Origin of the sequence: Bacteroides sp. AM16-24 (assembly GCF_003471885.1) — a bacterium.
Taxonomy (GTDB): Bacteria; Bacteroidota; Bacteroidia; order Bacteroidales; family Bacteroidaceae; genus Bacteroides.
The window spans coordinates 152,123-209,793 of the sequence record NZ_QRKI01000010.1 but is presented as its reverse complement, the minus strand read 5'-3'; the positions used below and the strand labels follow the sequence as shown (position 1 = coordinate 209,793).

Below are 57,671 nucleotides of genomic sequence, written 5' to 3'. Positions count from 1 at the left end.
CTTGCATGATTCGGTTCTTGTCGGCATCAATCATTATCTGTGGCGAGCTTTCGTCAAAACGCAGTACAACCGCTTCCTCATGTTTTTTGTGTGAACAAGTGGAAATTACTTCACGACAAAGTCGGGGCAAATCCACCCTTGTTATAATGAGTTCCACCGTACCGGCCTCTATTTTAGAAATATCCAATATGTCAGAAATAAGGTTGAGCAACAGTTCGTTGTTCTCCTCTACTAAAGACATATACGATTCACGCTCATCATCATCGGCTTCGGCAAGCAAGCTTGAGAAGCCCACAATAGCATTCAGAGGAGTACGTATTTCGTGGCTCATATTAGCAAGGAATGCCGATTTTAGCCTATCTGATTCTTCTGCTTTTTCCTTAGCCTGAATCAACTCCAATTCTACCTGCTTACGGGTGGTGATATCAGTAGCCAATTCCATGATTGCCCATCGTCCGTCGAGCCACTTAATCGCCATACTCTGAATGGTATACCAGCGTTCGGTAACGGGATTGTAGTCTTCCCAGAAATGAACACCTGTGAACTTACGGTTGGCATCAAGCAACTGTGGTTTCGGGCAATGCGCACACAAACCGTTCAATCCTGCATTCAGCATTTTCCAGCATTCAGCATTTTCCGAAACCTGTCCGGCTTCTTCGCGGAAAGGTTTGTTTGCAAAGAGTACCTTCTGTGTATCATAATCGCAAACAAAAATATTGGCATTGATGTTATCCAATACTTTTTGCATAGTTCGTTGAGACAATTGCAGAGACGTTTCTACCTGCCAGCGTTTTGTAGCAGTGGATACAATTTGCGATATTTGACTCATTAACTCCACGTCCTTTTCATCCCACTGCTTATTCCAGCAGAAGTTAAATGACAGGAAACCGAAATGCACCCCTAACTGCGACAGAGGAAAAACGGCTATAGCTTTTACGCCTTGTACCTCAAGCATCTGGGTAATAAAGGGGTCGAGCGAATAGATATCGGACGTACAGATGATATGATTCTTTTCAAGCATGTCAAACCACGGCTTTCCCGCTTCAATGGTCATACTCCGCAGATAATCTATGGCCGGCTCGATACCATCGTTGCACCATTCGTTGGTGCAACCGTATGTGACCCCGTCAAGATGGTTTTCCCATGTTGCCAACCGGTCAACACCGGTATAACGGCCTATTTCAGCAAGTGCCATATTCATGGCTGTAGGTATGTCCGGTTCCAGTTGTAATATTTGCAACACTTTTATGAATAATGCCTGCCGCCGGTTGGTTGCTTCCAGATTTTCTTGAATGGCAATCAGGTCCTTAGATTTTTCTTCGACCATTTGTTCAAGCCGGTTACGGTACTGTTCCAGTTCCATGCCGACTCCTTCTTGTTCGGAATCAGTAGATTTCATACGAGATTTATTGAGATAAATTAAATATAATGATTGATTGTTCTCTGACGAGATTACATCCTATATTTTGCAAATATATGGTTTTATTTGGCAAATATGTGGTTTTATTCTACAATTTAAAGAAATCTTCTTAAAAACGGCATTCTACCTTAAAGTCTAATAATCGAAGGCTTATCGAAATACTCATAATATCCCCTTTTGGATAGTAATATTGCAATATCCCAAAGAAATACTTATCTTTGCGCCCACTAACTAATAATTACTACGATGAGAATTTCCAAGTAAAGACAAACATTTCGGTAAACATCACTTTTTACATGCTTTATAATTCAGAACGCTGAGCATCACAAACGTGAATGTTTAGCCAATACTGTGTTTGTCTATTCCCCTCCACAATTGAGATTTTATTGTATCCAAAGCACTTTTGGGCACAGTGTATTCACCTCTTTAAACACAGTATTTACCATGAGTATTATTATCAGAGACCTTAGCTATGTCCATTCCGACAAAGAAATCTTATTCCAACATTTGAACCTCGTTATCAACCCGGGAGACAAAATGGCACTGACCGGAAACAACGGTTGCGGAAAATCCACTTTAATGCGGATTATTGCAGGTGATTTATCTGCTACAACCGGAACGGTCAGCCACCCGGAACATCTCTATTATGTACCTCAACATTTCGGGCAATATGATGACCGAACCATTGCACAGGCTTTAAGAATAGATGGCAAACTGGAAGCCTTGCATGCCATTCTGAACGGAGATGTATCTGAAAAACATTTCACCACACTGAATGATGACTGGAATATTGAAGAACGTGCCCAAGCTACCTTGTCGGCCTAGGGAATGGATGGCATTCCCCTCTCCCGTCTGATAGATGGATTAAGCGGGGGAGAAAAAACACGTATCTTCCTTGCCGGCATGGAATTGCACTCACCTGTTGCTATTCTGCTGGATGAGCCAACCAACCATCTGGATGCAACAGGACGGCAACGGGTATACGATTTCGTACGACGCACTCCGGCCATTGTACTTGTTATCAGCCATGACCGTACCCTACTAAACCAGTTACCTGCCATTTGTGAATTAACCTCTAACGGACTAGCTTTCTATGGCGGCAATTACGATTTCTTTAAGGAACAAAAAGGAATCCAACTGAATGCCCTGCAAGAACAACTGGAAGAAAAGCAAAAAGCCCTGCGGCTTGCCCGGAAAACTGCCCGTGAATTGGCGGAACAAAAGGCAAAACAGAATGTACGGGGTGAAAAGGCTGCCATTAAGAAAGGCATTCCCCGCATTATGATGGGTGCTATGAGAAACAGGGCGGAAGTAAGTACTAATAAACTAAAAAGTGTACATACCGAGAAAGCTGAAAAATTACAGCAGGATATGCAAAACATAAAAAGTAATCTTCCCCTTGCAGATAAATTAAAAACAAATTTCAATGCCTCCACTCTGCATGAAGGTAAGATATTGGCTACTGCAAAAGAAATAAACTTTCAATATCCGGATGCTCCCCAATCCATATGGACAACACCATTAAGCTTTCAGTTACGGAGTGGCGACCGCTTCTATATTGAAGGCAATAACGGCAGTGGTAAATCTACATTGCTAAGGCTGATTTGCGGCGAACTCGCTACCGTCAGCGGAACACTTGATCGCATTGATTTCAGCACTGTTTATCTGGATCAGGAATACTCTCTTATCCATAATGAATATAGTATTCTGGAACAGGCGGACCATTTCAACCATCGTCATCTACCGGAGCATGAACTGAAAACGATTTTGAACCGTTACCTTTTTCCAGTAGCTACATGGAACAAGCCTTGCAAATTGCTTAGTGGTGGAGAAAAGATGCGTCTCTCTTTTTGTTGTCTGATGATTGCAGATAATACCCCGGATGTTTTCATACTGGACGAACCGACCAATAATCTGGATATTGAAAGCATCGAGATTATTACGGCAACCATCCGGGACTATACAGGAACGGTGATTGCCATATCACATGACAAGAAATTCCTGAAAGAAATAAACTGTAAATCATGGATCAGATTATAGAATAACCCGGTCAAGCCCATAAAAAAGAAATGATTCTAAAAGAGAATTTCTAATGAAAGGAAAAAGAAAAGAGTGATAAAGTGGTGAGGTGATAGAGTGATAAATTATCATTTATCAAAATAATCATGTACTTTTGTATTCCGGAATAAGTAACTTAACAGGTTTACAGATATGATACAAATTCGCCCCAGCCAGCTTTCAGATTTAGACTGCCTGATGGAGATATTCAATCATGCCCGCAAATTTATGGCATCTGTAGGAAACGGAAACCAGTGGATCAATGGCTACCCACAACGCGAGTTGATTGCCAAAGAAATCACCGACGGACATTGCTATGCATGTGAAGATGAGCATGGAAAAATCGTCGGCACATTCTGTTTTGTTCCGAGTCCCGATCCCTTTTATGCCATTATCGAAGACGGAGCCTGGTTGAATGATGATTCCTATTATGTGATTCACCGCATCGCCTCCGACGGAAGTTACAAAGGTATCGGCGATATCTGTTTAAACTGGTGCGCCAAGCAACATCCTAATTTACGTGCGGACACACATAAAGACAATATTATCATGCAAAATCTGCTCACAAGAAATGGCTTTATCCGCTGTGGAATCGTGTATGTATCTAATGGTACAGCAAGAATCGCATATCAAAAGATAGTCTGAACAATAATTGCTTTCACATAAATCTGTTATACACAGAATAAATAATCAAAAAACAGAAAAATCATAGAATAATGGAAGATACGGAGAAACAAGAACCTACGCAGTGGTTCGTCTTTTTTAAAGACCAACTGCTGCTGAAAAAGGAAAAAACAGAAAAAGGAGAAATAAAATACAGAGTACCTTACGGTACAGAACTACCGTTGAATCCCGGTACAGGTAGTACGATTCACGAAGTATTTCTACCTACGGATGAAATGGTACGTACATTCGCCATCGAACAACTCGTTGTGGAAACGGAAGAATGGGTTATGGTCAATCTCCGGGGTTCCTATGAATATATCACCTTGGATGAATATAAAGCTGCCGGAAAAGCATATCAGATATTGTATTGGGACCAACACAGCCGTTTTTGTCCTGCATGTGGTATGCCTACGGAACACAAGACACCTATCATGAAGAAGTGCCCTTCGTGTGCCTATGAAATATATCCGCCTATTTCTACAGCTATCATCGTATTGATACGTCGCGGAGAAGAAATCTTACTGGTACATGCCCATAACTTCCGCGGAACATTCTATGGCTTGGTAGCCGGTTTTCTTGAGGTAGGGGAAACTCTGGAACAATGTGTACAACGTGAAGTAATGGAAGAAACCGGATTGCGAGTGAAGAATATCACTTATTTCGGCAACCAGCCCTGGCCCTATCCCAGCGGGCTAATGGTAGGTTTTATTGCCGATTATGAAAGTGGAGAAATCAAGTTGCAAAAAGACGAACTCAGTGCCGGAGCATTCTATTCGAAAGAAAATATGCCGGAAATTCCACGAAAACTGAGCATAGCACGAAAGATGATAGACTGGTGGCTAAGCAATAATTAAAAGACGAAAAACATTCAAATAAAAACAGATTGCGGAGGACATGCATTCAACAAACGAACAACTACGAATGAAACGACTCTCATTCACATCAACCAATTAGCATGCAACCGCAATCTGTATATCTTCTCATCTCCCGGTCATCCGACCTTCATCAAATCATTCTAAATATATCCATCAGAAACAAAAGAGGATAATGGCAATTTATATCAACTGGTGCTTTCACTATTGAAAACGTTCTTACGCCACTAATTGCCAAAATCCCCTTTTACCATCCTGATGGCTATTAACTAAGGTTTAGGTTAGGTTCATACGTTGCATATAAAACGGCATTTAACAGAGAATGATTTCAGAGTTGACTTAAAGAAAGCAAAAGAACCTTAAAGCGGAAAGAATGTCCACGCTAACGGATAAAAAACAGAAAAGGTGCAACCCTTCGCAGGATTACACCTTCCCTTCTGCCTATCAGCAGTTTATCTTTCTCAAATACCGAGTGACTTGCGTACTGCTACCACCTTCTCTTCTGCTTCCGCATCAGCACTGGCATAGCATTTCGGGCAACCCATTTCACCCTTCACCTCAATATAGAACTTAATTTTCGGTTCAGTACCCGACGGACGAACAGAAATCTTTGTACCGTCTTCTGTGAAGTATTGCAGCACATTTGAAGCTTCCGGCATATCCAGTTCACTAACCTTTCCCTGGGCATCAGTAATCTTCAACGTCTTATAATCCTTAATCAGTTTAACAGGTGAACCTCCGATTTCCTTCGGCGGGTTAGCACGGAAATTATCCATCATGGCTTTGATTTCATCTGCACCGCTCTTACCGGGTTTCACTACGTTTACAGTCGTTTCTTTAGAGAAACCATACTCTACGTAGATATCCATCAGCACGTCATACAATGTCTTGCCCTGGTCCTTAGCCCATGCACAGATCTCAGCAAGCAGTGAGCAAGCAGAAACGGCATCTTTATCACGAACAAAGTCTTCTGCCAGGAAGCCATAGCTCTCTTCACCACCACCGATGTATTGCTGCTTACCTTCGCTCAAACGGATTTCACGTGCGATCCACTTAAAACCAGTGTAGCAATCACGCATTTCAATCTTATTCTTATCAGCTACAGCCTTAATCAATTCAGTAGTTACAATGGTCTTCACAATGAAGTCATTCGGCTGCATCTTACCCATTGCAATACGGTTCTTGATGATATAATACAGGAAGATCAGACAAGTCTGGTTACCATTAATAAGTACCCACTCACCCTTATCATCTTTACAAGCCATACCTACACGGTCAGCATCGGGGTCGCTGGCCATTACGATATCAGCATCGATCTTCTTCGCCAAAGCGATAGCCATAGAAAGTGCCTCAGCATTTTCCGGATTTGGAGATACCACTGTCGGGAAATTACCATCCTTCACCATCTGCTCAGGTACACAATTTACATTTTCAAATCCCCATTCTTTCAGAGAGGCAGGAATCAAAACACGACCTGCACCATGCAGCGGAGTATAAACAATGCTGAGATCTTTCTGACGCTTGATCACTTCCGGATCGATAGAAATGGAATGAACCATATCCAGATAGATCTTATCCACATCAGCACCGATAGTCTGAATCAGGTCTTTGTTACCTTTAAACTTAATGTCGGCAACAGTCACCTTATTTACTTCATCGATGATAGCGGTATCGTGCGGAGCAAGTACCTGTGCACCATCATCCCAATAAGCCTTATAACCGTTGTACTCTCTCGGATTGTGGCTTGCAGTGATATTAATACCACTTTGGCAACCGAAGTGACGGATAGCAAAAGAAACTTCCGGTGTAGGACGCAAATCATCGAAGAGATATACTTTGATACCGTTTGCCGAGAAGATATCTGCAGAAATCTGAGCAAACTTGTCGCTGTTGTTGCGGCAGTCATAACCTACCACCACAGAAATCTGCTCTTTATCCTTGAAGCACTTGTTCAGATAGTTAGAAAGTCCCTGTGTAGCAGCACCTACCGTGTAAATATTCATACGATTGGTTCCTGCGCCCATGATGCCGCGCAAACCACCCGTTCCGAATTCCAAATCCTTATAAAAGCAATCTATCAGTTCGGTTTTATCTTCGTTCTCCAACATGCGTTTCACTTCCGCCTGAGTTTCGGCATCGTATGCCGGGGTGAGCCATCTCTGGGCTTTCTCAGTTACCTGTTTGATAAGTTCCTGATTCTCCATATAATTATTGTTATTTTAGAGGTTAAAATATATCTGTTATTTGTAAGACACAAATGTAGGCGAATAAGTTCAAATATCCTACATTTTCATGAAAGATTTACACTGTATTGTACAGATTTCACAGGAGAAATGAAGTTCCTGTGAAATCTGCAACAGGGCATTATTCCGGCATTTTATAGCGGTCACCGGTTTGTTTAACATACTCTTCCAGGAATTCTTTCGGGTATCCGGGACGTATCACACCTGCCGGCTGACCGATGGAATTACGTTCGAACTTACCATCTTTCATACGCTTCACTACACCATCATTGTATTTTACGATAAGGAATTCACCGAGACACTTCCAGGTATCGAGTGTACTTTGGGCGGTCATATTCGTATAGTTAGTCAGGAATGCTTTTGCCTGGGCGGGATCTTTGGCATATAGTTTGGATGCCGCTGATTCAATGCCTTCCTGCGCATCATTGAAAGTAGTTTCCATCTCCGACTGGCTTGCACGTACATCCTCAATCATCAGATCATAGCGAGGATAAACCATATTCGCCACCCAATTGAAAATCCAGAAAGAAGAATTCCAGGAGAAAGTGATATAGTCGGCGCCATCTACGCGTGAGTAGCATACAGGCACTTTATCCGTGCAGCAATATACAGGTGTGAACACCGTCATATTGGCATCATCCGTACCGAACCAAAGTACACCACCGATAGCGTCGGGCATAGAAGAACGCATCTGAGATACAAAAACAAAACCGGATTGCTGGGTAGAAATAGGACGTTCATTAAAATATTCCTGGTCGTTCACCTTGAAAGAAAGTGGAGAAAGACGATAAGGTGTGTGGTAAGGGCCTGCACCGAAATCCTTGCTAATATCCAGCGGAGTACCTTCATAATGGTCGCGCATGGCATTCTTCACATCCTGTACGGAGATTTTGCGGTTTGCTTTCAGATAAAGCGGCATTGGCTGATCGGTTTTACCTTCTATATACGGAAGAAATTCTTCTCCACGGTCGGTAAACATATTGAAATAGCTCCATACACGGGCTTCACAGTAGCGACGTGCACCGAAATCCAGAGGAGCGTATGCATCTGCAAAACTGAAATCCTTATTCACGCCGGTAAAGTAACCTTTTTCGCGGGCAAAAGAAATCACATCGGAAGAATAAAGGCAATTATTCTTGTCGTTCATATCGAACTGATGGATACGGGACTGGTTGGCATGAGCAGAGATGCAATCATCCGGGATACGTACAGCTACCCATACGGCACCACGCACACCAGGGCCTTTACCTATCATTTCCATAATCCAGACCTCATTAGGATCGGCAATAGTGAAAGACTCACCACTGCTGTAATAGCCGTATTCCTGTACAAGATCGGTCATCACCTTAATGGCTTCACGGGCAGTACGGGCACGTTGCAATCCCAGGTAAATCAGACTACCGTAATCAATAATACCGGTAGTATCCACCAATTCCGGACGACCTCCAAAAGTAGTCTCGGCAATGGTAAGCTGGAATTCGTTGATGTTACCAATAACATTGTAAGTCTGGCGAGCTTGCTCTATCCGGCCCAGATATTTGCCGGTATCCCACTCATGCACATCCATCAGAGTGCCTTTCTTATGTACACCGGCAGGATAATGATATAACTCACCGAACAACCCGTAGGAGTCGGCAGAATAAGAAACGATGGTAGAACCGTCTGTAGAGGCATTTTTACCTACAATAAGATTGGTACAAGCCAATGCATTTGCCACGGCTACTACCATACCTAAGACGGAAAGAGTCAGTCTTTTACTTTTCATACTTCAGTTATATTAATTATTAAATCAAATGTCGCATACAAGCAGCTACCTACCAAGTCCGTATCATCTCCGTACCAACTCCGTGTCAAGTCCGTAGTTATAGACACGGAGATGGTACGGAGATGACAAAGTTCAGACACAGGGTTATTTACCAGACAAACTCAAACTTTTCTGTTGTCTGATTCCCGCATCCATCCGTTACAGTCATCTCCACAACATGCTTGCCTCCCTTTTTTACATGATTCGGGTCGAGCTTGCACACCAGATTCCCACTGATAGAATTGGGTTTACCAAACAAGGCATACTTGCCATCTATGGTTCCGCGGTAACTGCTGATACCAGTCTCTTCATCTTTTGCTTTGAATACGATACGCCCTGTACTTCCCCATTGTTTCGGATTAAGCGGAGTAATTTTAGGCGGTACGGTATCAATGGCAACAGTGTAAGTACCCAATTCACGGATAGTAGTTTTCATAAAACCATCTTCATATCTGCCACCGATATTATACTTCTTGCCACGGCTGCTCACACCTGCCACGTAATATTTCGTCGTATCTTCTAACGGACGATGACGCAGTCCGATACTCAATTCGCAACGGCCATGCAGAGGTATGCGTGTATCATTCAACTGATAGGTGAAAGCGATATCCCCACTATCAGCCCGTACAGTATAATTCAGGTATGCGTCGTCATAGAGCATACCTCGGGGGATGATCAGATTCAAGCCAGGTTCTTGCAGAATATTCACCTTATCCCAGCGAAAAACATATTTCTCCCGGTATTCCACAGGTTTTATTTCCGTACGCTTTCCATGTACGGTGAAACGCACTCTTGAAGTGTTTCCCAATGCATCTTTCAGCGTATAAACAAAGTGATAGGGACGTTCTTCATTGATCTCAATCAACCCCCGGTTGCCATTGGGAGCATGCAGCATGCGCAATGTATTTCCAGGCTCGATGAAAGACTTCATATACTGCCCATACGTCCACGAATTTATCATCCGGTTTTCGTTTTCCGAGAAACGGTCTACCACACTACGGAATACTTCCACACTATCTACTTCCAGAATGACAGTATGTACTCCATAACGATTGCTCACTCCGTCCATATAATCATAGGCACGAATAGCTGATCCTATCAGTCCCCAGGCAGTAATCGGCTGTTTGGGATTAAGTGGAAAAGCCTGATGCCTCTGATTTCCTCCCACTACTCCCCTGCCCGGCTGTGGAAAGAGCATAATGCCTTCGGCACGAGGAGCCGTATTGTCTTTCACTTTCTTCTTAAAGAAGGGCAACGGGTCGATATAATCGTCCGTATCCGCCTCAAACACATCCAAGTGCAGGTGTGGACCGAAAGAATAACCGGTGTTACCACTCAGAGCGATAACTTGCCCTGCCTTTACAGGATATTCACCCGGTTCGGGTGTAATCTCCACTTCCCATGACTCCTTTTCATATTGCAAGTCTTCTACCCTACGGGCTACATCGCCCACAAAAGTACTAAGGTGTCGGTTGATGGTTTTATATCCGTTATTATAGGCTACATCAAGCACATAACCCGAACCATGTGTGACACGGATACGCGAAATATATCCTTCGGCCAAGGCATGCACCGGCTTACCGATAGTGCCTCCTGTTTTAAAATCCAGTCCGCCATGAAAGTGATTGGCACGTATTTCACCGAAGTTCCCGGAAAAAGTAATGGGGAAATCGAAAGGCGGAGTAAAGGTAGCATCCTGTGCATGAACAGCGGCAGGAATCTGCACCCCACCGAACAAAAATAAAAAAGATAAATATATAGTAGATTTGGTATATCTATTCATAGGTGTAATCTTTGTTTTTAAACGCAGGCAAAGATAAAAAATATCCCCATCTTTGCCGCAATAAATATCATAATTGTACTTGCATAATTCCCCAAAAGACATATCTTTGCAACGCAAACTATATAATAAACACTTATATAAACATCAATGACCCATACAACTTTCACCTACACATGCCTTGTTTTAGCAATACTTATTGCCATAGGCTTTATAATAATGATTATCACCATACGTCGTTTACACAAGGCACAAAAGCAACTGCAAAAAGAGAATAAAACAGATGACCAGGAAAAAAAATATGACTGGTACAGGCACTAATCATTTCATATTCATACATGAACAACCTCCTGAGCAAAATATTGAAACTCAGCGGGCATCCGATTATTTCAGATTAAAACCTGTATAAAAATACTGTTGTAAAACACCTACTCTCAAAGTACATCGAAACACGGAAATCGCTACATTGCGACATGTTTAACCCCCAATTAAAATTGTAAGGTTATGATTATCGGAGTACCTAAGGAAATCAAAAACAACGAGAACCGTGTAGGAATGACCCCTGCCGGAGTAGCCGAGTTGGTGAAAAGAGGTCATACAGTGTATGTACAGGCGTCTGCCGGTACAAACAGCGGTTTTCCTGATGAAGAGTACACTGCAGTGGGTGCGAAAATGCTGCCAACCATCGAAGCTACGTATGCCGCAGCTGAAATGATTGTAAAGGTGAAAGAACCTATCGCCCCCGAGTACAAACTGATTAAAAAGGGGCAAGTGGTATTTACCTATTTCCACTTCGCCGCCGATAAGATACTTACCGAAGCCATGATAGAGAGCGGTGGCATCTGCATCGCTTACGAAACCGTAGAGAAAGAAGACCACTCTCTCCCATTGCTCACTCCCATGAGTGAAGTAGCCGGACGTATGGCTACACAGGAAGGTGCCCGTTTCCTGGAAAAGCCGCAAGGCGGAAAAGGGAAATTACTGGGTGGTGTACCCGGCGTTCGTCCTGCACGTGTATTAATTCTGGGGGGCGGTGTAGTAGGAACCAATGCTGCACAGATGGCTGCCGGAATGGGTGCGGAAGTACTGATCACCGATATTAATCTGACACGCCTGCGCTACCTTAGCGAAGTGTTACCAAAGAATGTAAAAACTCTATATTCTTCTATGCATAACATCAGGATGGAACTGCCTAACATAGACCTCGTGATTGGTTCCGTACTGATTCCGGGAGATAAAGCTCCACATCTGATTACCAAAGATATGCTGAAGCTGATGAAACCGGGAACCGTTCTCGTGGATGTTGCCATAGATCAGGGCGGATGCTTTGAAACCTCTCATCCTACCACCCACAGTGAACCAACGTATGTAGTGGATGGCATCGTACACTATGCGGTAGCTAATATTCCGGGAGCAGTGCCATTCACTTCAACTATGGCACTGACGAACTCCACACTACCTTATACCGTGGCATTGGCAGACAAAGGCTGGCAAAAAGCATGTAAAGGCGATCCCGCTCTGGCACTAGGACTGAACGTAGTAGAAGGTAAAGTTACTTATAAAGCTGTAGCGGATGTATTCGGACTGGAATATGAACCGATAGAGTGGTAATAGATACGAGCTACAAGTTACGAACTACGAGTGGCTGCGCTATCACGCTGCAAAGTACTTGTAACTTGTAGCTTGTAGCTCATGTAACGTCGGTTGAATTGATTGGCACATTATTTTATGTCCTTTTTCTCCCTGTAATTCTTCACGACATGCTCAATGTGTTTTGGAAAACCAATCCTTAAACTCCTGCACACGTGCCTTGCTTACCAGCACTTTTTCATCCGATACCTTACAACGAAGATTAATAGACAGACGGTTGTTGAACCATAAATCAATATCCTTGATAGCCTCACGGGAAATCAGAAATTGCCGGTTGACACGGAAGAACAGGGATGGATCGATACACTCTGTTATTTCATCCAGTGTTTGTGGAAATGTATATTCCTTACCATCGGCAAGAACCACCTTCACTTTGCAGTCCTGAATATAAAACAGCAGAATCATATCCACCGAAACCGGTAGCAACTTGTCACCCTTCGCCGGAATGAGAAAATGCGTTTTATAACTTTCCTGCTTTTTCAGCGAATGAATTAATTGCAACAAAGCATTGTCAGGGGATTTCCCTTGTTCCGAACCATGCAACTGCTCCAACTTATGGAAAGCCTTCTCAATATCACTCTTTCCAATAGGCTTCAACAAATAATCCACACTGTTCACTTTGAACGCACGAAGAGCATATTCATCATAGGCCGTAGTGAAAACAATAGGGCAGGTAATATCTACATGATCGAAGATTTCAAAGGCTGATCCGTCAGCTAAATGAATATCCATAAAGAGCATATCCGGCATAGAATGTACGGCAAACCAATCCAACACAGCTGCAATACTGTCCAAAACAGCCTCTACTTCCACTTCCGGCTTCACTTCCTGTAACAAAGCTTTCAGGTTGCGAACTGCCGCTTTCTCATCTTCTATAATAATTACTTTCATGAAACACTCGGTATTAAAGGAATACGTATGGTAAACTGCTCGTTCTCGCTGATTTGTATCTCCCGCTTGTAAAGCAAATAATAGCGTTTTGCAAGATTTGCCAGTCCTATGCCAGTTCCGGTAGTAACAGTCAGTTTAGGCTGCACCGGATTGGTAACGATTAATTCTTCCCCTTCGGTATAAATACGGATATTCAATGGATGCCTGTCGCTTATTTCATTATGTTTCACTGCATTCTCTATCAGCATCTGGACTGCCATAGGAGGCAAATAATAATTGGCATATTTATTATCAATACAAATATCAAAAGAGAGATTATCTTCAAAACGCATCTTCAACAAAAAGATATAAGCCGACACAAATTCTATTTCATCCTTCACACACACACTTTTCGAATCATTTCCCTGCAAGGTGTAGCGCAAAACACGGGAAAGTTCCTGAATGTATTCCTGTGCTTTATCCTGGTCTTCGCGTACCAGTGACCGGAGAGTATTCAGAGAGTTAAAAAGCATGTGCGGATTCAATTGATTCTTCAAAGCCTCATACTGGTTCAGGATGTTCTCGGCCTGCAATTGTTGGTTTTCTATAACGACTTCCTGCTGGCGCCGGATAAGGTAGGATATATAGCAACTTCCCGATACGGTACAGGTTATTATAAAATCACGCAGAGGATGCAGATAATGATGTACCATGGCATCAATGGCCGGAATATCGAAAGTGTGATGCAGGAATACAAAACATTTCCCTAACAAACTGCTTAAAATCCAAGTCAGTATCAATGACAATATCATCTTCTGCCAGGTAATTTTTACAGCCGGCTGGTTAAAGTGGAACAGCAAAATGTTCACCTCAAACAGAATCACAAGAGAGATGAAAGTGAAAAACACTTCACTTGCCACATCAGCAGGCCTCATGCCCGGAAACAGTGTCTGGCTCTCGAAGACATCAAAGAGAGAAACCAATTCCGGAAAATGAATCAATGTTGCCACGGAAATGGAAACGATGAGTATGAACAGAGTATACCGGTTTTTCATGCTTGCAGTATTTTACATACAAAGATACATTTTATTCCATCACATCCTTATTTTTTCAAAGATAAGGAACCTTATTGTTCAGCCGAAGCCTGCTCTTTCATAATCCTTGCTGTGACGTACATACCGGGACGGAATTGATTGTCCACAGTATCTACCCTGGCATAGACTTCAACAGAGCGTGTATCTTCATCCACTTTCTGCCCGATAGATATCAAAGTAGCCTTAAATACTGTTTTTCCCATTCCGTTTACACGAAATTGTACCGGATTTCCCACTTTCATATCTGCCAGATCCTTTTCATAGGTTGTCAATCTGAGTAAAGTCCGACTTTTATCTACTATTTCACAAAGGGCATCTCCTACATTCATATATTTACCGACATTCATTTTTACATCTGCCACATAGCCACTGATCGGAGCTTTAATCTGCAAAAAAGGTTGAATACCCTCCTTCAGCAAGACTTCAGGTTCCACTTCCAGTAATTTCAACTGTGCAGCTGCCGCCTCCACACGGCTTTTCATTGAAAGGTAATCTGCCTTGCTTTGCTGAAGTTTCTTTTGGGAGGCTGCTTGTTCGGCAGAAAGAGCTTGCTGGCGAAGGTATTCCGCTTCCAGAAATTCAGTCTGTGCATGACTGTCCAGATATGTCTGTTGTAAAGTTATAAAGTCGGGATTTTCCAGAGTAGCCAATACACTCCCTTGCCGTACAGGTTCACCGGACAACAAAGAAGTACTTTTAATAACCCCACCCATCGTAAGCGAAACCGTCGCCATCCGTTGTGGAGGAATAACCATTGTACCGTTAAATGATACCTGATTGGGTTTAGAAGTAGCTGAAGTGATAACATCTACCTGAATGCTATCTGTCACGTTTTCTGCTACGGCAACAGCAGTAGCCTCTTCTGCCGGTTGTACTTCTTTGTTCTCGCCGCATGCTGTCAGCACCAGCAGAATTAAGGGGAAAGTTATCTTTTTCATCGTCATCATTCTATTTAAAAAGTTCGTATTCAAGGGCTGCTATATTGTATTGATATACCGTTTCGAGGTATCCGCGACGAATGTCACGCGCCACATTAACGGCTTGTATAAATTCAGTTATATTAGTTTCGCTATGTTGCAACTGCAGGTTGGCCACCTTCAACAGTTCATCCGCTTCTTTCAATGCCGATGTTGTATAATAGCGCAGACTTTCAGACTGGCGGCGCAAACTGGCAACAGCTTCCGAAACTTTGTTATATAGATTCTGTGTATTAGCCTCAGCTTCAGTTCTTGCTATGACGGCAGCCACTTTCGCTTGCTTTATCTTGCTATGCCGCGGCAAGAAATAAACCGGAAAGGAAACTCCAACCATCCACGAATTCAATCCTTTCAGTGGAAGTATATCCTGACGTACGTAACCGAAGGAAAGTTCAGGGAAAAATCGGCTTCGCTCCACATTCAATTGTGCTTTAGCCTCATTAGCCTGACTCTGAAAATAATTCAGATGGACTTCCGAAAAAGACGGCACCTGATAATCTACCGGAAATTGTACCAATGCCGTATCTGCCGGAATCAATGGCCGGTCTGCATAACAGACCCAATTCAGGCGTGACAAAGCCAGTTTTTCCTCTTCTTGTGCCTGAAAAAGGCGATTCTTCATATCCACAGCCATACTGGTGGTCATGTTTTTCTCCAGCAAAGTTATTTCTCCCTGCTGATAACGCAACTCACCCATACGCTGTAATTGCCCGGCCAATTTGTTCTGGTCACTGTATAAGGCACGAAGATTGCAAGCATACAGATAATATGCCCATGCCCGCTTCACTTCCGCCACCACTTCTTTTTCAGCGATCTGCCGGTAGAAAGTCCCCGTTTCAACCTGCCTGTTCACCAAAGCATTCTTATAAAAAGGAGTCAACAAAGAGCCTAAGCCTTGGGTTACTTCCCACTGCTTGTCTTTTCTAAGTTCACCATTCAGTTGTCCCCATGAATAGTTCATCTCGGTAGGAGACAATTCCAAAACTTCTCCCCTGCCCGCCTTTACCTGGCGGATTGCCGCAGAAGCTATTTTCAAACGGGGATGGTTCTGCTTTGCCAGTTCTATAGCCTGCTCCATCGTCACTTTCTCCTGAGCTTTCGCCGTAAAGGGCAACATAACAGCCAACAACAGAAAGAAGAACAAGAACTTTTTCGCAGAGAAACGGTGTTTCCATACCACTGTATAGCTTACAATCTGATAGAAAACAGGAATAATAAGCAGTGTCAATACAGTAGATACAATCAGCCCGCCAATAACTACAGTAGCCAACGGACGCTGCACTTCGGCGCCGGCCGAGGTGGCAATGGCCATAGGAACAAATCCCAAGGAAGCAACCAGTCCTGTCAAGAAAACAGGCCGCAACAAATGAGCGGTTCCACGGGCAATCACCCGTCTGGTAGAAAGAGCATACATAGTTTCTTTTCTTATATCATTAAAGTGATTAATCATTAAAATACCATTGAGAACCGCTACACCAAAGAGGGCAATGAAGCCTACTCCCGCCGAAATGCTGAATGGAAGACCGCGTAGCCATAGTGCCAGAATACCGCCAATCAATGAAAGAGGCACGGTAGAGAACACCACCAATGTATAAGTAACATTCTTGAAAGCGAAAAACAATAGTAACAGAATCAGCATCAGAGCTACCGGTACAACAACCAGCAAAGTGTTGATGGCATTCTGCAAATTCTCAAATTGTCCGCCATATTCGAAATAATATCCGGGCTTTAATTGAATATTCTTGTCCAGCGTCTTCTGTATATCCTGCACCACCTGCTGAATATCCGCTCCACGCACATTGACCCCGATTACAATACGACGTTTGGTTGCATCCCGGTTAATCTGTAACGGACCATTCACCAAATCAATGGTAGCTACCTCACTGACCGGTATCTGAATGCCTTCATTGGAACGGACAAAGAGTTTATCCAGATTCAAATCAGCCACTTTATCCTGATCCAGACGAACCACCAAGTCAAAGCGACGCTCATTTTCAAAGACTACTCCACTAGCCTCTCCGGCATAGGCTGTACGAATAATAGTATTCAATTCTTCTATATTGATACCATAGCGGGCAATCTTTCCACGATTATACTTTACTACCAACTGAGGCAACCCCATTGTCTGTTCTACAATCACATCCGATGCCCCAGGTACCTTTTCTACAAAAGCAGCAGCTTCTTTTGCCTTCTGATAGAGTTCATGTGCATCTTCTCCATAAAGTTTAACAGCAATATCTGCTTTGGCTCCTGTCATCAACTCATTAAAACGAAGTTGAATAGGTTGGGAGAAATTAAACTCTGCACGGTTAGCTAACGGTTCAAGAGCCTCTTTCATCTTCTCTACCATTTCGGCACGACTGGCAGCACTGGTCCACTCCTTAAAAGGCTTCATGACAATCATTACGTCGGCATCTTCCACTGCCATCGGGTCTGTCGGAACTTCCGCCGTACCTATTTTGGCTACCACATGTTTTATTTCCGGGAGTTTATCCATCAGGAGTTTCTCCGCTTCATTGGATACTTCGATGCTTTCGCTCAACGAACTGCCGGCCGGAAGCGTCATCTGCATGGCAAAATCCCCTTCATCCAACGTAGGAATAAACTCCGCTCCCAGACGGGTGAAAAGAAAGAGAGAAATAACCAGAGCCACAAACGCAGTTGCAACAGTTTGCCACTTAAAGCGTAAGCAAAATGACAAGGCACGGGCATAGAGTTTATTCAGTGCTTCAAAGAATTTATCAGCAAAAGTCGGTTTTGTCACAATATGATGGTTCAGGAACAGGGAAGCCATCATCGGAACGTAAGTCAATGATAAGAACAGAGCACCGATAATGCAAAATACCAAGGTTTTAGCCATCGGTGTGAAATACTTCCCTTCTATTCCTGTCAACGTCAGTATAGGAAAAAAGACGATCAGAATGATGAATACAGCAAATGTCGCAGACCGTACCACACTCGAAGCACCTTTCTCTACTTCCGCATCCATTTCTTTTGCCGATAAAGTACGTCCTTTAAACTTCTTACTGTAAATATGCGCCAATATACCTTCCAATATAACAATGGAGCCATCGACAACAATACCGAAATCTATCGCCCCCAAGCTCATAAGGTTGGCAGAAACATTAAAGATACGCATCAGAATGAATGCAAACAACATTGCTAATGGAATGACGGAAGCCACAATCAGTCCAGCACGTACATTGCCCAGAAAAACAATCAATACCAGAAATACGATGATCGCGCCTTCTATCAGATTGTAGATAACAGTAGAAATGTTGCGGTTCACTAATTCAGAGCGGTTCAGATAAGGCTCGATAGTAACACCTTCCGGCAATATCTTCTGTATCTTTTCCACCCTTTTCTCCAGTTCTCCGGTTACGACATTGGCATTGGCTCCTTTCAGCATCATGGCAATGCCACCCACACATTCGCCCTTGCCGTCCATTGTCATGGCTCCGAAACGTTTGGGTGCTCCGAAGCGTACTGTACCAATGTCACTGATACGGATAGGAATACCATTACGATTAGCTACTACTATCTGTTCCACATCTTTAATGCGGCTTATCATTCCTTCGGAACGAATATAATAAGCACGATTTACTTTCTCGATATAGCTGCCACCCGTATTCTGATTATTCTTATTTAAAGCTTCGAACACCTCTCCGATGGTGATATTGAGAGAGAAAAGTACATCCGGATCAACCGCTACTTCATATTGTTTCAGATAGCCTCCGAAACTGTTTATCTCAACAATTCCTGGAATACCTGACAATTGCCGTTTCACAATCCAATCCTGAATGGTACGAAGCTCCATAGCATCATATTTATCTTCATAATCCGGCTCCACTTTCAATACATATTGGTATATCTCGCCCAGCCCGGTGGTGATAGGCATCATTTCGGGCATACCCAACTCGGAAGGAATCTCACCAGCCACACTCTGTATTTGCTCGTTCACCAGCTGGCGGGCATCCAGAGTAGGTACACTCTCTTTAAAGACTACCGTCACCACCGACAGCCCGAAACGGGAGACGGAACGGATTTCAGTGACATTCATGATATTGCTCATGGCGATTTCCACGGGCATTGTGATAAGTTGCTCCACCTCTTGTGGAGCCAAAGTTGGTGACACGGTTACAATCTGTACCTGATTGTTTGTAATATCCGGAACAGCATCTATAGGAAGTGTCAACATGGAATAAATTCCACCAATCAAAAGAAACAAAGTGGTAAGCCCCACAAAAAGCTTCTTCTTTACTGAGAATCGAAGGATAGCGTCGAACATGTTTTATACTTTTGGTTTTTGCACAAAAGTAAACTATCCGAATTATACACAGAGTGACTATATGCTGAACCGGCTATTTTAGCTATTCAACCGTCGATATCAGTCATTGAAGTGAAACTAGCGATTTACAGCTTATCCCCAAACAGAAAATCTTTCTTCCTCCTATATGCCCATATCAATGCAAGTATCGTAATACAAAGGTTAAAGATAAATGGAAACTCCTGCGAACGTACATGAAACAATGATTGGAAGAAATCTACAATAAACGGACAAAGCAGCACAGCCAGGTAGTTCATTGCCATCACAAAAGCCAGTGCCAGCGTGGTTTTCTGGGGAACAGCCGTATCCACCGTTTTATCATAAATCAACGGTTGGATAACCCCATAGCCCAATCCTACCAGTATGCAGCCCGGTATGATCAGCCATTCTTTGGGGGAAATCCATATCAGTGCCAACCCCAGTGCAATACACAGCAGACTGTAAAACTTCGTCTTTTCCTTCAGATACTTTACAACATGCCCCAGAAAGAAACCGGGTGCCATGATAGCAAGGAAGAAGAGGGAAATCATCATCCCCGAGTTCCCACTGGAAAAGTGATGTGCCTCCATCAGGAACGGAAGGTTGAACGTCACGATCAATACGATATAAGTGGTAAGCCCGTAGAAAAGCATCAGTTGCAGCAGATGACGGACATGAATACCATACTTACCGGGGATAGCGGGAGCAGCCGTTTCTACCGATGAAGAAGTATCGGCAGGAGATTTATCCGATGACGTTACTTGTGCTTCACCACCCATATTTTCGTCTTTCAGATGGATAGTGAGTATGATGGCTACCAAAGGTAGTAAATAGACCAGGAAAGGCAGATGCCAATTCACTTCTGCCAGATAGCCGGTAACAGCGGTTGCCACCACCAGCGTAACATTTGTAATGGCGGAACTGTATCCAAACTGCTTTACCCGATAGGTTCCTGTAAAATAACGGGATATCAATCCGGTAGAAAGCGGAATAATCAGTCCCGCACCAATTCCCAGCAGGGCGCTGACAGCTATTAATTGCCACATTTTTGTGGAAAACAGGTACAGCACCCCGCTCGCGGCGAACATCCAGAGCCCCGCGCGTAACAGACGGACAAAGTCGCGTTTCTCAGCCAACTTGCCCGCCAACAAAATAAAAGGTATAATCAATAACGACGGTAAAGAACTAAGCATCTGAATATCCAGTTCCGAAGCATCCGGAAAAATAGTGGAAAGCTGTCCCAAAATAGGAGAAACAGCCAATCCCGGCAAAGAGGTCAATGCAGAAATAGACCAGATGCCGATCAATGTAATAAGAGGAATGGTTCCCCGGCCGGTATTGATTTTCATATACACATATATATTTATAGGGTTTGAAATAGTGCAAGAGAAACAATTATGGTTATAGAAAGTTCAAATAGCTCTGTAGCTCGTAACTGTTGTAGCCCGTAACTGTTTAATAAACGCCAAAATATGTAAAACGTCGGAACTTTCCTCTGCAAACGCCGTTGTTCTGGGAAATTCGACGGGGAAAATCCTCGCCGCCTAAACCTAAACTAAAACAATTAGTAAAATGGAAGATGTAAATTTCAGAAAAGGTGATGCCAAAACAGAAGTGTTTGGATCAAACAGAATGTTGCAACCCTCTCCGGTAGAGAAGATCCCTGACGGACCTACTACTCCCGAGATTGCTTATCAGATGGTAAAAGACGAAACTTTCGCTCAAACTCAACCCCGTCTGAATCTGGCTACATTCGTTACCACTTATATGGACGACTATGCCACCAAGCTGATGAACGAGGCGATCAACATCAACTACATTGACGAAACGGAATATCCCCGTATCGCCGTGATGAACGGAAAATGTATCAACATCGTAGCAAACTTGTGGAACTCTCCTGAAAAGGATACTTGGAAAACAGGTGCGCTGGCCATTGGTTCAAGTGAAGCATGTATGTTGGGTGGCGTGGCAGCTTGGCTGCGTTGGCGCAAGAAACGCCAGGCTCAAGGCAAACCGTTCGATAAACCTAATTTCGTTATCTCAACCGGTTTCCAGGTAGTATGGGAAAAGTTCGCCCAGCTCTGGCAGATTGAAATGCGTGAAGTGCCTTTGACCCTTGACAAGACTACTCTTGATCCGGAAGAAGCATTGAAGATGTGTGATGAAAACACCATTTGTATCGTACCTATTCAGGGTGTGACATGGACCGGACTGAACGATGACGTAGAAGCACTGGACAAAGCTCTCGATGCTTACAACGCCAAGACCGGTTACGATATTCCTATCCATGTAGATGCTGCCAGTGGTGGTTTCATCCTGCCGTTCCTCTATCCTGAAACGAAATGGGACTTCCGTTTGAAGTGGGTTCTTTCTATCAGTGTCAGCGGACATAAATTCGGTCTCGTTTATCCGGGTCTGGGTTGGGTTTGCTGGAAAGGCAAAGAATATCTGCCCGAAGAAATGTCATTCAGCGTAAACTACCTCGGTGCTAACATTACTCAGGTCGGCTTGAACTTCTCCCGTCCTGCTGCTCAAATCCTGGGCCAGTACTACCAATTCATTCGCTTAGGATTCCAGGGATACAAAGAAGTGCAGTATAATTCGCTGACCATTGCGAAGTATATCCATGATGAAATCGCCAAGATGGAACCGTTCGTCAACTATTCAGAAGAAGTGGTGAACCCGTTGTTCATCTGGTACATGAAACCGGAGTACGCCAAGAATGCTAAATGGACGTTGTACGACCTTCAAGATAAACTGTCGCAACATGGTTGGATGGTACCGGCTTATACCCTGCCTTCTAAACTGGACGACTACGTCGTAATGCGTGTAGTAGTACGCCAGGGCTTCAGCCGCGACATGGCAGACATGTTGCTGGGCGACATCAAGAATGCTATCACTGAACTGGAGAAATTGGATTATCCTACTCCTACCCGCATGGCTCAGGAAAAGAACTTGCCGGTAGAAGCTAAAGTGTTCAATCACGGTTGTAAAGCTCACAAAGCAGCGAAATAATTAAGGGAACCAATCAACAAGGGGACAAGCCAACTCGTCCCCTTGTCAATTCTAAAAAGAAAACTTATGGATAAAAAGATTTCAATCTCTCAACTAAAAGAGGTTGCCCAGGAAGCCTATGAACAGGTAAAGGGTAACACCGGGGGAAAAAATGCCGATTACATCCCCTACCTTGCCAACATCGACAAGAATCTGTTCGGCATCAGCATCTGTCTGATGAACGGACAAACCATTAATATAGGTGACACTGACTACCGTTTCGGTATAGAATCTGTTTCCAAAGTACATACAGCCATCCTTATCCTCCGTCAATACGGAGCACAGAAGGTACTGGATATGATTGGTGCAGATGCTACAGGATTACCTTTCAACTCAATCATCGCCATTTTGCTAGAGAATGATCACCCTTCTACACCATTGGTAAATGCGGGTGCCATCTCAGCATGTTCCATGGTTGAACCTGTGGGTAATTCGGATAAGAAATGGGAAGCTATCGTTCAGAATATTACTGATTTGTGCGGTTCAACTCCACAATTGATTGATGAGCTGTATAAGTCGGAAACGGCTACGAACTTCAACAACCGCTCTATTGCATGGTTACTGAAGAACTACAACCGTATCTACGATAATCCGGATATGGCACTCGACCTGTACACTCGTCAATGTTCATTAGGTATCACTGCCGGACAACTGGCGATTGCTGCCGGAACCATCGCCAACAGTGGTGTAAACCCTGTCACCAAGAAAGAAGTGTTTGAAGCTTCATTAGCTCCGAAGATTACTTCCATGATTTCTACCGTAGGTTTCTACGAACATTCAGGTGACTGGATGTACACTGCCGGTATACCTGCCAAGAGCGGTGTAGGTGGTGGAGTTATGTCTGTACTGCCCGGTGTATTCGGCGCAGCAGCATTTGCACCTCCTTTGGACGAAGCAGGGAATTCTGTTAAATCACAACTCGCCATCAAGTATATCATGAACAAATTGGGTTTGGGCGTGTTCAATGGTGACCGTGTGACTATTGTAGAATAAGACAATCTCTCTTTTTCATAAATAAAAGGCGTCGTCAGTCCGGAGAGGATAGGCGGCGCTTGTACTTTTCTTTTGTCTTGAGACAAAAGAAAAGATACCAAAAGAAAAACTCAAGGCTGCACTTCCGGTGCTACTCCGGTACTGCCATCCGCAGACGGGGCTCGAACTCGCTTCGCTCAAACAGATCGCCCCTTACCTGCGTCTGACAGCACCTACGCCTACGTACCTACAGTGAGGTCGGGAGACCATGCGGCGTAAAGTAAGTCACTTCCTATTATGGAAATTCTGTTTACCCCAAATGGTAACTTTGTTAACCCCACACAGTAACTCCATTTACATGCCGAGGTAAAGGTCGTTACATACCGAGGTAAAGAGCGTTACAATAAGTGGTAAAGGTCGTTACATACGGCAGTAAATGCTTTTACATTAGGCAGTAAACAATCGGTAAATATTATCTGTTGATTATCAACAAACTAACAAAACCTCATCAGTAATCTATCTCATTTCCGTACAAACACAAACTCCTACCACCGCGCAGCCCTCCGGCATAGGCGCAGGTGCGTAAGCGTAGGCACTGTCAGGCGCAGGTAAGGGGCGATCTGTTTGAGCGAAGCGAGTTCGAGCCCCGTCTGCGAATGGCAGTGTCGGAGTAGCACCGGAGACGTAGCCGGGGTCCCTTTCTTTTTGGTATCTTTTTCTTTCGGGACAAGCCGAAAGAAAAAGTACACACACACAACATTACTTTATATCCCCTCCCTGCAACTCCTTATAATACTCTTGTTTCTTCTGGTTCCTCCTCTGCACCAGACTCGTCACATACACCGTAAATATCGGAAACATCATCATCCCCAATGCTGCCAGCAGAACTGACAGTACACGCCCCGTCACCGTCACAGCAATAATATTGGAACCAACAGTCGTTACATCCATAAACGCCCACCACAAGGCATCCCCATAGCCTGTAACCAATGTATTCACCCCATGCTCCATAACATAAAAAGCCAGACTGGAGAAATAAACCGTAGCAAGCAAAGTCGTCAGGTAGGTAACAAACAGACCAGATGCCTTATTATACGTCAACCACCCCACCACAATGGCCAATGCATAACCACCGCGCACTAAAGGAATAAAACGCAATAGGTAAGTGATTTCTTCGGAAAACGTCCATCCGGCCCAGGAAATAATGCTCTGGTAAGGGATAGCTACCAGAAGAAAAACGAAGTGAGTGGCAAAATAACGTCCTTTATGCTTTGCTAAAAACCACTCCAGAATGAAGTCCAGCAAAAACAATACGCACACCGCAAACTGAACCTTCATAAATACCGTCTGAGTATAGAAAGGAATACCCTTGAATGTATCTACTGAAATACTAACCACTAAAAACAACGAAAGTAACAGAATCACAATGTGTAAGACACCATAAATTCCCTTCTCTCGTAATGCAAATTCTGAAAGAGCCATTTTCATAATAATACCTATTATTTATTCTGATTTAATATATTACTGATTTCTGTCTGATTGCCCTAAAACGTCTTGCACAAGACATTTGTTTAAGTGTTAATTTACCAACTTTCACTTTATCCCCGAAAACAACTCTACCGGGTCGTTGTTATAGAGACTGATTTTAAAACATATTTTTCACCTAAAACCTTAACTTATGGCAAATATTAAACAAACAGTGAAGCTGGGTGTGTTCACCCTCGCAATCATGAATGTAACAGCAGTAGTATCCCTACGTGGACTACCTGCCGAGGCCGTGTACGGAATGAGTTCGGCCTTTTACTATTTATTTGCAGCTATCGTATTCCTTATACCGACATCACTTGTCGCTGCGGAATTGGCTGCGATGTTCCAGGACAAACAAGGTGGTGTGTTCCGCTGGGTAGGCGAAGCCTACGGTAAGCGGCTCGGTTTCCTTGCCATCTGGGTGCAATGGATTGAAAGTACCATCTGGTACCCCACCGTATTGACATTCGGTGCCGTATCCATCGCCTTCATCGGAATGAACGACGCGCACGATATGTCGTTGGCAAGTAACAAGTACTACACACTCGCCGTAGTGCTCATCATCTATTGGCTCGCCACTTTCATCTCATTGAAAGGTATGGGATGGGTAGGTAAAGTTGCCAAAGTCGGTGGTATGGTTGGTACCATTATCCCGGCAGCCTTGCTGATTATCCTAGGTATCATTTATCTGGCTACAGGCGGACACTCCAATTTGGACTTCCACAGCAGCTTCTTCCCCGATCTGACGAACTTCGACAACGTCGTACTCGCCGCAAGTATCTTCCTCTTTTATGCCGGTATGGAAATGGGCGGTATCCACGTTAAGGATATAGAAAATCCCTCCAAGAATTATCCGAAAGCAGTATTTATCGGTGCAGCTATCACAGTTATCATTTTCGTGCTGGGTACTTTCGCACTGGGTGTTATCATTCCGGCCAAAGACATCAGTCTGACACAAAGCTTGCTGGTTGGTTTCGACAATTACTTCAAGTACATCCATGCTTCCTGGTTATCACCGATCATCGCTATCGCTCTTGCATTCGGTGTGCTGGCAGGTGTATTGACTTGGGTTGCCGGTCCGTCCAAAGGTATTTTTGCCGTAGGTAAGGCAGGTTACATGCCCCCGTTCTTCCAGAAGACAAACAAACTGGGTGTACAGAAGAACATCCTGTTCGTACAAGGTGGTGCTGTAACAGTATTGAGCCTCTTGTTCGTAGTAATGCCTTCCGTACAGAGTTTCTATCAGATCCTGTCACAGTTGACAGTAGTTCTTTACCTTATCATGTATATGTTGATGTTTACAGGAGCTATCGTATTGCGTTACAAGATGAAGAAGTTGAACCGTCCGTTCCGTATCGGTAAGGGTGGTAACGGTTTGATGTGGTTCATCGGCGGACTCGGTTTCTGTGGTTCTCTGTTGGCATTCATCCTGAGCTTTATCCCGCCCAGTCAGATTTCAACGGGTAGCAATACAGTTTGGTTCTCCGTATTGATTATCGGTGCCATTGTTGTAGTGGCAGCTCCGTTCATCATTTACGCTTGCAAGAAACCGACTTGGGTTGATCCGAACACTAACTTTGAGCCCTTCCATTGGGAAGAACAACCAAAAGTTGCAGCAAGCACAACAAGCACAGCTACGGCAACACCAACTGCAAATCCTACCGTAAATCCAACTAGTACAACAAATAATTCCGGTACACCTAAATCATAGGGGCGTAATCGGAAAACATAAAAATGGGACTGTACAGATTGACGTACAGCCCCATTTTTTATTTTGGACGGTAAGAAAGTGGTTTGTTTGGGACGCATTTCGTCGTCTCATATAGCTAAATTCTTATTCCTTTAGCGCATCCCACGCTCTTCTATATCCTTCCGTCAGTTCCTGCATCACCTCAGCAACCGTCTCTATCTGTTTACCGTAAAGCAGTGCAGAGGCCTGGCCAATCTCCAGTTCTCCCTCTTCCAGGTCTCCATAGAAAATCCCTTTCTTGGCACGTCCATGAGCCAGAAGAATACGAAGTTCATCTTGTGTAGCCCCCACGGCTTCGGCTGCCTCTACAGCGTCACGGAAATTATTCCGCACCAAACGTACCGGAGCAAGCTTCTTCAACAGTAGCCGGGTATCCCCCTCCTGCAAACGCAAACAATATTCCTTGAAATATTCATGAGCTGAACTTTCCTGAGTCAATGCAAAACGCGTACCTATTTGTACTCCTTCTGCTCCCAACACCCGTGCAGCAAGCATAGCCTCACCCGTAGCAATTCCTCCAGCAGCAATCAATGGTAAGGTAGTAGCGGCACGCACGGCAGGTATCAGGCACAAAGTGGTAGTCTCTTCCCTTCCGTTATGCCCGCCGGCCTCGAAGCCTTCAGCAACAACAGCATCCACACCCGCCTCTTCGGCTTTCATCGCAAAGCGGGAAGAACTGACCACATGCACCACTGTCACTCCCCGCTCTTTCAGCCATCCCGTCCATTTGGCAGGGCTTCCGGCGGAAGTGAAAACTATATTGACTCCTTCCTCTACCACTATCTGCATGATTTCTTCAATCTGCGGATACATCAATGGAATATTGACTCCAAAAGGATTATGTGTAGCAGCATGGCATTTACTGATATGCTCACGTAACATTTCAGGATGCATAGAACCTGCTCCAAGCAAGCCCAATCCACCCGCATTACTTACTGCCGACGCCAAGCGCCAGCCACTGCACCAAACCATACCACCTTGGATTATTGGATATTGAATTCCGAAAAGGGAAGTAATTCTGTTCATAGTTTTTCCGTTTAGGGATTATTAGGAAGAAACAAGAAAAATGTATGAAAGGTTCGGAAGAAAAGACGAATTGTAATAAAAAACACAGCCAAAAATATGAATTTACAACATAGGTATCGCCAGATGTACAAATTATACAAATCCTAATTTTTAATCGCCTTGACAGGCTCTTTAATCAACACTGTAGTCGAGTCCCCGTATGCACGGAGCACTTCCAGAGTACGGGCACGGCGCTTACGTCCTTTGACATTCCAGAATTCTTTTGTAAAAGGTGTCATAAAATCACCGGAGAATCCCGAACCGCCACTGGCACCCTGCCAGCTACCCACGGCCATATTATTTGCACGTTCCGTCACTCGATAACGCAATCCGGTTGCTTCTATCTCATCTATGCTTTTACGGATACCCTTTTCTAAAGGAGTCTTCGCCCAATCAGAATAAATACGAAGCATTTTAAGTTCGTAAAAAGGATCTCCTCTCCACGTGTTCTTATCTATTTTAATTTTCTTCTGATACACCGGATCCCAGTTATACTTCGTATTTGCTGTATATGGACGCAAGGTAAGAATAACTTTCTTCTTCGGTGTATTTGGTATTTCGGGAAGTGTTGTATTGAAATCCAGCCATTGTCTTTCCAGCGACATCTGTTGTTTGCCCAGAGGCTCCTGTACTCCCATTTCTTTCAGTACTTCCGGATTCAGCTTAATCTCTCCTTCTCCGTCCAATAGACGGCGCAATCGCAGAGAGTCCTGAGGTGTCCAGTTCTGGGCGCAAACGGGAAGGACTACTACTAAAAGCAGTCCGATTATAGTGCAATATATTCTCATTTATTTATTTTCTTACCACCACATATATCCGCTTCCACAAAGCGGTTCATCATAACAAGGATCTATGGTCCACATCGTACGAGGGTATTTGCGGTTTTCCCACCAGCGGCGATAACGGGCAGAAGCATCCAAAACTTCATCATCCGACAAGAAGTAAATGCCTTCATAATTCTCTGCATCCGCATGTACCATTTTGCATCCCATCGAAGCATTCTGCCCCAGACGGATTGTTTCTACTGTCCACAAGATACATTCACCTAAACGAAGCTTACCACCTGCGGAATAAGAAACCGGAGCCAGCGGAAAAGAAGGAATTACCGTCAAATCTTCGGCATACTTCAACAAGTCCCCTATGTCATCAACAGTAAACCGAGGGATAGTGTTCAGCCCTTCCGGACTTTCAACAGAATATTTTCCGGCCTTCAGTTGCTTAACGAATAAATCCACGTCAGGATTATTGTAGTCCAACGTCTCTTCCGTGCATGACACAAAAGAAAGAGAAAAGAAGAATATCAAAATGGCCATTACGGCACGTATATTAGAAATTGCTTTCATTGTTGCATTGTATTAAGGTTAATATGTCATACGAACACCGCAAAGTAGATTAAGGTTCGTTGGACGTTCCGTTCGCAGCATTTTTGTTTGCGAATCCGTATCAAAATGATGAGATACCGTAGGCTCTGCAAACAGAGCAATCCGATCGTTCAACTTATAACGGACTCCCAGACCTGCCGCAACGGAAAGTTGTACAGGCTCTGCTTCAAAACCATTGTCCCTGGCTCCGGATATGCATTTCTCGGCAGCACCACCCAATGTAGCGTAAAAATCTACTCTAGAGTTGCTTGCCAGTATTGCATTCAGTTTCACCGGAACAGCCAGTGTATGTATCGTATGATCTCCGTCAAGACGGTTGTATTGCAAACCTGCCTCCAGAGAAAAATGTTTGCTCAAACGACGCTCGGCAGAAACTCCTGCGGTGAACGGCATTCCGAAATCTCCCTTTGGCAACGATGTACCTATGCCTGCTTTGAAAGCCCATTTTTTAGCAGAACCACCCGCATTGGTAACGGGGAGTACTTTATCGGAATCTGAGCCAAATTCTGTATTGGAATTTGTAGCAGTAGGATCAGTAGTTGTGGCACGATGATTATTTTCATTCCTTGATGAAGCTGTTTGACCATACATTCCATTACCTTGGTGGTGATTGCCATATACGCGTTGGGAAATTGTAATGGAAACAGTAACAGATACAGTCTCTTCATCATCACCATTCGCAACAAGTATGGTACCGGATGACGCTGGTGCCAGATGTTTATGTCCCGGAGTCTGCGCTGTAGGTTTAGGCTCATGAATAGAGGGGAATTTTTCCTGTACCACATCTCCGTTCAGGTTACCTTCCGGTGTCAGCGTAGCCACCTTGGTGAATGCTTCCTGAATCTCATCTTTCGGAGAGAAATACCAGAATGCAGCGGAAGCAGCTCCAAGCACTAATACTACAGAAGCAGCCGCAGCCACCCGGTAGAAGCGTGGAGTAAGGACGGAACGTTTCTGCTTCTGTCCGAAAGCAACAGCTGCAGAAGTATTGGTTGCATCGGTTTCAACTCTTGACAGGTCGCTTTTCAGCTCCTCCCAAAAGCCATCCCGCACCGTCATCTCTGCACCAGAGAGGCGATTACGGAACAAACCGGTTATTTCATCATTTCCTTTCATACTCTGTATATTCTTTAATTCTTTTTGCTAACAAATTCTTGGCGCGATGCAGTTGCGAAGTGGATGAATGTACCTTAATCCCAAGCATTTCCGCTATTTCCTTGTGTGATTTCTCTTCAAACACATACAAGTTGAAAACGGTTCGGCATCCATCAGGTAATTCTGCCACAAATGCCATCAACTGCTGTTCAGAGAGGCGGCTACCGCTATCTGCTATACTTGCTTCGTCGGGTATGTCAGGCAATTGTTCTTCGTTTACCACCAGTTGGGTGATACGCTTCTGCTTTCGCAGATAATCTATTGCCTGTGTCACCATTACTCTTGTTACCCACGTTGCCAACGCACATTCGCCCCGGAAAGTGAAATGGGTAAAGATCTTGATGAACCCATCGTGCAATACGTCATGAGCGGCATCTTCATCGCCCGTATAGCGGTAGCATACCGCAAGCATCTGCTTGGAATAAAGGGTATACAGCTCCTTACGTGCGGAATCCTTTCCTGCCCGGCAGCCCTCTATCAGTTCTATTTCATTTTCCAATGTCAGTGCTATTTTTTACGGACGCCTCTTCGCGTCGTTTGTTAGTTAGACGCAGCTTTCCGTAGAATGCTGCAATGTAATATCTAAAAAGAAGTTAAAGAACGGAGATTATTTATATTTTGCTTTCAAAGTCTGTATCTGCTTGTCAAGCATTTCATCCAGTGCATCAAACTCACTCCAATCTAAGATACCGGGAACCATAACGACGAAGTTAATAAAATTATCATGTTCCAAAAGATAGGAGACTTCATCCTTAAAAGTGCGGTCATCACTCAAGATATTCTTTCTTCCCGCAGACAAGGCAAGCCCCATCAGCACATCGGTCTTTATCTTATAATAATCACCCACATCTTTCTTTTTCCTTCCCAACTCAAAATAGACCTGCATCACATCCTGCAACATACGTTTCTCAGGGATATACTGCATTAATGAGGAACCTTTCAACACGTCCAATGCATCGGTTCTATAAGAGAACTCATCAAAATTATTAAAAAGCTTGCCATACTTCCATAAAGTATCTCCAGGTATCTTAGATACATCCATATTGTGGTTCGACAACACAGTGCTCATGTGTACATCAATATCCAGCAACCGCTTTATTTTACGCAATTCCTCCTTATTGTACTCCAGTTCTTCCGCTACCAGTTGCATCGTCGCTCGCACTTCTTTCTGCCTACTGTGCTCCGCTATCTTGTCACTTCCCCAGAAAGTAACAATGATACCTGCCGCCACAATGCTGAACTGACGAAAATAGTCTCCCAGTTCCCAGCTTTTGAGCACGTTCTTTATCTTATCCCAACCGTTCTGTCCCATAACTCTGATTATTCTAAATGATATTTTTCTTCAATAGCCTGTATTGCCCTATCAATTCTTTTCCCTACACGCTCTATATAGTCGGGAGTAAAATATCTATGAGCAACCCTAACAAAGTTTCGCACCGATATATTCGAAAGGTAGATGTCCCATGCCTCATATCCCCCCTCATACAAACAATGCATCTGTTCATCGGTCAGTGTAAGATTGAAAGGTGTCATAACCTGGTCTTTCATATCATAATAGCCGTTCATAGTCGCCTTAAACCCATCCAATACTTCATAAATCTCAGTCAACTGCAACAGCAATTCTTTATCCGAAATTTTCTGCATCAACATGGAACTTTTAAGTATATCCAGTGCATTCTGGGTATAAGTGAAACTACGTATATGCCCCATTAGAAGGGCAAACTGCCTCAACGAATCTTCAGGTATGATACGAATCTTCAAGTCGTGCTCTGCCAATAAGGCAGAAAGACGTTCGTCTTCCTGAAACTCAGCCACAATATCTTCATATTTCTCCCGGTTACTTTTCAGTTCTTCCTTAATCAGCAACATGGTGGCCCGGATATCCTTCTTCTCCGAATTTCGGGTTACCAAATCACTGCCCATAAAGGTAATCAGCACACCAATCACGACAATGGATATTTGTCGTACGTAGTCTCCCAGCTTCCATCCTTTGACTATCGTTTTTACTCTTTTCCAATCTATCTTTTCCATATCTTCCGAATGCATCATCTATTCACTTGAAACGCATCATCTGTTTGACCTCAACAAACCATGCGTTCACCCCTAACAGACCGCCTGTTTCTCAGTGTTCCGTAATATACTGATTATTAATAGAAAAGCCTCTCATAAAGATTGCAATATGATGGCAAACTTATGAGAGGCTTCCCTTTTTATTCCCTAATACGACCTTCCGCCTTTGTCAACATGCTTTAAAACTCATATCCAATCCTTTTACAGAATGGGTCAGAGCACCTACAGAGATAAAGTCTACACCACATTCGGCATAATCGCGCAGCGTATCAAAAGTGATACCACCCGAAGACTCGGTTTCATAACGACCGCCTACCATATCCACAGCCTTCTTTGTCATTTCAGGCGTGAAGTTATCAAACATGATACGGTCTATGCCACCAAGATCAAGCACTTGTTGCAACTCATCGAAGTTACGTACTTCAATCTCTATCTTGAGGTCTTTACCTTTTTCCTTGCAATATTCTTTAGCACGATTGATAGCCTTGTCGATGCCTCCGGCAAAATCCACGTGATTGTCTTTCAGCAAAATCATGTCGAACAATCCGATACGATGATTTACACCACCGCCAATCTTCACAGCCATTTTCTCAAGGATACGCATACCGGGAGTAGTCTTACGGGTATCGAGCACACGTGTATTCGTACCTTTCAGTTTCTCTGCATATTTATGCGTCATGGTAGCAATACCACTCATGCGTTGCATAATGTTCAGCATCAGGCGTTCTGTCTGCAACAAAGATTGCACCTTGCCTTCCACTATCATTGCTATATCGCCCGGCTTCACCTCAGCCCCATCATTGATGAAGACTTCTACCTTCATAGTAGGGTCGAAACGACGAAACACTTCTTTGGCAACTTCGATACCAGCCAGAATGCCCGGCTCTTTAATCAAAAGTTTGGATTTACCCATCGCCGTAGCGGGGATGCACGAAAGGGTTGTATGGTCTCCGTCACCTATATCTTCTGCAAAGGCGAGGTCTATCAACCTGTCAATCAGTTCTTCTTCCTTATTCATTCGTTTTATCTATTCTTATTTGATGTATAACATATTTGTTTTGTACTTTTCTAAAGAAACAATTCACCCGAAAGTTTCCATTTGCGGTCCCCAAAGTACCGATGATGAAACTTGATTCATCCCTCTTTCCTTCGTGATTCACATTGAAGCTACTGACTTTGTTCTCGGCAAAAAAATTAGCCATTGCTCTTTCTGCAGTTCGCTTGTCAGCATTGGTCGTACGATTGTGGATAATCAGATCCACCTTATCACCCAGATACCCGTTTAGTTCCTGAGAGTTTCCCTTTTTGAAGGCCGTAACCACCCCCACAGGTACGTCTTGAGCAAAGATCAAGGATACCCATAAGAAGAGGCTGGTCAACAATAAAACTACTCGTTTTTTCATAATCACAAGTATTAATGATACGCAAAGGTAAGCATTTATTGTAAAATACAATAAAAAAGCACTAATTTTGTGCACGAATCAGAATGTAAGCAACATGAAAACAACTTTGCTCGTCGTAGGAAGAACCGTAGAACAACACTTTATAACTGCCATCAATGACTATGTGCAGCGTACCAAACGCTACCTGTCTTTCGAAATGGAAGTTATCCCGGAATTGAAGAATACCAAGAGCCTTTCCATGGAAGTGCAGAAAGAAAAAGAGGGTGAATTGATATGTAAGGCATTCCAACCGGGTGATGTGATTGTATTGCTGGATGAAGGGGGAAAAGAAATGCGCTCCATAGAGTTTGCAGACTATATGAAGCGCAAGATGAATACCGTAAATAAACGGCTTATATTTGTCATCGGCGGACCGTATGGTTTCTCACAAAAAGTATATCAGGCGGCACATGAGAAAATGTCCCTTTCTAAAATGACGTTCTCGCATCAGATGGTGCGGCTGATTTTCGTGGAACAGTTGTACCGGGCCATGAATATACTCAACGGCGGCCCTTATCACCACGAATAACTGTCTCTTCAAGACCTTGAAATTTGGAACCCTGTTCCTGATAACGCCATCTCTACAAATCGTGCGCGAGGATTCGGTACATCCTGCGTCAGTATCTCCCGGATGCGCAATGCTGCCTGTGGGTCTTTCGCCACCATATACAAGTAGCCTCCCCCACCTGCACCCGGCAACTTATACCCCAGTGCATAGTCCTTAATCTTATTGATAATTTTTTCCACTGCCGGAGGGTTAGTACCGCAATCCAGAGCTTTATTCTGCATCCACGTTTTGCCAACCAATGCACCATAGGCCTCAAAGTCGTTCCTCTGAATAGCTTCTGCCATATCCAATGCATGCGCCTTCATATCTTCCAATATTGCCAAATGGATAGATGAATTAAGGAACATGGAACGCACAATCTCTGCCAGGATACCTTTAGCAGTACGTGTAATTCCCGTATAATATAATAGGTGGCAATCACGATATTCAGGATGCGTAAAGAGATGTTCAGGCAACCAGTGTATTAACGGATTCTGTACAAACCCGGGTTCTGTTTGCAACAGTTTGATGCCTTGTAACACTCCACCATACTGATCTTGCCAACCACCACCCGTTGTCAACAACTGTTCCAGAGCAAGTGTACGACGGCATATTTCATTCTTATCCCACATCAAGCCGCAGAAATCACTTAAAGAGCCTAAAACCGTAGAAGCCAGTATAGAACTGGTTCCCAGACCTGAGCCTGCCGGAATAGCAGATAATAAAGTAATCTCTATACCTGTACCGAATGCCTGCAACTGTTTCTCCAACGAGGGATAACCCACTTCTGAAAACGCCGGGCCAAAACCTGCCAACGTCAGCGCCGCTTTCGGAATAGAGAAAGGAGACCCAATCTTACAGTAATCCTGCAATTCCCCGAAAGTATTCACAACTTCCATCGCTCCCATATCAATAGAGCGCAAAACAATGCGATACTCTTTACAAGGCTTCACATAAACTTGCAAAGGAGGTTGCCCATTCAATTCAATGGCCAGATTCACTACATTTCCACCCGCAAAAAGAGAATATGGCGGAGTATCTGTCCAACCACCCGCAACATCAATACGCACAGGACTACGGCCCCAAACAATCTGATCGCTATATACATTAAGGTGAGGACGGCTTTTCTTCTCATACAAATCAGAAAGGAGCCCTTCGCGCAGCAGCCCGAAAGCCTCTCTTTCATCATTCTGAAAGTCTTTTCCATTCAGCTTGTCTATCTGCGCCCGAAGCATCCGGTTATGGATACGCTGCATCTGAGGTGCATCAGCCGGTAACACATCCGGTTTATCTATCTTCAAACAATGAAAATCTTCGGCAACATCAGCCAAATCCAATTGATAGAAGACACTCTTCTCATAATTGCGTGCCAGCAATTCCCAATTGCCTTTCCGGAAACTCTCGCGCTGTGCATATAATTGACGTAAATCTGCTTTCGCTGAAATTTCATCGGCAGAGAGACGTTGACTGTTCAACCAGATTTTCTTACCTTCCGCCAATTCCGGTTCCGAAGTCATCCAGCGAAGTACCATGCCCATCTGTTCTATATCTTCTACTACTGGAAAGATTCCGGCAGCCTGTAAGTCGTCTTTCCTTCCGATTACATCATCCGGAGTCAATCCACGTTTCGCCAACCAACCAATGAAGGGCATTCCCAGGAACAAAGTCTTTTCACCCCGAATATCTCCTTTAGATACATCATCAAAGCCATACGGACGAACCACCCAACGCTTCTCCGCAAGAGGCACAATGTCTACACACACTCCATCCGGCAGTGCCAACGTCCAGTCATTTCTCGGTACGCCTGTGATAATTTGCCGGGAACCAATCTTCCACGATGCACCAACAAAGCTGTTTTCAATCCAAAGATTATCATTATTAGAAGAAAGAGTTACCCCTATTTCTGCATTCTGCACAAAGATTGCAGGATTTGGTTTTACTTTCCGGTGCATAATCTGACGCTGATCATACACTTTATTCTGTAAAGTGACAGTTGAGGAAAGTAATTCACGGCTCGTTCCATAGTGGTAGAATTCACCACCCGGTAAAGGTAAAATAGCCACAGACAGCTTATTCAACTCATCATCAATAATGCGCGGGTGGTTACCCAGAGACAAACCGAAGTCTGAATATAAATCATAGTACTTCAAATCAGAATACGAAGCATCTTTCTGCGAACGTTTCATCAATAATTCCACCGCCCGATCGCTCAGCAACCAGATACCTATGTCCATCAGAAAGAGATGAGTCTTGGAAAGATTTTCCAACTCTTGCAATGAGGGCTTCTGCAACATAAAATCCAATGCTTCCGGCTGTTTACGGTCAGAAACAAACACCCCATGATGTGTTGCTAATACCGGATCTACCCAGAGTCCATAACATACCACATCTGCATCCGGTATATCCTGCAAAGGTTTCTCGGCACGAATATAGACATCACCACTCGCAATCAGCGTACGCAACTTTTCCGGTGCCCGCTCCATGATTTTCTCATAAAGTGGAACTTGCAAGGATAATAAGTTTTGTCCCAGCTTCTGCCCGCGTGCCCAGCGAAATACCGGTATCGGGGTTAATATCTTTCCGGAGGGAGCATATCCCGGCAGGCGGCGGCTTTGTCCACCGGCATGCAACAGGATACGTTTCTCTGTTGAGTGTTCTGTTTGTTGATTCCTATACCATTCGCGCAAGAGCCAAGTTGTTCCCCCACCCGATCCCAGTTTCATCCCTACAGGATCAGAGGTACAAAACCATTCCGTACGGTCTACATTTTCCAATTCATAGAATGCCGACACAAGATTAGGCGGCAAGGATAATAATTTTTGCATATCCGATTGCTATAATGCTTAATATATTAGCTGCAAATTAAAGCAATCTTAAGCAAAATCCACGAAAAATTTTAATGATTTTGAAAATGAAGATAGAAATATCTCCATTTTCTATTTTTCCAGCATATCTACTACTTGCTGTAATAATGCAGGCATTTTATGGTTGGAATTCTTAATCGTATGAATCTGCTCTTTTCCTTCCGCAGTCAGTGAGAAATACATTTGGCGTTTATCGACTTTACCGATAATACGGGCAATCAGCTTCTTCTCCTCCACAGAGCGTATTAGCTTAGAAGTATTAGAATGAGTAAGTCCTAATGCCTCTGCTATTTCTCCGGAGGTGAGCCGGGGATTATCCAGAAGTGCACAGAGCAACATCCCCTCATTCAACGAGAGGTTGTATTGCTGGATAAACTGGGTTTCAAACTCGGCTATCGCCCGATAAACATCACGAATTTTACATAAATCCTCCATATATTCTCTTTTTTATTTGTTAAATAACAAATAACTAGATGAAAAGGTTGACATTGGCTTTATCTGCCCGCTCCATGTAAGTAGCAACACCACCGATAGTTACCTCATCCAACAGTTCTTCACGACTGATTCCCATCATATCCATTGACATCTGGCAAGCTATAAATTCTACACCCTGTGCGAGAGCCTGAGCACGGAGTGATTCCAAAGAATCCACACCTTTTTGTTTCATAAGGAAGCGCATCATCCGGCTACCCATGCCAAACATATTCATTTTGGATAACTTCAATTTCAAAGAACTGGAAGGAAGCATCATGCCAAACATCTTACCAAAAATATCTTTCTTAACTTTCGGTTTCTGCACTTTCTTCAGAACATTCAATCCCCAGAAAGTGAAAAAGACCGTAACCTTCTGTCCTGTTGCCGCAGCACCATTTGCCAGTACAAAGGTAGCCAAAGCTTTGTCTAAATCATCACTGAAAAGGATCAAAGTTTTTCCCCTACCCGCACCCGCTATTGCTCCGGCAGGAGATGGACAAACAGCAGCTGGATCACCTTTCTCTATAGTTACCGTATAACGGCCTTTTTCTTCATGACTTCCTATCAGACGGTTTCCCGTCGTATCACACCATGCTGAAGCATCACGTGCAAATCCGGCATCAGTTGCCACAATCTCCACTTGTTCTCCCGGAGCAAGAGTATCCATTGCCTTCTTAACTTGCATGATAGGCCCCGGACATTGTAGACCACAGGCATTAATTTTCAATGGCTCTTTAGAAGAGCCCACCGTAGATTCTATTGAATTAACCTGAGGTGTGGCAACTTTATCGGGTACAGGTACAGATGCTACTGCAGCAGAATAGAGCTTATATCCTCCTGAGAGGTTACGCACATTCCGATACCCATTTCCCATCAGGATACGTTGTGCCAGATATCCACGCAACCCTACCGCACAAAACAAGACAACTGGCTTGCTTGTAGGAACTTCCGACATACGATCTCTTAAATCATCCAAGGGAATATTAATTGCTCCCGGAATAGAACCGAAAGAAAATTCCTCGGGAGTACGGGTATCTATCAACATGACTTCATTCTTTTGCTGTACCAGCTCGCGCCAGGTAATAATGGGCATCGCACCGCTTATTATATTAGAAGCCACATATCCTGCAATGGCAATAGGATCTTTAGCCGAAGAGAACGGCGGTGCATAAGTGTGCTCTGTTTCCATCAGATCGTAAACCGTCCCGCCCCGCTTAATAAGTCCGGCAATCTGATCGATACGTTTGTCCACTCCTTCATAACCAATGCACTGTGCACCATATAATTTTCCAGTAACAGGATGGAAAGTTAATTTTAAAGTCAGTGGCAACGCATCCGGATAATAGCCCGCATGAGAAGCAGAATGGGTTACAGAACTCTGATATTCCATCTCCCATTGCTTCAAGCGCTTAGCAGCAAGCCCTGTGGAGGCAACAGTCATATCAAAGACCTTGGCAATAGAAGTGCCAATAGCACCTTCATAAGAAACTTTATTGCCAAATACCATATTATCAGCCACGATACGTCCCTGGCGATTGGCCGGATTAGCCAGATAATTAAGCCATGGTTTTCCGGTCAGCGGATGCGGATATTCAATTGCATCCCCTACGGCATAGATATCTTTCTCAGAAGTTTCCAGATACTCATTTACCCAGATACCTCCGGCTTCTCCTATTTTTAATCCGGCATCTTTGGCCAAAGCAGTTGCCGGACGTACACCAATAGAAAGCAATACCATATCTGCCGAAATTGTCTTCCCACTTTTCAAGAAAACTGTAATACCTTGCTCTGTGCGCTGAAAATGGGTTACTCCTTCTTCCAAATAAAGTGAAACACCCTTCTGAGCCAGATGCTGATGAACAGGAGCGGCCATAGAGAAATCGATAGGTGCCATTACCTGATTACCCATTTCCACTACAGATACAGAGACTCCTGCATGATGCAGATTTTCTGCCATTTCCAATCCGATAAAACCTGCACCAACTACGACTGCACGTTTTACAGCATGTTCTGTGAGATAGGATTTTATATGATCGGTATCTTCGACATTGCGGAGGGTAAAAATACCTTCAGAATCGATACCTTCCAATGGAGGTCGGACAGGTGTGGCTCCCGGTGACAACAGAAGCTTATCATAAGTTTCTTCATATTCGCCTCCGTCAACCGTACGAACCGTAATGGTTTTATTCTGCGGATGAATGGCAATCACTTCATTCTCTACACGCACATCCACTCTGAAGCGCTGACCGAAAGAAGCCGGCGTCTGCACCAGTAACTTCTCACGTTCGTCAATCACGCCACCGATATAATAAGGTAAACCGCAATTTGCATACGATATATACTTTCCCTTCTCTAATAAAAGGATATCAGACTTTTCGTCTACTCTTCTTAATCGCGCCGCCGCTGTAGCTCCCCCGGCAACGCCTCCAATAATTATATACTTCATACTTCTTTATTTTAGTTTTGATGGTGCAAAGAAAATAATATTTTCTAGAATAAAATAGTTTCCATTAGAAAATAATGTTAAAACACAATACAGCAGCATAATAACCAAGAGAATTACTATCATAAAGCATGAAACATACAGAGAAGAAAAAAGTTCATAAATGCAAGATATAAGTCAACAGGAAAGTGTACACACATTTGTTTCAAGGCATATTTATGCCTTGAAAAATCATATAACGACCATAAAAGTCGAGAATTACCAACCGAGTTTTTCGAAACCGGCAGCAGTATACCACCCAGTAGAACGATATGCCTTATCAGTAGCAGTATTAGAAGTTGAAGGAATATAACAGGATACTCCGTTAGTTCCTTCCATAGAAAACATACCGACATAAGAAGAATAATTCATAGAAGTAGTAGCCCAATATGCTACAGCAGAATTAAAAATCTGTCTCCATGCTTCATAAGCATTATCGTCAGTAATCATCCGCATCATACCCACCAGATCATAATACCCTACATGTCCATCCTGATATCCATCAGAGCCACGACGTTGATCATAATCAAACACCGATGCACGAAGTGATGTATTATCAACCGTTTCGGGTAAAATTTGCTTAGTTGTCCTTGCCAGATCGTCCAACCGATCTGTTCTCAATGCACATACAGAAGCCCCACCCGTCCAATTATTATTCGAGATCCCATTACCATCATCATATTTGGCTGCATAAGGTTCGTAATAAGCCTTAGCTATATTCACCGCTACATTCTCAGCAGAAAACATAGCAGGAACAACCACATCATACGAGGCGCCTGGCCCCGGAATCTCAGTCGGAGAACCTATACAATAGTCCGTATAGTCACGTAGCTCATAGGCGACCTCTACTGACAGCATAAGACAAGCATCGAACAATATAAAATCAAAACGAGGAGCAGTCCTCAATATCTCTACAAACTCAGAAATATTCATTCTATTATCACCGTTACCTTTATCCTGTCCCACCCAACGAGTACCAGTTCCCAATGGATAAGGAAGCCAACCGTCTCCATGCGACCAGTAAACCAATCCATAACTATCAGCTTGATATTGGGAATTCAAGAAGACATCAGCAAAAACCTCCTGTGTCTCATCCACACCTACTGAATTACGGCTTGGATAAGTCTTTACTTCCTTTTCTACAACTGTCCCTCCTTCATTCTTCAACTCAAGCAAACGAGGAGATTTACCATCGTCTATATACACCAGAAGATGCACATTGGCATAAGCCTTCGTCATACCCACCTTCATTTCTGCTAAGTCCTGAGAAGCAAATGAAGCAAGACTATTATCTGCCGCAATATATACAAGAACCGTACGATTTCCTATGGAGGTATCCGGTTCCTTATCCTCACATGCAACCAGGAATACAGAGAGACAAACCCACCAAAAGAAATAAAGTTTCGTTTTCATGACTACAGTCTGTTATTTAGGTGAAATCCTTAATTTCTAAGGAGATAAATCCGACTATTCTTCCGGCTTCTTGAAGCGGAATGCATCAGGGTCTATAGGCATTAACACTATCGATTTATTCTTCTTATATTTACTTTTTACCTTTGCAGACTCTTTCTCCAATTTCTTTTTATTCTCAGAGAAATAAATCATGCAAGTATAATCAGGACATTTCAAATCAAATTCCAAGTAATTCTTTAACTGATACGTATAAAGATCACGTTTAGGCAGGAAACCACCTTTATCCAGCTTGATACTATCCAACACTTGGATATCAGTAAAATACACTACCGTGTCATTGAAAGAGGCAGCAACACCGAATGCATACACAGCCTTTTCCTTGCCTTCTTTTCCTTTCTTGAATGAGAATGCCGAGCATACCATAAAAACCAACGCTACGGCAAAAAGTATACGAACGTATTTCATAATCTGTTTTTTTGTTATATGTTGGCGGCAAAGATAATGCAAACCGAGAGCAAAATAAAATGAATTCATTCATTTTTTTATGCTGAAGTGCAGCTCATCTTCACTTTTATGGTAAAAAACAAAAAAAACCGATGACCATAATATGACCATCGGTTTTTAATTCTTTCTATTTGTCGGAAATTGATATTTCTTATTATCCCAAATAAGACTTGAGCAATTTACTACGATTACTTTGTCTTAATCTTCTAATTGCTTTTTCTTTAATCTGACGTACACGTTCACGGGTCAAGCCGAATTTGTCGCCGATTTCTTCCAATGTCATTTCTTGCTGTCCGATACCGAAAAACATCTGTATGATTTCTTTTTCCCTATCGGTTAACGTAGAAAGTGCTCTATCAATTTCCCTCGCAAGAGACTCGTTCACCAAAGAGCGATCCGCCATAGGAGAGTCGTCGTTTACCAACACATCCAGCAAGCTGTTGTCTTCTCCCTCTACGAAAGGTGCGTCCACCGAAATGTGGCGTCCGGATACCTTCAGTGTATCGGAGATTTTATCAACAGGGATTTCCAGTTCATCTGCCAACTCTTCGGGAGACGGGCGACGTTCATTTTCCTGTTCGAACTTGGAGAATGCTTTGCTGATTTTATTCAGCGAGCCTACCTGGTTCAACGGAAGACGCACAATGCGCGACTGTTCTGCCAAAGCCTGCAAAATGGACTGACGTATCCACCATACTGCATAACTGATGAATTTGAAACCACGTGTTTCATCGAACTTTTCGGCGGCCTTTATCAGTCCTAAATTACCCTCGTTAATCAAGTCGGGCAAACTCAAACCTTGGTTCTGGTACTGCTTGGCCACAGATACAACGAAACGCAGATTGGCACGTGTCAACTTCTCCAGTGCGATACGGTCACCCTTGCGGATGCGTTGAGCGAGCTCTACCTCCTCTTCGACAGTTATGAGGTCTTCGCGACCGATTTCCTGCAAATACTTGTCAAGAGAAGCGCTCTCTCTGTTAGTGATACTTTTTGTAATCTTAAGTTGTCTCATTCTTCTAAAACAGATTTGGGTTGCAAAGTTACGACATTTTATTTAGTTACAAGCTAACTTGCCTTAACTTTTTTATCTTATTCACTATACTATTATAAACAAAAAGAATGCCGACAAGTTAGTTGTCGACATCCTTTTTCTTCTTTGTTAGCTAATATTACAATCTTCTTACCTATTACATTTACAATTTACAATTTAATAATGCCAGCTATTAATCCTGAGCGACACTTACCGCATAGCTACCACGTTTTCCAGAAGGGAACATACCTGTAATAAACAATACTTGTTCCTGAGTCTTGGATGCTTCCTTCATCACCTTCTCCAAGTCTTCCACGGTCTTCATCGGTATGTTATTCACTTTAAGAATAATGAAACCTTTGCGAACACCACCTTCTGCCATCTTACCATTGCTAACACCTGTTACTTCAAGACCATAACCCAGATTCAGTTGCTTCTTCAATTCATCAGGTACAGGACGGAAGGCAGCACCAAGAATATCCATATCGGTATTCTTCACTACTTTCGTAGTACCCTGTTCATTCTTCAGCGTCACTTCAATGGTCTTTTCTTTCTTATCACGCATTACTTTTACTTGCGCTTTGTCACCCGGACGATGTTTTGCTAAAGCTTCCTGTAAGTCGGCATACTTGCGAATTGTCTTACCATCCATACCAATGATAACATCATCTACTTTAAGATCGGAACCGGCAGCAGAACCACCTTCTACAATCTCACGTACCCACAAGCCGTCAATAGCATTATATTTTTCTCTGGCCTCTTTCTTAACGTCACTAAACTTCTTACCACTTTCGTCTTTTATTTGCGTGTCACCGGCTTCTTCAATAAGAGGTGTGACCTTAACGCCCAACAATACACGTTGTACTGCACCGAATTGTTTCAAATCAGAAACCACTTTCTTCATGATGCTGGTAGGAATAGCAAAGCCATAACCCGTATTTGAACCTGTCGGTGAGAAAAGAGCAGCATTAATACCAATCAACTCACCACGTGCATTTACCAATGCACCACCACTATTACCCTGATTGATGGCCGCATCCGTCTGAATATACGATTCAATACTTTCTTTTGCCATACCTAAAGAACGAGCTTTAGCACTAACGATACCCGCAGTGACCGTAGAAGTCAGATTAAACGGATTACCTACTGCAAGCACCCATTCGCCTACTTTCAGTGCATCGGAATCGCCCACTGGAATCGTCGGAAAGTCATCTCCTTCTATCTTAATCAAAGCCAAGTCTGTATTTTCATCCGTACCGATGATACGTCCCTTAAACTGACGATTGTCATTCAACGTAACACTGATTTCATCCGCACCGGCAATTACGTGATTGTTCGTTACAATATATCCGTCTTTAGAAATGATGACACCGGAACCAAAACCTGTACGTTCAGGAGTCTGAACCTGTCGTCTTTGTGTACCACCCCGACCCCCGAAGAAGTCACCGAAAAATTCAGAGAACGGATCTCTCACCTCTACTTCCTGAACTTTGGAAGCTTGAGTAGAACGGATATGTACCACAGCGTGAACTGAGTTTTCTGCAGCTTCAGTCAAATCTATCGGTTGAGCATCAACGGCACTGTAAGCAGCCGTACGTACATTCGGATTCTGCCGGAACATATCACTAAATGCAGCAGTACTATCAGCAGGCATATTTTTTTGCAGCATCTTATAGGTGGTTAAACCTGCTACTCCTGAACTGAGAAGTACAATAGCTGCAACCCCAAGAATGTTTTTTGTTGTCTGTTTCATACTTAATTTCTATTCTTTTAATTGTTAATATTCAAATCTTGTTTAACATTTCGACGTTAAAATAACGACAAAAATCGTTCACTTATTCCGCTTGTCACTCTTTTTTGTTCTCTTTTAACAGTGAACTTTTGGGGCTTAACAGCGGTTAACGGCAAGACCTGACAATTTTACATTTATGCACGTTTACTGACGTGAAAATAAGGCAGATAGACGTTAAAACAAAGCAGACCATCTATTTATTTTCGTAGAGGAGATATATCCTTAATTATCAAGGTATTCTATATCCATGTGATAATCCCATTTCGGAAAGTAGAGATTGCCTCCCTCCCATTCCACTTCACCACGCTGGAAGTCGACGGTTTCACTGCGGGGATATTTCTTTTCGGGCATCAAAGGCATACCGTAGTCACTATTCACAATCATACGCCAGGAGTCGATGCCCCCCAGGAAGAAATATTCTTCGTCTGCATTACGGGCGAAAGTAGGAATACCAAATGACTGATCTACAGGTACCCAACCGATACCTTCAAAATAAATCTCTGCCCAGTCATGCAGATTCCACGCTTTGGGATGCATCATGAAACCGCTTTGAAAATGTGCAGGAATGCCACTGATACGACAAAGTGTAATGAACAACAGACTGACCTGACCGCAATCGCCCTTATTGTTATCCAGAACATATTCGGGGATGTTCTCTATGGTAGAGTATTCACGTGCAGAAGCCCAGGGGAAGTTATCATTTACCCAACGAAAGATGCGTTTAGCCTTTAAGAAAGGATTGGTTTCACCCTCTGTCAATTTGGCAGCAAGCTGACGCATACGTGGTGAGAAGATGATATGCTTCTCACGCTCGGCCGTATATTCCTTATATATAGAAGAGGCCGTATCATACGGCTGGATATCTTCCGGCTTCAGATTATGCCATTCAGCATTGGCAGTATACTCAAAGCTTTCGGAGAATACGGTCGGTTCATCCTGCACGGCGCGTTTCTCCATATAGAGGGTGCTGTGAAGGCAATCCTGCGGAGAAAACGTATATTCCGGTTCGCTGGCAGAAATAAACTTCACATCCTGTTGCCGTGGCTGGTCAGTACGCGGATAAGGAAGCCAGCAACGAATCAACTCTCCGGCAGGAACAGCATTGCTGTCTACGGTAAGAGTATAGGTAACACGCATCCGTTTGGGGGTGGTAATCGGATTACCATTCTTCTTCACACTTGCAATAACTTCAGGCAGATTTTCCATATTCACCTTTTCACTTCCACTAAAAGAAACACCGTCTTTCGCAGCTTTTATCTTATAGCAGGCAGAGTCCACGCGGAATAAGTTAGGCCCGGCGTTGCGGAAATAACGTTTCTCGCCATCCAGTGTCATACATTCCAAAGCCTTAGAAGCTTCCCATTGACGCATTTGCTCATCAGTAACATCAGGAATATACTTGCGGATGTAGTCTTTCACTTCAGTTTCTGTACGAGAGAAATCTGTAAGGAGACGTTGATGCAGGTCTTCTTCCCAGGTGTATGGCTTGTTTTCGGGTTTTGTTGTACAAGCAGTTGCCAAGAAGAATAGAGCGGCGGCATACAATACTTTTTTCATAATGATTATTTTTATAGATGATGATGGGACAATACCACTTTATAGTTTCACAACTCCAATACCCGGCAAATCGGGCAATGTAATCTTACCCTTTATCACTTCCATTCCTTTGAAACGGTCGTTAGCAATAAGCAGATTGCCGTCCAGATCGGCAAAATCAACTGCAGGAGAGAATTGAGCGGCAGCGGAACATGCACACGATGTTTCTGTCATACACCCCACCATCACTTTCATACCCAAAGCACGCGCCAATGTCACCATTTTCCAGCCCTCGCGCATACCTGTACATTTCATCAACTTAATATTGATACCATGAAATGCATCTTTCAAACCAGCCACATCACTCAGCCGTTGCAAAGATTCATCGGCAAAGATAGGCAACGGACTTTGCTGCGTCACCCAGGCAATGTCATCCAACTGGGTCTTAGGCATTGGTTGTTCAATCATGACAATCCCTTTTTCATGAAGCCAATGTATCATGTCGATGGCATAATGCTTATCCGTCCAACCCTGATTAGCATCTACGGCAATAGGAAGACTGGTTACGGAACGAATAGTTTCAATCATCTCCTTATCATTCTCACGTCCCAGTTTTACTTTGAGGATATTGAACTGATCCGCACATTCTTTCGTTTTCTCACGTACTACCTCGGGTGTATCAATGCCGATAGTAAAGGTAGTAGAAGGAGCCTTATCTTTATCCAGTCCCCAAATCTTATACCACGGGGCTTGCAGCAATTTTCCCACAAGATCATGCAATGCAATATCGACAGCCGCTTTAGCAGCAGCATCTCCCGGCGAAAGTTTATCCACATAAGCCAGAATATCTTCCAACTGGAAAGGATCGGGGAATTGCCCGATGACATCCTGAACTTTCTTCAGGAAAGCCATTACACTTTCCATTGTACCCAACTCTTTCTGCAGATAGGGCGGCATGGATGCTTCGCCATAACCGGTAATCCCATCATATTCAATCTCCACTTGTACATCAGGAGTTGTGGTGCGTGAGTAAGTAGCCACCGTAAATACATGACGCAACTTCAACTCATACGGGAAAAAACGCAATTTCATCCTGGCATTCACACCACTTTTATTGATATTGAACAGAGACGGGGTGCTTTCCCCTGCAAACACACTGTTAATAGCCACACTGGAACCTAATGCAGCGAAAGCCGCTGTTTTCAGGAAATCTCTTCTGTTTTGCATATTATTCTTTTTTTAAGCTACGTAACTGTATTATTCATAATAAGGGTTTGTTGCCGTTGTATTCAGGGATTCTTCCTTATTTATATAAGGTAACACACGCGTGGCAAACAACAGCCGTCCGAGGTTATATTCATCAAAGAGTTCGTCGGCAGGATCAAAACTACTGACATGCACATCTCCCTGTGAATGAATGAACCGTTTATCCCCAATATACATTCCCACATGTACCACACGCTCTTTACGATCTGCCGTAGCTTTACGGCCGAAGAAGATCAAATCGCCCGGTTGCAGGTTACTAAAATCAGGAGCAACATCGATATGCTCGCCTACATAGGCTTGTTGCGAAGCATCACGCGGAATGATTATATCATGTATGAATAGAATGGTACGCATGAAACCGCTACAATCAATTCCCTTGGAAGAAGTACCCGCCCAAAGATATGGAACGCCCATTAATGTGTGCGCTGTATGGATAATACTGGCAGCATCTTGCTTCAAGGAAGCCCGCCATTTACTTTCCGGCATAGAGATGGATTTTGAGATATACCCCGTCCGTCCATCAGGATAAACAACCTTATAGTAAGCGCCCTTGCTTCCCTCCCACTTCAAGCGGTTACCTGCAACCACATCAGAAACAGTCTGGGAAGTTTGATTAGGTTCGGAATACACGAAGCCGTAATGAGAAATCACCACAATTTTCTCTGCCGCATTCCAGGCATGAAGTTCTTCTTTAGTTACCGGATGAATACCTACACGGTGTACCCAAGCAATGTAATTATCCGGTGTCTGAATGCGATACCAGCCGTCGCGTTGCAACACGCGGATGGGCATTCCCATCAATCCCTGCGTCATCATTTCGGATGAGAAATCCGGTTCTACACGAAGATTGGATACCGATACATTAATGATGCCATATGTTTTTCCTTCCAGCCCAGCCTCATCCGGCAATACCTGCAGACAGTCCATTACTTTATAATTGGCTTTCGACAATCCATTGAGAAGAGCCACTTTCGCTTCAGAAGAGGTGGTTACACCACGTAACATCACATTTTTACCGGCAAAGGAATAATCTACATCAAAAAGTGCCACTCGTTTGTCCGGGGCATACTGACGTTTCAAACTGTCGGATAATTGTGCCACATCGGCAGGAATAGTCCTGTCCCCGACTTCCGAAGCCACCGAACATAACGAAGCGAAAAGGAACAGGGATACGATAGGAATAAGTCTTTTCATTAGCTAAAATGATTTGGGGGTTATTAAGTATTAGCAAAGTTAGAAATAATTTCTATTTTGGTTATATATTTTCAGGAATATTAAGATATAGTTTTAGAATGAAATCCACCAACTCCGTATCAAGTCCAAGCATATAGACACGGAGCAGGTACGAAGTTGATGCAGATCAGACAGAGAGCAGATAAAACATTGATCATGTCCGCTTGCAAAGAAGAATAAAAAGAGGAACAAATGCCTCATTCTTCAGAAGAAGTTAAAAAACTCGGCAAGGTTTTGTATCCACTGGCATAAAAGTCGTATCTTTGTCGGACAAAAGCAGTTGGTCGGTCTGTCGCTTGCGCTTCGGCGTATGAGGAAAGTCCGGGCAACACAGAGCATCCCACTTCCTAACAGAAAGCTGTCCGCGAGGGTAGAGTAACGTAGAAGAAAACAACCGCCTGCGTCTTCGGGCGTCGGTAAGGGTGAGAAGGTGGGGTAAGAGCCTACCAGTCTTGTGGCGACACAAGGGCTGTGCGTCTTGGGAGTTGTAAGGTCATGTAAACCGACACTATGAGAGCTGCTCGCTCCACGTCGGAGGGTAGACCGCTAAAGCTTGTATGGTGACATACAGCTCAGATAAATGATGGACACCTTGATGAATGAAGAATTAAGAATGAATAACGAAGAATTCTTCCTGAAAACAAGGAACAGAACCCGGCTTACAGACCGACTGCTTTTTTTTAATGAAGAACTGAGAATGAAGAATGAATAAACGTATTACTGCTCTTTGGAAATTCCTGACATACGACATTTGGCGTATTACGGAGGACGAAGTCACTAAAACGACCTTCTCCCTCTATAATATTATCAAAACAATCTATCTATGCATTAACCGTTTCACCAAAGACAGACTGGTAAACAAGGCTTCTGCCCTAACTTACAGCACGCTGCTCGCCATTGTTCCCATTCTTGCCATCCTGTTTGCCATCGCACGCGGATTCGGCTTCGACAATCTTATGGAAAGTCAAGTACGAATGGGATTTGGAGGACACAATCAAACGACGGAAGTAATCCTACAGTTTGTCAATTCTTACCTGTCGCAAACCAAGAGTGGCATATTCATCGGAGTGGGTTTAATCATGTTGTTATGGACGGTTATCAACCTGATCAGCAGCATTGAAATCACGTTCAATCGTATTTGGGAAATAAAAAAAGCACGAAGTATGTACCGTAAAATCACGGACTACTTCTCCATGTTCTTACTGATGCCTATATTGATTGTGATTTCGGGTGGTCTCTCTATCTTCATGTCCACCAGCTTAAAGTACATAGAAGACTTTGTTCTGCTGGCTCCTATCCTGAAGTTCCTGATACGCCTGATACCTTTCGTGCTGACGTGGTTTATGTTTACGGGACTCTACATCTATATGCCGAATACCAAAGTAAGGTTTAAGCCTGCACTCATTTCAGGAATTCTTGCAGGAACGGCACACCAGGCATTCCAGTTTCTCTATATCAGTGGTCAGCTATGGGTATCACGCTATAATGCCATTTATGGTAGTTTTGCCGCACTCCCTTTGTTTCTGCTTTGGCTTCAGATATCATGGACCATCTGCCTGTTTGGCGCAGAACTGACCTATGCAGGACAAAACATCCGGAATTTCAGCTTTGACAAGGATACCAAAAATATCAGCAGAAGGTTCCGGGATTTTGTTTCCATTCTTATCATGTCTCTTATAGCTAAGCGGTTTGAAGAGAATATTAAGCCGTACACTGCCGAAGAAATGTCCGAAGAATGCCAGATTCCTATCCGCCTGACGCATCAGGTGCTATACGAGCTACAGGAAATCAACCTGCTGCATGAAGTGGTAGATGAAAAAGACGAGGTAATCGGTTATCAGCCTGCAATGGACATCAACAAACTGAATGTCGCACTATTGTTGGACAGACTGGATACGCACGGCTCGGAAGATTTCAAGATTGATAAGGAAAAAGAATTCAGCGATCAATGGGAGGTGCTGATGAAGGCACGCGAAGAGTATTATAAGAGTGCGAGCCATGTATTGCTGAAAGACCTTCAATGACTCTCCACTCTCCATTCTCAACTCTCAACTTATCTCAGTATTTATTGTAAGAAACCACCTTTTCTTTCGGCTTTCTTGATTTCTTCCGCTTCTCTTTCACGGAATAGCCAATGGTGATAACCAACAGCAAGCGCTTGGAAGACGGAATACCGGTCAGCTTCTTGATTTCTTTCTCATCAAACCAACCAAGAATACAAGAGCCCAACCCTTCACTCTCAGCAGCCAATGTGATATGAGCAGTGGCAATGCCAATATCTATTAAAGGGAAATACTTGTCTTTAATCTTTGCACCCAGAAATGAAGTTACGTTCATTGATTCCTCCACCACCAAAATGTGTACAGGAGCATCTTTAGCGAACTTATTCATTCCCAGTCCGGCAGTGGCCTTACCAACTTTGACGGAAAGCTCCGGATCATTGATTACAACAAACTTCCACGGCTGCGCATTACAAGCCGAAGGTGCCAGACGGGCAGCTTCCAATATCCGTTCCAGCTTCTCACGCTCAACAGGACGGCTCATATCATAAGCACGGTCACTCTGCCGGGAAGCAACTAACTTCAGAAAATCTTCCATATCTATTAGTTAAACTGTATCATCCGGCTGATATACTTACCAATAATATCAAATTCGAGATTCACTACACTACCTGCTTTGATATCGTGGAAGTTCGTATGCTCGAAAGTGTAAGGAATAATAGCTACCTGGAAAGTATCGTCTGTCGGGTTGCACACTGTCAGGCTTACCCCGTTCACGGTTACCGAACCTTTGTCCACCGTGATATATCCACGCTTGGCCATTTCCTTATCGAAAGCATACCGAAAGGTGAAGTAATAACTTCCTTCAGCATCTTCCACACTCATACAAGTGGCAGTCTGGTCCACATGTCCCTGCACAATATGCCCGTCCAGACGGCCGTTCATCATCATGCTGCGTTCTACGTTCACTGAATCTCCGACTTTCAGAAGCCCAAGATTAGAACGTTCCAATGTTTCCTTCATGGCAGTAACCGTATAGGAATCCTCCGTCATGCTGACTACCGTAAGGCACACACCATTGTGAGATACACTCTGGTCTATCTTCAATTCATTTACAAATGAGCACTTGAACGTGAAGTGTACGTTCTCTTGTTCTTTTACCAATGCCACCAAGGTGGCGCATTCTTCTACTATTCCGGAAAACATAATTCTATTTACAATTTAAAGATTTACAATTCCTAAAAACCTACTTCAATGGCAAAGATACGAAAAGAGTGTCATATTCCATGCGGTTTTTTAAAAAAGGATAAGTACTTATGAAATCTCTGAATCCGGATAAGTGGAAGGGGTTGTGCCGAATGTATCCACAAAATGCTTCCTAAAAGTAGGAATATCATTATACCCCACCATCTCTACCACCTCCTGAACAGCATATATCTTTTGTTTGAGCAATGTAGCTGCTTTACGCATACGCACTCCTCTTATCAACTCGATAATGGTGAAGTCCGTACTTTGTTTCACCTTGCGGTATAAAGTCGGCTGGCTCATATTCAACTCCGAAGCCAACTTCTTCACACTGAAATCGGCCTCAGCCATATTCTCTTCGATTATTTTCACCACCGAACAGATAAACGGGTCTTCCATTTTTGCTTTCTCTTCAGATTCAGCCTCCCCTTCTGCAACATCAGGTGTCATCAGCAAGTTAGTGTACATTTGCTTCAGGTTTACACGGGCATTAATCAGGTTGCGCACCCTTGCTTTCAGAATACCCGGAGTGAAAGGTTTCAGAATATAATCATCCGCACCTAATTCCAACCCCCGAATAATGTCATCGTCTTCCACTTTAGCTGTCAACATGATGAATGGAATATGACAGGTCTCCAGTCCTTCTTTCAGTTCACGGCAACACTCAAATCCGTCTTTCACAGGCATCATCACATCGCAGAGTATCAGGTCGGGATGTTCCTTGACCGCTATATCGACACCCTCCTGCCCATTAGTTGCCAACAGCAAATCATATTCTTTATAGAAAAGAACTTTCAGGTATAGCCTGATATCTTTATGATCCTCAACGATTAGTAATGTTTTTCTTTCTTTTTGGACTAATGAGACAGCTTCCGGAGTTACCTGTACCACGTCCTCATCAGGTACAGATACATTTTGACTGGGTTCTTCCGTCACAGAAGGTATTTCTTCCGATTCCTCCTGTGGCTCCGGTTCTACGAACAGAATATTCGGATCATTTTCCAAAGCTGCCTTCCCCATGGGAAGTTCCACGATCACCTCAGTACCTTCTCCCTCCCGGCTCTTCATAACAATCGTCCCATGATGAAGCTGAATGATCTTTTCCATTACTCCATATCCCAGTTCAAGATCGGTCAAATCCGACTTTATTTCTTCACTTATGAATTGAGAGGCTTCTTTCACCCTATTTTTGCCGTTGTCCTCTACAACAATTACACAATAGCGCACTCCATCGCGCACCATCTCCTGTAGCAAGAGAGAAACATCACCGGAAAAACGCACGTGATTGAAAGCATTGGAAAGCAAGTTATGCAGCACAAAGCGTATCCGCTTATTATCCGCCCAGATTTCCATATCCTTTTTTATTTTTTTATCGTACCTGAGGTTAAACTGATTAATCCGCACCAGCTCGCCAACAGCAACCACTACCCCATCCACCAATCTTTCAATAGAATAAGGGGCCACTTTCAACTTGTCGGTCAACGATCCCTGAGTATAAATAGCCAGCAACTGATTGCATGCATCCAGCATTCCTAACGAGTTCCGATAGGCTACCCGCAATTTCGAAAGAATCCCTGCAGGCAACCCCGACTCCTGCGCCACCTCTTTTAAAGGTGCAATAATCAAGGACAACGGCGTTCGCAACTCCTCCATAAACTTCGTTAGCAACTGATTGCGCATAACTTCTATCTCTTGCTTCTGTTCTTGTTCCATTTTTGTAAGATTTAAATTTTCCCTCAATTCCATTTCCCGGGATTTATACATTTCGCGCCTTCTCCCTTTATGTTCTATATAACAATATACGGCATACATTCCTCCGACAAAAAGAAGCAGATATCCCGATTTCGCCCAAAACGTATTCCACCAATATGTTTTCACCCGAATAGGTATTTCTATCAGCTCACTCTCACTTGCATCTGGATAAACAAGTTTCACTTGCAGCGTATACTTGCCTACCGGGAGCTTCCTGAAGGAAATCCCATCTTCCAACGCTCCATTTTTCCACTCCTCATCAGGCAGCAGGCGGTAAACTTGTTTATGTTGCATGATACCATATTCCAAATCGGAAAAATAGAAAGTAAAGTCATCATTTCCCGGTCCAAAAACAAAGTTACGTTGCAAGTCCGGAGTTGTTTTCAACACCACCTGTCCGTTTAGCACTTGTCCGATGGACGCAACACTTCCATTTACCCAAAGTTCTGCCAGCCTCAAAGCATTTTTGTTCCGTTCCGCCTTAATGGCCATCGGATCAAAAAAAGTCAAGCCAAGCGAACTGGCCCATAGCAGGCGTCCGTCACGAAGACGGCAAACTTCATTGGAATATCCGAACGAGGCATAATTATAAAGCAAGGACTCATTATTTCTTATCGTCACAATCCCCGAATTACTTCCTGCCCAAGTATTTCCATTTTCATCGTCTACCATGCAGAATATATGACTGCTGCTCAATCCGTTGAGCAAAGTAAACACATTCTCTATTTTCCCTTTTTCACGTCCGTCAATACGAAGAATCTTATCGGAACAAGAAGCCAGGATCTGATTATAGCTATTGACATATATGGAATAGACGGGAGCAACCTCCAGGCCTGCATCCCGTTCATATTCACCAATCAGTTTGAACGTATTACCTTGGTTTTCCATTCGTTTCAGCCCTACACCTGTCCCCAGCCAAATGTCGCCATCTTTATCTTCCGCTATTGAATTTATCTCTTTTATTTTCCGGCCTTCATATTCCACGGAAACGATTCTACACTTCCCGGATTTAGAATCGAAAAGTATCAGTTCGTTTGTCGTAATGATCCACAACCGGTTCCTGGAGTCCACACAGAACTGATGAACAGCCTCGGAGAAATCGGTCGTTCCCTCAGGAGCCAATGTAAAGGTCATTACTTCCTCCGTTGTAGGACTAATACAGACTACCCCGCCATGTGAATCTCCCAACCACAAAAGCCCATTCTTATCTTCATCCATCCGGTAGATTTCGCCCTGTTTCAATCCTTTCGTCCAAGGTACAAAGACCGTTCTTTTCGAAAGCCCGCTTGACGTGCTTCGCCATAGCTTTCCTTTATCTGTCAGAATCCAGATATGTCCCCACTGGTCTTCTTCTATCCCCGCAACACCCGCATCGAATGTCTGTTCCAGAGTATTAAATGTTTTTGCTGTGCAATGCATGTAGTAAGAACCGCTTCCAAAAGTGGCAATCCACAAAATCTGCTGTTCTTCGTGCCACAGCAAATCTGTAATCTTCCCTTCCATCCTGAAAGGATAAGACTGCTCCATATACTCAAAGCGACATGCAGAGTCAACCAGTTCTTTCGAATCAAACTTCAGTGAGAAAAGCCCTTTCCATGTCGCCACATAATAATTCACATCATCCACACAAACGATATCAGTTATATAGGTGTCCTGAAGCAAACTCCGGTCAGTTCCTGTACTCTGAATCTGATGGAATGTCTTTTGCTTCAGATTGTACAATTCAATGTCAGAATAGGAAGGACATATCCACAAATAATCCCCATACTGGTAGAGTGTAGTAATTTTATTATCCTGCCGCCTGTCCAAGAAGTCCGCCTTTGCACTTTTGATATCATAAATCATTACCCTCGTCCGGTCGACACAAGCAAAAAGAGCTTCCTTTCCTCTACCGGAGAGGTTAGACACCTCCCCCTTTACATGCGGTTCTTCCGACAAATGAATGGTAATACCATCTTCGTTCCGCTTCTTGCTACGCATTGCTGCACCGGTATACAATCCGTTTGTAGTACCGATATAGAAGTTCTGCTCATCCGCTATATAAAAAGAAAGAATATCCTGCTTTTTTATCGGCCTGTCATAAGAAACAGGCAGATACTCCTCTTTCTGCGGATCAAAACAAGCAATTCCTCCTTGCAGCAGTTGAAGATAAAGCAATCCGTCGGGACTTTGAGAAATAGACGTAACAGCACATGAGACAAACGGCAGTAGGCCCGAATCCCGACACAATATCAACGGAAAGTTCCTGATTCTGAATCCATCATACCGACTGATTCCCATATCGGTGGCAAGCCACACGAAACCATCACCTTCATGATGGATAGCATAAACTGTGTTATTATCCAGACCATTCTTCATGGCCACCGGCACCAGATTCCCGTATGAAATGGAAAAGGCCGCAATACAACGAATCTGTAATAGGCAGATTGCCAGTAGTAATTTCGTTATTGAAAGTCGTATTATTCGCATTATTCTATCACTATGTCGTGAATTTAAAATATCCTACAAATATAATGCAATTAATTTAAATAGTAAAAAATTATTAATAACAAAGTTTGTGTGTGCATTAATTCTTAATCATTCCAAAGTAATACAAAATTCCCCCCTGAAAGTATTACTATCAGAGGGGAATTCTTGTTTGTTTTGTTCTATTCCTCACTTTTTTACATTCAAGTTCTCATTCACTATATTTCAACAGCTTAAAACTATACGTTCCCTTCTGCATCTGAAAACTATAATTACCCCTAAAAACTACAGGTACTTTTACAAGAGTATTGGCTTCATCGCTAACTTTAAAATAGAGATAACTTTCCGATTCAAACTCATAAGTATAATCGTCGCTATTCTTCATCGGGGTAAGCGACAAGCCTTGTGCACGCCAATCGAACAGATCCGAAGAGTAAGAATAATCGGTTCCCCAATAATACACCTGCTCCTTTTCAAAACTGAACTTCAGTTCCACATTCAACGCAAAACCTTCGGCTGCCGTCCCGTTACGCGTTACGGCCTTATAATTTCCCGACATTACGACTTTCTCAAAATCCTTGTCTGAGATTCTGGTACAGTCATGCAATTCATTGCTATTCTGACGCAGCGCTTCAAGCACGCCGCGAACCTCTTCAGTCAGGACAGAAGGTATATTGTCTACTCCGGCAACACTATATGAAGCATATTCTACTCCATACGTATCCATTATCGATTCAAAAAGGGATGTTGATTCCACTACATCATCTGCAGTGCTTGTACAAGAAGTAAAGCCAAACGCCAACGCGATGACAATAAAAAAATAAATAGTCTTCATAAATGGGTCCTCCTTAATTATTTGTTTTGTTTATAATCTGCTTAACTAAGAATTGTTTTGTTTGTACTCCTC

Annotated in this window: 41 protein-coding genes, 1 other RNA gene and 1 pseudogene (1 of these 43 cut by a window edge); 10 read left to right on the top strand and 33 right to left on the bottom strand. The window is 43.4% G+C overall.

The window, feature by feature from the left end:
- Positions 1-1,399 carry the 5' portion of a GAF domain-containing hybrid sensor histidine kinase/response regulator gene (locus DW182_RS13400; protein ID WP_118295834.1) on the bottom strand. It extends 731 nt beyond the left edge of the window, so only the first 1,399 of its 2,130 coding nucleotides appear in the window; the start codon lies at positions 1,397-1,399; the stop codon falls past the left edge of the window.
- Positions 1,400-1,864: 465 nt separating this feature from the next.
- On the opposite strand from DW182_RS13400, the pseudogene DW182_RS13395 reads away from it, so the two are divergent.
- From DW182_RS13395 to nudC, 3 genes and pseudogenes are all read left to right on the top strand, one after another.
- Positions 1,865-3,460: pseudogene (locus DW182_RS13395) on the top strand (ABC-F family ATP-binding cassette domain-containing protein).
- A 171-nt stretch (positions 3,461-3,631) separates the two neighbouring features.
- Positions 3,632-4,123, top strand: a complete 492-nt coding sequence (locus DW182_RS13390; protein ID WP_115502739.1) for a GNAT family N-acetyltransferase — start codon at positions 3,632-3,634, stop codon at positions 4,121-4,123.
- A 71-nt stretch (positions 4,124-4,194) separates the two neighbouring features.
- Entirely contained in the window at positions 4,195-4,998 is an 804-nt protein-coding gene (nudC, locus tag DW182_RS13385; protein WP_007664781.1) for an NAD(+) diphosphatase, read from the top strand.
- 479 nt (positions 4,999-5,477) lie between these two features.
- Here the strand turns inward: nudC and DW182_RS13380 are convergent, their stop codons facing one another.
- The 3 genes from DW182_RS13380 to DW182_RS13370 all read right to left on the bottom strand — a co-directional run bounded on the left by DW182_RS13380 (position 5,478) and on the right by DW182_RS13370 (position 10,846).
- Positions 5,478-7,220: a phospho-sugar mutase gene (locus DW182_RS13380; RefSeq protein ID WP_044534242.1), complete on the bottom strand. Its 1,743-nt coding sequence runs from the start codon at positions 7,218-7,220 to the stop codon at positions 5,478-5,480.
- A gap of 160 nt (positions 7,221-7,380) precedes the next feature.
- Positions 7,381-9,024, bottom strand: coding sequence for a C69 family dipeptidase (locus DW182_RS13375; protein ID WP_118295833.1), 1,644 nt, complete (start codon positions 9,022-9,024; stop codon positions 7,381-7,383).
- Positions 9,025-9,172: 148 nt separating this feature from the next.
- On the bottom strand, positions 9,173-10,846 hold the full coding sequence (locus DW182_RS13370; RefSeq protein ID WP_117693362.1) for a M23 family metallopeptidase: 1,674 nt from the start codon (positions 10,844-10,846) through the stop codon (positions 9,173-9,175).
- Positions 10,847-11,347: 501 nt separating this feature from the next.
- On the opposite strand from DW182_RS13370, the gene ald reads away from it, so the two are divergent.
- Positions 11,348-12,454 (top strand): alanine dehydrogenase, encoded by a 1,107-nt coding sequence (gene ald, locus DW182_RS13365; protein WP_007664791.1) that lies wholly within the window; start codon positions 11,348-11,350, stop codon positions 12,452-12,454.
- A 153-nt stretch (positions 12,455-12,607) separates the two neighbouring features.
- Here the strand turns inward: ald and DW182_RS13360 are convergent, their stop codons facing one another.
- The 5 genes from DW182_RS13360 to DW182_RS13340 form a co-directional block, all read right to left on the bottom strand.
- A complete protein-coding gene (locus DW182_RS13360) occupies positions 12,608-13,384 on the bottom strand; it encodes a LytTR family DNA-binding domain-containing protein (protein ID WP_118295832.1) in 777 nt (258 codons plus the stop codon).
- Positions 13,381-14,418 carry a sensor histidine kinase gene (locus DW182_RS13355; protein ID WP_021967069.1) on the bottom strand — a complete coding sequence of 346 codons (1,038 nt, stop codon included), beginning with the start codon at positions 14,416-14,418 and terminating at the stop codon, positions 13,381-13,383. Before DW182_RS13355 ends, DW182_RS13360 begins: the two co-directional genes overlap by 4 nt.
- 71 nt (positions 14,419-14,489) lie before the next feature.
- Positions 14,490-15,395, bottom strand: a complete 906-nt coding sequence (locus DW182_RS13350) for an efflux RND transporter periplasmic adaptor subunit (RefSeq protein ID WP_118295839.1) — start codon at positions 15,393-15,395, stop codon at positions 14,490-14,492.
- Positions 15,396-15,405: 10 nt separating this feature from the next.
- The gene (locus tag DW182_RS13345; RefSeq protein ID WP_118295831.1) at positions 15,406-19,722 is read right to left on the bottom strand and encodes a CusA/CzcA family heavy metal efflux RND transporter; all 4,317 of its coding nucleotides are present in this window, start codon (positions 19,720-19,722) and stop codon (positions 15,406-15,408) included.
- Between the two features lie 125 nt (positions 19,723-19,847).
- Entirely contained in the window at positions 19,848-21,089 is a 1,242-nt protein-coding gene (locus DW182_RS13340) for an MFS transporter (protein ID WP_007664808.1), read from the bottom strand.
- A gap of 223 nt (positions 21,090-21,312) precedes the next feature.
- Here DW182_RS13340 and DW182_RS13335 point away from each other — a divergent pair, with 223 nt between their 5' ends.
- Positions 21,313-22,755, top strand: coding sequence for a glutamate decarboxylase (locus tag DW182_RS13335; protein ID WP_007209677.1), 1,443 nt, complete (start codon positions 21,313-21,315; stop codon positions 22,753-22,755).
- Between the two features lie 66 nt (positions 22,756-22,821).
- Positions 22,822-23,787 (top strand): glutaminase A, encoded by a 966-nt coding sequence (gene glsA / locus DW182_RS13330; protein WP_118295830.1) that lies wholly within the window; start codon positions 22,822-22,824, stop codon positions 23,785-23,787.
- Between the two features lie 738 nt (positions 23,788-24,525).
- On the opposite strand, the gene DW182_RS13325 is transcribed toward glsA, so the two are convergent.
- Complete coding sequence (locus DW182_RS13325; protein WP_073314342.1) at positions 24,526-25,254, bottom strand: potassium channel family protein; 729 nt, start codon at positions 25,252-25,254, stop codon at positions 24,526-24,528.
- 190 nt (positions 25,255-25,444) lie between these two features.
- On the opposite strand from DW182_RS13325, the gene gadC reads away from it, so the two are divergent.
- Complete coding sequence (gene gadC, locus DW182_RS13320) at positions 25,445-27,004, top strand: putative glutamine/gamma-aminobutyrate antiporter GadC (protein WP_021967523.1); 1,560 nt, start codon at positions 25,445-25,447, stop codon at positions 27,002-27,004.
- Between the two features lie 123 nt (positions 27,005-27,127).
- On the opposite strand, the gene DW182_RS13315 is transcribed toward gadC, so the two are convergent.
- From DW182_RS13315 to DW182_RS13275, 9 genes are all read right to left on the bottom strand, one after another.
- The gene (locus DW182_RS13315) at positions 27,128-28,069 is read right to left on the bottom strand and encodes a nitronate monooxygenase family protein (RefSeq protein ID WP_007664820.1); all 942 of its coding nucleotides are present in this window, start codon (positions 28,067-28,069) and stop codon (positions 27,128-27,130) included.
- Positions 28,070-28,212: 143 nt separating this feature from the next.
- Positions 28,213-28,896 carry a DUF4858 domain-containing protein gene (locus DW182_RS13310; RefSeq protein ID WP_007664821.1) on the bottom strand — a complete coding sequence of 228 codons (684 nt, stop codon included), beginning with the start codon at positions 28,894-28,896 and terminating at the stop codon, positions 28,213-28,215.
- A gap of 12 nt (positions 28,897-28,908) precedes the next feature.
- Positions 28,909-29,451, bottom strand: coding sequence for a DUF4943 family protein (locus DW182_RS13305; protein ID WP_007664823.1), 543 nt, complete (start codon positions 29,449-29,451; stop codon positions 28,909-28,911).
- An 18-nt stretch (positions 29,452-29,469) separates the two neighbouring features.
- Complete coding sequence (locus DW182_RS13300) at positions 29,470-30,606, bottom strand: outer membrane beta-barrel protein (RefSeq protein ID WP_118295829.1); 1,137 nt, start codon at positions 30,604-30,606, stop codon at positions 29,470-29,472.
- Positions 30,593-31,144 carry an RNA polymerase sigma factor gene (locus DW182_RS13295; RefSeq protein WP_007209685.1) on the bottom strand — a complete coding sequence of 184 codons (552 nt, stop codon included), beginning with the start codon at positions 31,142-31,144 and terminating at the stop codon, positions 30,593-30,595. Before DW182_RS13295 ends, DW182_RS13300 begins: the two co-directional genes overlap by 14 nt.
- 108 nt (positions 31,145-31,252) lie before the next feature.
- Positions 31,253-31,957, bottom strand: a complete 705-nt coding sequence (locus tag DW182_RS13290) for a hypothetical protein (protein WP_007664825.1) — start codon at positions 31,955-31,957, stop codon at positions 31,253-31,255.
- Between the two features lie 8 nt (positions 31,958-31,965).
- Positions 31,966-32,676 carry a hypothetical protein gene (locus tag DW182_RS13285; RefSeq protein WP_118295838.1) on the bottom strand — a complete coding sequence of 237 codons (711 nt, stop codon included), beginning with the start codon at positions 32,674-32,676 and terminating at the stop codon, positions 31,966-31,968.
- A gap of 208 nt (positions 32,677-32,884) precedes the next feature.
- Positions 32,885-33,733, bottom strand: a complete 849-nt coding sequence (gene nadC / locus DW182_RS13280) for a carboxylating nicotinate-nucleotide diphosphorylase (protein ID WP_007664827.1) — start codon at positions 33,731-33,733, stop codon at positions 32,885-32,887.
- Positions 33,726-34,118, bottom strand: coding sequence for a DUF4783 domain-containing protein (locus DW182_RS13275; RefSeq protein WP_117707743.1), 393 nt, complete (start codon positions 34,116-34,118; stop codon positions 33,726-33,728). The genes nadC and DW182_RS13275 overlap by 8 nt, the downstream gene beginning before the upstream one ends.
- A gap of 94 nt (positions 34,119-34,212) precedes the next feature.
- Here DW182_RS13275 and rlmH point away from each other — a divergent pair, with 94 nt between their 5' ends.
- Positions 34,213-34,686: a 23S rRNA (pseudouridine(1915)-N(3))-methyltransferase RlmH gene (gene rlmH / locus DW182_RS13270; protein WP_117707783.1), complete on the top strand. Its 474-nt coding sequence runs from the start codon at positions 34,213-34,215 to the stop codon at positions 34,684-34,686.
- Between the two features lie 8 nt (positions 34,687-34,694).
- Here the strand turns inward: rlmH and DW182_RS13265 are convergent, their stop codons facing one another.
- From DW182_RS13265 to DW182_RS13220, 10 genes are all read right to left on the bottom strand, one after another.
- Positions 34,695-37,529, bottom strand: coding sequence for a bifunctional fucokinase/fucose-1-phosphate guanylyltransferase (locus tag DW182_RS13265; RefSeq protein WP_117707742.1), 2,835 nt, complete (start codon positions 37,527-37,529; stop codon positions 34,695-34,697).
- 111 nt (positions 37,530-37,640) lie between these two features.
- Positions 37,641-38,003, bottom strand: coding sequence for a MarR family winged helix-turn-helix transcriptional regulator (locus DW182_RS13260; protein ID WP_115502755.1), 363 nt, complete (start codon positions 38,001-38,003; stop codon positions 37,641-37,643).
- A gap of 34 nt (positions 38,004-38,037) precedes the next feature.
- Positions 38,038-40,488, bottom strand: coding sequence for an FAD-dependent oxidoreductase (locus tag DW182_RS13255; RefSeq protein ID WP_118295828.1), 2,451 nt, complete (start codon positions 40,486-40,488; stop codon positions 38,038-38,040).
- Between the two features lie 255 nt (positions 40,489-40,743).
- Positions 40,744-41,937, bottom strand: coding sequence for a clostripain-related cysteine peptidase (locus DW182_RS13250; protein WP_118295827.1), 1,194 nt, complete (start codon positions 41,935-41,937; stop codon positions 40,744-40,746).
- 54 nt (positions 41,938-41,991) lie between these two features.
- The gene (locus tag DW182_RS13245; protein ID WP_118295826.1) at positions 41,992-42,402 is read right to left on the bottom strand and encodes a hypothetical protein; all 411 of its coding nucleotides are present in this window, start codon (positions 42,400-42,402) and stop codon (positions 41,992-41,994) included.
- Positions 42,403-42,595: 193 nt separating this feature from the next.
- Positions 42,596-43,456, bottom strand: a complete 861-nt coding sequence (locus DW182_RS13240) for an RNA polymerase sigma factor RpoD/SigA (protein WP_007209697.1) — start codon at positions 43,454-43,456, stop codon at positions 42,596-42,598.
- Between the two features lie 211 nt (positions 43,457-43,667).
- Positions 43,668-45,227, bottom strand: coding sequence for a trypsin-like peptidase domain-containing protein (locus DW182_RS13235; RefSeq protein ID WP_118295825.1), 1,560 nt, complete (start codon positions 45,225-45,227; stop codon positions 43,668-43,670).
- A 261-nt stretch (positions 45,228-45,488) separates the two neighbouring features.
- Entirely contained in the window at positions 45,489-46,823 is a 1,335-nt protein-coding gene (locus tag DW182_RS13230; protein WP_118295824.1) for a transglutaminase family protein, read from the bottom strand.
- A gap of 39 nt (positions 46,824-46,862) precedes the next feature.
- Positions 46,863-48,029 (bottom strand): dipeptide epimerase, encoded by a 1,167-nt coding sequence (locus DW182_RS13225; protein ID WP_118295823.1) that lies wholly within the window; start codon positions 48,027-48,029, stop codon positions 46,863-46,865.
- Positions 48,030-48,059: 30 nt separating this feature from the next.
- Positions 48,060-49,262, bottom strand: a complete 1,203-nt coding sequence (locus DW182_RS13220; RefSeq protein ID WP_118295822.1) for an NlpC/P60 family protein — start codon at positions 49,260-49,262, stop codon at positions 48,060-48,062.
- Positions 49,263-49,577: 315 nt separating this feature from the next.
- On the opposite strand from DW182_RS13220, the gene rnpB reads away from it, so the two are divergent.
- Together rnpB and DW182_RS13210 are read left to right on the top strand one after the other, a co-directional pair.
- Positions 49,578-49,979, top strand: an RNA gene (gene rnpB, locus DW182_RS13215) — RNase P RNA component class A.
- Between the two features lie 26 nt (positions 49,980-50,005).
- The gene (locus DW182_RS13210) at positions 50,006-51,325 is read left to right on the top strand and encodes a YihY/virulence factor BrkB family protein (protein ID WP_118295821.1); all 1,320 of its coding nucleotides are present in this window, start codon (positions 50,006-50,008) and stop codon (positions 51,323-51,325) included.
- A gap of 34 nt (positions 51,326-51,359) precedes the next feature.
- Here the strand turns inward: DW182_RS13210 and DW182_RS13205 are convergent, their stop codons facing one another.
- From DW182_RS13205 to DW182_RS13190, 4 genes are all read right to left on the bottom strand, one after another.
- Positions 51,360-51,899, bottom strand: coding sequence for a nitroreductase family protein (locus DW182_RS13205; RefSeq protein WP_118295820.1), 540 nt, complete (start codon positions 51,897-51,899; stop codon positions 51,360-51,362).
- A gap of 5 nt (positions 51,900-51,904) precedes the next feature.
- Positions 51,905-52,507 (bottom strand): riboflavin synthase, encoded by a 603-nt coding sequence (locus DW182_RS13200; protein WP_118295819.1) that lies wholly within the window; start codon positions 52,505-52,507, stop codon positions 51,905-51,907.
- Between the two features lie 108 nt (positions 52,508-52,615).
- Positions 52,616-56,767 carry a response regulator gene (locus tag DW182_RS13195; RefSeq protein WP_118295818.1) on the bottom strand — a complete coding sequence of 1,384 codons (4,152 nt, stop codon included), beginning with the start codon at positions 56,765-56,767 and terminating at the stop codon, positions 52,616-52,618.
- A gap of 208 nt (positions 56,768-56,975) precedes the next feature.
- Complete coding sequence (locus DW182_RS13190) at positions 56,976-57,599, bottom strand: DUF5033 domain-containing protein (protein WP_118295817.1); 624 nt, start codon at positions 57,597-57,599, stop codon at positions 56,976-56,978.
- Positions 57,600-57,671 lie beyond the last annotated feature (72 nt).

What these genes read in the sequence shown, in the direction of transcription:
- DW182_RS13390 (WP_115502739.1), top strand. Translation starts at nt 3,632, where the DNA reads ATGATACAAATTCGCCCCAGCCAGCTTTCAGATTTAGACTGCCTGATG.
- nudC (WP_007664781.1), top strand. Translation starts at nt 4,195, where the DNA reads ATGGAAGATACGGAGAAACAAGAACCTACGCAGTGGTTCGTCTTTTTT.
- DW182_RS13380 (WP_044534242.1), bottom strand. Translation starts at nt 7,220, where the DNA reads ATGGAGAATCAGGAACTTATCAAACAGGTAACTGAGAAAGCCCAGAGA.
- DW182_RS13375 (WP_118295833.1), bottom strand. Translation starts at nt 9,024, where the DNA reads ATGAAAAGTAAAAGACTGACTCTTTCCGTCTTAGGTATGGTAGTAGCC.
- DW182_RS13370 (WP_117693362.1), bottom strand. Translation starts at nt 10,846, where the DNA reads ATGAATAGATATACCAAATCTACTATATATTTATCTTTTTTATTTTTG.
- ald (WP_007664791.1), top strand. Translation starts at nt 11,348, where the DNA reads ATGATTATCGGAGTACCTAAGGAAATCAAAAACAACGAGAACCGTGTA.
- DW182_RS13360 (WP_118295832.1), bottom strand. Translation starts at nt 13,384, where the DNA reads ATGAAAGTAATTATTATAGAAGATGAGAAAGCGGCAGTTCGCAACCTG.
- DW182_RS13355 (WP_021967069.1), bottom strand. Translation starts at nt 14,418, where the DNA reads ATGAAAAACCGGTATACTCTGTTCATACTCATCGTTTCCATTTCCGTG.
- DW182_RS13350 (WP_118295839.1), bottom strand. Translation starts at nt 15,395, where the DNA reads ATGAAAAAGATAACTTTCCCCTTAATTCTGCTGGTGCTGACAGCATGC.
- DW182_RS13345 (WP_118295831.1), bottom strand. Translation starts at nt 19,722, where the DNA reads ATGTTCGACGCTATCCTTCGATTCTCAGTAAAGAAGAAGCTTTTTGTG.
- DW182_RS13340 (WP_007664808.1), bottom strand. Translation starts at nt 21,089, where the DNA reads ATGAAAATCAATACCGGCCGGGGAACCATTCCTCTTATTACATTGATC.
- DW182_RS13335 (WP_007209677.1), top strand. Translation starts at nt 21,313, where the DNA reads ATGGAAGATGTAAATTTCAGAAAAGGTGATGCCAAAACAGAAGTGTTT.
- glsA (WP_118295830.1), top strand. Translation starts at nt 22,822, where the DNA reads ATGGATAAAAAGATTTCAATCTCTCAACTAAAAGAGGTTGCCCAGGAA.
- DW182_RS13325 (WP_073314342.1), bottom strand. Translation starts at nt 25,254, where the DNA reads ATGAAAATGGCTCTTTCAGAATTTGCATTACGAGAGAAGGGAATTTAT.
- gadC (WP_021967523.1), top strand. Translation starts at nt 25,445, where the DNA reads ATGGCAAATATTAAACAAACAGTGAAGCTGGGTGTGTTCACCCTCGCA.
- DW182_RS13315 (WP_007664820.1), bottom strand. Translation starts at nt 28,069, where the DNA reads ATGAACAGAATTACTTCCCTTTTCGGAATTCAATATCCAATAATCCAA.
- DW182_RS13310 (WP_007664821.1), bottom strand. Translation starts at nt 28,896, where the DNA reads ATGAGAATATATTGCACTATAATCGGACTGCTTTTAGTAGTAGTCCTT.
- DW182_RS13305 (WP_007664823.1), bottom strand. Translation starts at nt 29,451, where the DNA reads ATGAAAGCAATTTCTAATATACGTGCCGTAATGGCCATTTTGATATTC.
- DW182_RS13300 (WP_118295829.1), bottom strand. Translation starts at nt 30,606, where the DNA reads ATGAAAGGAAATGATGAAATAACCGGTTTGTTCCGTAATCGCCTCTCT.
- DW182_RS13290 (WP_007664825.1), bottom strand. Translation starts at nt 31,957, where the DNA reads ATGGGACAGAACGGTTGGGATAAGATAAAGAACGTGCTCAAAAGCTGG.
- DW182_RS13285 (WP_118295838.1), bottom strand. Translation starts at nt 32,676, where the DNA reads ATGGAAAAGATAGATTGGAAAAGAGTAAAAACGATAGTCAAAGGATGG.
- nadC (WP_007664827.1), bottom strand. Translation starts at nt 33,733, where the DNA reads ATGAATAAGGAAGAAGAACTGATTGACAGGTTGATAGACCTCGCCTTT.
- DW182_RS13275 (WP_117707743.1), bottom strand. Translation starts at nt 34,118, where the DNA reads ATGAAAAAACGAGTAGTTTTATTGTTGACCAGCCTCTTCTTATGGGTA.
- rlmH (WP_117707783.1), top strand. Translation starts at nt 34,213, where the DNA reads ATGAAAACAACTTTGCTCGTCGTAGGAAGAACCGTAGAACAACACTTT.
- DW182_RS13265 (WP_117707742.1), bottom strand. Translation starts at nt 37,529, where the DNA reads ATGCAAAAATTATTATCCTTGCCGCCTAATCTTGTGTCGGCATTCTAT.
- DW182_RS13260 (WP_115502755.1), bottom strand. Translation starts at nt 38,003, where the DNA reads ATGGAGGATTTATGTAAAATTCGTGATGTTTATCGGGCGATAGCCGAG.
- DW182_RS13255 (WP_118295828.1), bottom strand. Translation starts at nt 40,488, where the DNA reads ATGAAGTATATAATTATTGGAGGCGTTGCCGGGGGAGCTACAGCGGCG.
- DW182_RS13250 (WP_118295827.1), bottom strand. Translation starts at nt 41,937, where the DNA reads ATGAAAACGAAACTTTATTTCTTTTGGTGGGTTTGTCTCTCTGTATTC.
- DW182_RS13245 (WP_118295826.1), bottom strand. Translation starts at nt 42,402, where the DNA reads ATGAAATACGTTCGTATACTTTTTGCCGTAGCGTTGGTTTTTATGGTA.
- DW182_RS13240 (WP_007209697.1), bottom strand. Translation starts at nt 43,456, where the DNA reads ATGAGACAACTTAAGATTACAAAAAGTATCACTAACAGAGAGAGCGCT.
- DW182_RS13235 (WP_118295825.1), bottom strand. Translation starts at nt 45,227, where the DNA reads ATGAAACAGACAACAAAAAACATTCTTGGGGTTGCAGCTATTGTACTT.
- DW182_RS13230 (WP_118295824.1), bottom strand. Translation starts at nt 46,823, where the DNA reads ATGAAAAAAGTATTGTATGCCGCCGCTCTATTCTTCTTGGCAACTGCT.
- DW182_RS13225 (WP_118295823.1), bottom strand. Translation starts at nt 48,029, where the DNA reads ATGCAAAACAGAAGAGATTTCCTGAAAACAGCGGCTTTCGCTGCATTA.
- DW182_RS13220 (WP_118295822.1), bottom strand. Translation starts at nt 49,262, where the DNA reads ATGAAAAGACTTATTCCTATCGTATCCCTGTTCCTTTTCGCTTCGTTA.
- DW182_RS13210 (WP_118295821.1), top strand. Translation starts at nt 50,006, where the DNA reads ATGAATAAACGTATTACTGCTCTTTGGAAATTCCTGACATACGACATT.
- DW182_RS13205 (WP_118295820.1), bottom strand. Translation starts at nt 51,899, where the DNA reads ATGGAAGATTTTCTGAAGTTAGTTGCTTCCCGGCAGAGTGACCGTGCT.
- DW182_RS13200 (WP_118295819.1), bottom strand. Translation starts at nt 52,507, where the DNA reads ATGTTTTCCGGAATAGTAGAAGAATGCGCCACCTTGGTGGCATTGGTA.
- DW182_RS13195 (WP_118295818.1), bottom strand. Translation starts at nt 56,767, where the DNA reads ATGCGAATAATACGACTTTCAATAACGAAATTACTACTGGCAATCTGC.
- DW182_RS13190 (WP_118295817.1), bottom strand. Translation starts at nt 57,599, where the DNA reads ATGAAGACTATTTATTTTTTTATTGTCATCGCGTTGGCGTTTGGCTTT.